General features: G+C 71.9%; 52 protein-coding genes, 4 pseudogenes and 1 riboswitch (1 of these 57 only partly in view). Of the genes and pseudogenes, 25 read left to right on the plus strand and 31 right to left on the minus strand.

Annotated elements, in window-relative coordinates; translation table 11 throughout:
- Nucleotides 1-110, plus strand: a pseudogene (locus tag ACIQM0_RS28320) (electron transfer flavoprotein subunit alpha/FixB family protein); the annotation flags it as partial.
- 103 nt (nucleotides 111-213) lie between these two features.
- Here ACIQM0_RS28320 and ACIQM0_RS28325 read toward each other — a convergent pair.
- A complete protein-coding gene (locus ACIQM0_RS28325) occupies nucleotides 214-813 on the minus strand; it encodes a TetR/AcrR family transcriptional regulator (protein ID WP_401291868.1) in 600 nt (199 codons plus the stop codon).
- 114 nt (nucleotides 814-927) lie between these two features.
- Between ACIQM0_RS28325 and ACIQM0_RS28330 the strand changes: the two genes are divergently transcribed.
- Complete coding sequence (locus tag ACIQM0_RS28330) at nucleotides 928-1749, plus strand: SDR family NAD(P)-dependent oxidoreductase (RefSeq protein ID WP_401291870.1); 822 nt, start codon at nucleotides 928-930, stop codon at nucleotides 1747-1749.
- Nucleotides 1750-1811: 62 nt separating this feature from the next.
- On the opposite strand, the gene ACIQM0_RS28335 is transcribed toward ACIQM0_RS28330, so the two are convergent.
- Both ACIQM0_RS28335 and ACIQM0_RS28340 read right to left on the minus strand, forming a co-directional pair.
- Complete coding sequence (locus tag ACIQM0_RS28335; protein ID WP_401291873.1) at nucleotides 1812-2987, minus strand: macrolide family glycosyltransferase; 1176 nt, start codon at nucleotides 2985-2987, stop codon at nucleotides 1812-1814.
- Nucleotides 2988-3228: 241 nt separating this feature from the next.
- Nucleotides 3229-3870, minus strand: coding sequence for a CatB-related O-acetyltransferase (locus tag ACIQM0_RS28340; RefSeq protein WP_401291875.1), 642 nt, complete (start codon nucleotides 3868-3870; stop codon nucleotides 3229-3231).
- 297 nt (nucleotides 3871-4167) lie between these two features.
- On the opposite strand from ACIQM0_RS28340, the gene ACIQM0_RS28345 reads away from it, so the two are divergent.
- Both ACIQM0_RS28345 and ACIQM0_RS28350 read left to right on the plus strand, forming a co-directional pair.
- Nucleotides 4168-4614: an SRPBCC domain-containing protein gene (locus ACIQM0_RS28345; RefSeq protein WP_401291877.1), complete on the plus strand. Its 447-nt coding sequence runs from the start codon at nucleotides 4168-4170 to the stop codon at nucleotides 4612-4614.
- Complete coding sequence (locus tag ACIQM0_RS28350) at nucleotides 4611-4964, plus strand: ArsR/SmtB family transcription factor (protein ID WP_401291880.1); 354 nt, start codon at nucleotides 4611-4613, stop codon at nucleotides 4962-4964. Before ACIQM0_RS28345 ends, ACIQM0_RS28350 begins: the two co-directional genes overlap by 4 nt.
- Nucleotides 4965-5074: 110 nt before the next feature.
- Here the strand turns inward: ACIQM0_RS28350 and ACIQM0_RS28355 are convergent, their stop codons facing one another.
- Nucleotides 5075-6481: a lipase family protein gene (locus ACIQM0_RS28355; RefSeq protein ID WP_401291883.1), complete on the minus strand. Its 1407-nt coding sequence runs from the start codon at nucleotides 6479-6481 to the stop codon at nucleotides 5075-5077.
- A 254-nt stretch (nucleotides 6482-6735) separates the two neighbouring features.
- Here ACIQM0_RS28355 and ACIQM0_RS28360 point away from each other — a divergent pair, with 254 nt between their 5' ends.
- The 7 genes from ACIQM0_RS28360 (at nucleotide 6736) to ACIQM0_RS28390 (ending at nucleotide 16144) form a co-directional block, all read left to right on the plus strand.
- On the plus strand, nucleotides 6736-7551 hold the full coding sequence (locus ACIQM0_RS28360) for an SAM-dependent methyltransferase (RefSeq protein WP_401291885.1): 816 nt from the start codon (nucleotides 6736-6738) through the stop codon (nucleotides 7549-7551).
- A gap of 688 nt (nucleotides 7552-8239) precedes the next feature.
- Complete coding sequence (locus ACIQM0_RS28365; RefSeq protein ID WP_401291887.1) at nucleotides 8240-10750, plus strand: nitrate- and nitrite sensing domain-containing protein; 2511 nt, start codon at nucleotides 8240-8242, stop codon at nucleotides 10748-10750.
- Entirely contained in the window at nucleotides 10747-11151 is a 405-nt protein-coding gene (locus ACIQM0_RS28370; protein WP_385041548.1) for a roadblock/LC7 domain-containing protein, read from the plus strand. The genes ACIQM0_RS28365 and ACIQM0_RS28370 overlap by 4 nt, the downstream gene beginning before the upstream one ends.
- Nucleotides 11152-11249: 98 nt before the next feature.
- Nucleotides 11250-12452, plus strand: coding sequence for an ABC transporter substrate-binding protein (locus ACIQM0_RS28375; RefSeq protein ID WP_363030949.1), 1203 nt, complete (start codon nucleotides 11250-11252; stop codon nucleotides 12450-12452).
- Between the two features lies 1 nt (nucleotide 12453).
- Nucleotides 12454-14541: a branched-chain amino acid ABC transporter permease gene (locus ACIQM0_RS28380; protein WP_401291891.1), complete on the plus strand. Its 2088-nt coding sequence runs from the start codon at nucleotides 12454-12456 to the stop codon at nucleotides 14539-14541.
- Nucleotides 14538-15404 carry an ABC transporter ATP-binding protein gene (locus tag ACIQM0_RS28385; protein WP_401291894.1) on the plus strand — a complete coding sequence of 289 codons (867 nt, stop codon included), beginning with the start codon at nucleotides 14538-14540 and terminating at the stop codon, nucleotides 15402-15404. Before ACIQM0_RS28380 ends, ACIQM0_RS28385 begins: the two co-directional genes overlap by 4 nt.
- An 11-nt stretch (nucleotides 15405-15415) precedes the next feature.
- The gene (locus tag ACIQM0_RS28390; RefSeq protein WP_401291897.1) at nucleotides 15416-16144 is read left to right on the plus strand and encodes an ABC transporter ATP-binding protein; all 729 of its coding nucleotides are present in this window, start codon (nucleotides 15416-15418) and stop codon (nucleotides 16142-16144) included.
- A gap of 67 nt (nucleotides 16145-16211) precedes the next feature.
- Here ACIQM0_RS28390 and ACIQM0_RS28395 read toward each other — a convergent pair whose 3' ends face one another.
- Complete coding sequence (locus ACIQM0_RS28395) at nucleotides 16212-17429, minus strand: FAD-dependent monooxygenase (RefSeq protein ID WP_401291900.1); 1218 nt, start codon at nucleotides 17427-17429, stop codon at nucleotides 16212-16214.
- A 182-nt stretch (nucleotides 17430-17611) separates the two neighbouring features.
- Nucleotides 17612-17980 carry a hypothetical protein gene (locus ACIQM0_RS28400; protein WP_401291903.1) on the minus strand — a complete coding sequence of 123 codons (369 nt, stop codon included), beginning with the start codon at nucleotides 17978-17980 and terminating at the stop codon, nucleotides 17612-17614.
- Nucleotides 17981-18003: 23 nt separating this feature from the next.
- On the opposite strand from ACIQM0_RS28400, the pseudogene ACIQM0_RS28405 reads away from it, so the two are divergent.
- A pseudogene (locus ACIQM0_RS28405) lies at nucleotides 18004-18486 on the plus strand (cytochrome P450); the annotation flags it as partial.
- A pseudogene (locus ACIQM0_RS28410) lies at nucleotides 18466-19606 on the plus strand (cytochrome P450). The pseudogenes ACIQM0_RS28405 and ACIQM0_RS28410, both read left to right, overlap by 21 nt.
- A gap of 42 nt (nucleotides 19607-19648) precedes the next feature.
- Here ACIQM0_RS28410 and ACIQM0_RS28415 read toward each other — a convergent pair.
- Nucleotides 19649-20221 (minus strand): rhodanese-like domain-containing protein, encoded by a 573-nt coding sequence (locus ACIQM0_RS28415; RefSeq protein ID WP_401291906.1) that lies wholly within the window; start codon nucleotides 20219-20221, stop codon nucleotides 19649-19651.
- Between the two features lie 86 nt (nucleotides 20222-20307).
- Here ACIQM0_RS28415 and ACIQM0_RS28420 point away from each other — a divergent pair, with 86 nt between their 5' ends.
- On the plus strand, nucleotides 20308-20586 hold the full coding sequence (locus ACIQM0_RS28420; protein WP_363030934.1) for a metal-sensitive transcriptional regulator: 279 nt from the start codon (nucleotides 20308-20310) through the stop codon (nucleotides 20584-20586).
- Between the two features lie 77 nt (nucleotides 20587-20663).
- On the opposite strand, the gene ACIQM0_RS28425 is transcribed toward ACIQM0_RS28420, so the two are convergent.
- From ACIQM0_RS28425 to cobN, 4 genes are all read right to left on the minus strand, one after another.
- Entirely contained in the window at nucleotides 20664-21413 is a 750-nt protein-coding gene (locus ACIQM0_RS28425) for a sulfite exporter TauE/SafE family protein (RefSeq protein ID WP_401291909.1), read from the minus strand.
- Nucleotides 21410-22798 (minus strand): rhodanese-like domain-containing protein, encoded by a 1389-nt coding sequence (locus ACIQM0_RS28430; protein WP_401291912.1) that lies wholly within the window; start codon nucleotides 22796-22798, stop codon nucleotides 21410-21412. The genes ACIQM0_RS28425 and ACIQM0_RS28430 overlap by 4 nt, the downstream gene beginning before the upstream one ends.
- Nucleotides 22799-22980: 182 nt before the next feature.
- Nucleotides 22981-24039 (minus strand): VWA domain-containing protein, encoded by a 1059-nt coding sequence (locus ACIQM0_RS28435; RefSeq protein ID WP_385035754.1) that lies wholly within the window; start codon nucleotides 24037-24039, stop codon nucleotides 22981-22983.
- A gap of 167 nt (nucleotides 24040-24206) precedes the next feature.
- The gene (gene cobN / locus ACIQM0_RS28440) at nucleotides 24207-27803 is read right to left on the minus strand and encodes a cobaltochelatase subunit CobN (RefSeq protein ID WP_401291916.1); all 3597 of its coding nucleotides are present in this window, start codon (nucleotides 27801-27803) and stop codon (nucleotides 24207-24209) included.
- Between the two features lie 71 nt (nucleotides 27804-27874).
- A riboswitch (cobalamin riboswitch) is annotated at nucleotides 27875-28027 on the minus strand.
- 47 nt (nucleotides 28028-28074) lie between these two features.
- On the opposite strand from cobN, the gene cobG reads away from it, so the two are divergent.
- The 3 genes from cobG to ACIQM0_RS28455 all read left to right on the plus strand — a co-directional run bounded on the left by cobG (nucleotide 28075) and on the right by ACIQM0_RS28455 (nucleotide 31644).
- Entirely contained in the window at nucleotides 28075-29394 is a 1320-nt protein-coding gene (gene cobG, locus ACIQM0_RS28445; RefSeq protein ID WP_401291919.1) for a precorrin-3B synthase, read from the plus strand.
- A gap of 115 nt (nucleotides 29395-29509) precedes the next feature.
- A complete protein-coding gene (locus tag ACIQM0_RS28450) occupies nucleotides 29510-30136 on the plus strand; it encodes a precorrin-8X methylmutase (RefSeq protein WP_363030929.1) in 627 nt (208 codons plus the stop codon).
- A gap of 2 nt (nucleotides 30137-30138) precedes the next feature.
- Complete coding sequence (locus ACIQM0_RS28455; RefSeq protein WP_401291922.1) at nucleotides 30139-31644, plus strand: precorrin-2 C(20)-methyltransferase; 1506 nt, start codon at nucleotides 30139-30141, stop codon at nucleotides 31642-31644.
- Here the strand turns inward: ACIQM0_RS28455 and ACIQM0_RS28460 are convergent.
- Nucleotides 31629-32390 (minus strand): cobalt-precorrin-6A reductase, encoded by a 762-nt coding sequence (locus ACIQM0_RS28460; RefSeq protein WP_401291925.1) that lies wholly within the window; start codon nucleotides 32388-32390, stop codon nucleotides 31629-31631. The two genes, ACIQM0_RS28455 and ACIQM0_RS28460, sit on opposite strands and share 16 nt — an antisense overlap.
- Before the next feature lie 11 nt (nucleotides 32391-32401).
- Here ACIQM0_RS28460 and ACIQM0_RS28465 point away from each other — a divergent pair, with 11 nt between their 5' ends.
- A complete protein-coding gene (locus ACIQM0_RS28465; protein ID WP_401291928.1) occupies nucleotides 32402-33517 on the plus strand; it encodes a cobalt-precorrin-5B (C(1))-methyltransferase in 1116 nt (371 codons plus the stop codon).
- Nucleotides 33518-33545: 28 nt separating this feature from the next.
- Here ACIQM0_RS28465 and cobM read toward each other — a convergent pair whose 3' ends face one another.
- Together cobM and cbiE are read right to left on the minus strand one after the other, a co-directional pair.
- On the minus strand, nucleotides 33546-34295 hold the full coding sequence (cobM, locus tag ACIQM0_RS28470) for a precorrin-4 C(11)-methyltransferase (protein ID WP_401291930.1): 750 nt from the start codon (nucleotides 34293-34295) through the stop codon (nucleotides 33546-33548).
- Nucleotides 34292-35554: a precorrin-6y C5,15-methyltransferase (decarboxylating) subunit CbiE gene (gene cbiE, locus ACIQM0_RS28475; RefSeq protein WP_401291932.1), complete on the minus strand. Its 1263-nt coding sequence runs from the start codon at nucleotides 35552-35554 to the stop codon at nucleotides 34292-34294. The genes cobM and cbiE overlap by 4 nt, the downstream gene beginning before the upstream one ends.
- 160 nt (nucleotides 35555-35714) lie before the next feature.
- Between cbiE and ACIQM0_RS28480 the strand changes: the two are divergent.
- A pseudogene (locus ACIQM0_RS28480) lies at nucleotides 35715-35942 on the plus strand (tRNA (adenosine(37)-N6)-threonylcarbamoyltransferase complex transferase subunit TsaD); the annotation flags it as partial.
- Nucleotides 35943-36045: 103 nt separating this feature from the next.
- Here ACIQM0_RS28480 and ACIQM0_RS28485 read toward each other — a convergent pair.
- From ACIQM0_RS28485 to ACIQM0_RS28495, 3 genes are all read right to left on the minus strand, one after another.
- Nucleotides 36046-37143 carry a hypothetical protein gene (locus ACIQM0_RS28485; protein WP_401291935.1) on the minus strand — a complete coding sequence of 366 codons (1098 nt, stop codon included), beginning with the start codon at nucleotides 37141-37143 and terminating at the stop codon, nucleotides 36046-36048.
- Between the two features lie 132 nt (nucleotides 37144-37275).
- Nucleotides 37276-37449: a PQQ-binding-like beta-propeller repeat protein gene (locus tag ACIQM0_RS28490; protein WP_401291937.1), complete on the minus strand. Its 174-nt coding sequence runs from the start codon at nucleotides 37447-37449 to the stop codon at nucleotides 37276-37278.
- Nucleotides 37446-37712: a hypothetical protein gene (locus ACIQM0_RS28495; RefSeq protein WP_401291940.1), complete on the minus strand. Its 267-nt coding sequence runs from the start codon at nucleotides 37710-37712 to the stop codon at nucleotides 37446-37448. Before ACIQM0_RS28495 ends, ACIQM0_RS28490 begins: the two co-directional genes overlap by 4 nt.
- A gap of 407 nt (nucleotides 37713-38119) precedes the next feature.
- Here ACIQM0_RS28495 and ACIQM0_RS28500 point away from each other — a divergent pair, with 407 nt between their 5' ends.
- Nucleotides 38120-39298 (plus strand): esterase-like activity of phytase family protein, encoded by a 1179-nt coding sequence (locus ACIQM0_RS28500; protein ID WP_401291942.1) that lies wholly within the window; start codon nucleotides 38120-38122, stop codon nucleotides 39296-39298.
- A gap of 212 nt (nucleotides 39299-39510) precedes the next feature.
- Here ACIQM0_RS28500 and ACIQM0_RS28505 read toward each other — a convergent pair whose 3' ends face one another.
- The 14 genes from ACIQM0_RS28505 to ACIQM0_RS28570 form a co-directional block, all read right to left on the minus strand.
- Nucleotides 39511-40881: a hypothetical protein gene (locus tag ACIQM0_RS28505; protein ID WP_401291945.1), complete on the minus strand. Its 1371-nt coding sequence runs from the start codon at nucleotides 40879-40881 to the stop codon at nucleotides 39511-39513.
- A gap of 204 nt (nucleotides 40882-41085) precedes the next feature.
- Complete coding sequence (locus ACIQM0_RS28510) at nucleotides 41086-41637, minus strand: MOSC domain-containing protein (protein WP_401291948.1); 552 nt, start codon at nucleotides 41635-41637, stop codon at nucleotides 41086-41088.
- Between the two features lie 7 nt (nucleotides 41638-41644).
- Nucleotides 41645-41878 carry an acyl carrier protein gene (locus ACIQM0_RS28515; RefSeq protein ID WP_363030685.1) on the minus strand — a complete coding sequence of 78 codons (234 nt, stop codon included), beginning with the start codon at nucleotides 41876-41878 and terminating at the stop codon, nucleotides 41645-41647.
- Nucleotides 41866-42933 carry an NAD(P)H-dependent flavin oxidoreductase gene (locus tag ACIQM0_RS28520; protein ID WP_401291951.1) on the minus strand — a complete coding sequence of 356 codons (1068 nt, stop codon included), beginning with the start codon at nucleotides 42931-42933 and terminating at the stop codon, nucleotides 41866-41868. The genes ACIQM0_RS28515 and ACIQM0_RS28520 overlap by 13 nt, the downstream gene beginning before the upstream one ends.
- Nucleotides 42930-43796 (minus strand): hypothetical protein, encoded by an 867-nt coding sequence (locus ACIQM0_RS28525; RefSeq protein WP_401291953.1) that lies wholly within the window; start codon nucleotides 43794-43796, stop codon nucleotides 42930-42932. The genes ACIQM0_RS28520 and ACIQM0_RS28525 overlap by 4 nt, the downstream gene beginning before the upstream one ends.
- On the minus strand, nucleotides 43783-44697 hold the full coding sequence (locus ACIQM0_RS28530) for a diiron oxygenase (RefSeq protein WP_401291956.1): 915 nt from the start codon (nucleotides 44695-44697) through the stop codon (nucleotides 43783-43785). The genes ACIQM0_RS28525 and ACIQM0_RS28530 overlap by 14 nt, the downstream gene beginning before the upstream one ends.
- Before the next feature lie 5 nt (nucleotides 44698-44702).
- Nucleotides 44703-45659, minus strand: coding sequence for an inositol monophosphatase family protein (locus ACIQM0_RS28535; RefSeq protein WP_401291959.1), 957 nt, complete (start codon nucleotides 45657-45659; stop codon nucleotides 44703-44705).
- On the minus strand, nucleotides 45656-47002 hold the full coding sequence (locus tag ACIQM0_RS28540; protein ID WP_401291962.1) for an aspartate aminotransferase family protein: 1347 nt from the start codon (nucleotides 47000-47002) through the stop codon (nucleotides 45656-45658). Before ACIQM0_RS28540 ends, ACIQM0_RS28535 begins: the two co-directional genes overlap by 4 nt.
- A 102-nt stretch (nucleotides 47003-47104) precedes the next feature.
- Nucleotides 47105-47632, minus strand: a complete 528-nt coding sequence (locus tag ACIQM0_RS28545) for a hypothetical protein (RefSeq protein WP_401291965.1) — start codon at nucleotides 47630-47632, stop codon at nucleotides 47105-47107.
- A gap of 217 nt (nucleotides 47633-47849) precedes the next feature.
- On the minus strand, nucleotides 47850-48851 hold the full coding sequence (locus ACIQM0_RS28550; RefSeq protein ID WP_401291967.1) for a phosphotransferase: 1002 nt from the start codon (nucleotides 48849-48851) through the stop codon (nucleotides 47850-47852).
- 31 nt (nucleotides 48852-48882) lie between these two features.
- Nucleotides 48883-49827: an ROK family protein gene (locus tag ACIQM0_RS28555; protein ID WP_401291968.1), complete on the minus strand. Its 945-nt coding sequence runs from the start codon at nucleotides 49825-49827 to the stop codon at nucleotides 48883-48885.
- Nucleotides 49824-50942: a zinc-binding dehydrogenase gene (locus tag ACIQM0_RS28560; RefSeq protein WP_401291970.1), complete on the minus strand. Its 1119-nt coding sequence runs from the start codon at nucleotides 50940-50942 to the stop codon at nucleotides 49824-49826. The genes ACIQM0_RS28555 and ACIQM0_RS28560 overlap by 4 nt, the downstream gene beginning before the upstream one ends.
- Nucleotides 50943-51075: 133 nt before the next feature.
- Entirely contained in the window at nucleotides 51076-51984 is a 909-nt protein-coding gene (locus tag ACIQM0_RS28565) for a DMT family transporter (RefSeq protein WP_401291973.1), read from the minus strand.
- Nucleotides 51981-52799 (minus strand): SDR family NAD(P)-dependent oxidoreductase, encoded by an 819-nt coding sequence (locus ACIQM0_RS28570; protein WP_401291976.1) that lies wholly within the window; start codon nucleotides 52797-52799, stop codon nucleotides 51981-51983. The genes ACIQM0_RS28565 and ACIQM0_RS28570 overlap by 4 nt, the downstream gene beginning before the upstream one ends.
- A gap of 136 nt (nucleotides 52800-52935) precedes the next feature.
- Here ACIQM0_RS28570 and ACIQM0_RS28575 point away from each other — a divergent pair, with 136 nt between their 5' ends.
- From ACIQM0_RS28575 to ACIQM0_RS28595, 5 genes are all read left to right on the plus strand, one after another.
- A complete protein-coding gene (locus ACIQM0_RS28575; RefSeq protein WP_401291978.1) occupies nucleotides 52936-53517 on the plus strand; it encodes a TetR/AcrR family transcriptional regulator in 582 nt (193 codons plus the stop codon).
- Nucleotides 53518-53659: 142 nt separating this feature from the next.
- Nucleotides 53660-53881, plus strand: coding sequence for a winged helix-turn-helix transcriptional regulator (locus ACIQM0_RS28580; protein ID WP_401291980.1), 222 nt, complete (start codon nucleotides 53660-53662; stop codon nucleotides 53879-53881).
- Between the two features lie 137 nt (nucleotides 53882-54018).
- Entirely contained in the window at nucleotides 54019-54438 is a 420-nt protein-coding gene (locus ACIQM0_RS28585; protein WP_401291982.1) for an HIT family protein, read from the plus strand.
- A 420-nt stretch (nucleotides 54439-54858) separates the two neighbouring features.
- Complete coding sequence (locus ACIQM0_RS28590; RefSeq protein WP_401291985.1) at nucleotides 54859-55068, plus strand: hypothetical protein; 210 nt, start codon at nucleotides 54859-54861, stop codon at nucleotides 55066-55068.
- A 304-nt stretch (nucleotides 55069-55372) separates the two neighbouring features.
- On the plus strand, nucleotides 55373-55407 hold the start of the coding sequence (locus ACIQM0_RS28595) for an SMI1/KNR4 family protein (RefSeq protein ID WP_401291988.1). It continues 553 nt past the right edge of the window; only the first 35 of its 588 coding nucleotides appear in the window; the start codon lies at nucleotides 55373-55375; the stop codon falls past the right edge of the window.

Genomic DNA, 55407 nt, shown 5'->3' on the forward strand with positions numbered 1-55407 from the left:
ACAAGGACGCGGAGGCCCCGATCTTCGACCTCGTCGACTACGGCGTCGTGGGTGACCTCTTCAACGTCGTGCCCCAGCTGACCGACGAGGTCACCGCCCGCAAGGGCTGACCCGCACCCGCACCACGACCCAACGGCCCGGGGCCGCACGGTGAACACACCGTGCGGCCCCGCACCGTTTCCGATCACCATTGACGCAGGCCACGAACCCGGTTCAGGGACCGAAAGCCCTGAGCGTGACGCCGACGAGCGCATCGGCGTACTCGGCGGTCAGCGGGCCCGAGCGGTGCAGCCAGCGCTGGAACAGCGGCGCGTAGAGCACCTCAAGGAGCAGATCGAGGTCGGCGTCGGCGGCCAGCTGGCCGGCCCGTTGCGCACTGCGCAGCCGCTCCTTCTTGGCCTCGTCCACGGGCCCGGCCAGCTTCTCGCGGTACTGCGCGGCAAGGTCGGGATCATTGCTGATCTCGCTGTTGAGCGCCCGGACCGGCTTCTCGAACTCCGGGTCGGCGAACTCGGCGACGGTCGCGCGCATGACCGTCCTGAGGTCGGCCTCGATGTCGCCGGTGTCCGGCAGCGCCGCGCCCTGCCCCTCGGCGCCCTCACTGAGGGCCAGAAAGGCATCGAAGATCACCGCGCCCTTGGAGGGCCACCAGCGGTAGATCGTCTGCTTGCCGACGCCGGCCCGTGCGGCGATGGTCTCGATCGCCACCTTGCCGTACCCGACCTCGGACACCAGCGCACGGGTCGCCTCAAGGATCGCCTGCCGGGAGTGTTCGCTGCGCCGGGAGCGATCCGGCTTCCTGACCTGGGACATGGGCTCAGGCTAACACCAAGGCGAGACGGACCGGTTCGCCTTGACAGGGCCATCGTCGCCGTGCACAGTAAGACGAACCGAGACGCACCGTCTCGTCTCAAACGATGGGATCGTATGACGACCGCGAGAGTCTGGTTCATCACCGGCGCTTCACGAGGCCTGGGCAGGGCGTTCACCGAGGCGGCCCTGGCCGCCGGGGACCGCGTCGTGGCCGCGGCCCGCAACACCGAGCCCCTCGCGGCCCTGGCCGACGCGTACCCGGACGCACTCGTCCCGCTCCCGCTGGACGTCTCCGACCGCCGTGCCGTGTTCGAGGGCGTGGACCGCGCGGCCGCCGCCTTCGGCAGGCTCGACGTCGTGGTCAACAACGCCGGAGGACTGCTCTACGGGATGGTGGAGGAGGCCTCGGAGGAACAGATCCGGGCGCATCTGGACGTCAACCTCTTCGGCGCGGTCTGGGTGGCCCAGGCCGTCCTGCCGCACCTGCGCGCACAGGGCTCCGGCCGCATTCTGCAGGTCACCTCGATGGGCGCCGGCGGCGGCATGGCGTCCGTCGGCTTCTACGGTGCGGGCAAGGCCGCGCTCAGTTCGGTCAGCGAGGCGCTGGCGATGGAGGTCGAGCCGTTCGGCATCAAGGTCACCGTCGTGGAGATGGGCGGCTACGACACCGGCCTGTTCACCCAGGGCACCACGGCGACCGAGGCCCTCCCGCACTACGGCCCCCTGCGCGCCGAACTCGCCGAGATGTGGGGCGAGGAGGCCGGACCGCCCCCGAGCACGGCCGCCCCCGTCATCATGGAACTGGCCGCTCTGCCGGAACCGCCCCGGCGCCTCGTCGTCGGCGGCCGGTCCTACGACCAGGTCCAGGAAATGAACCGGGCCAGGGCCGGGCTCTACCAGGCGTGGGAGGCACTCAGCCGCCAGGCTCCCGGCTGACCGGAGCGGAGCGCGGGCCCGGGTCCCCGCGTCACCGCCCCCTCAGGTGTGGCCCCGGAGGGTCAGCCCAGCAGTTCTTCGACCAGGTCGGCGGCCCTCGCCGTGCCGCCCTCGGCCCGTGCCTCCGCGCGGAGTTGTGCGGAGCGACGCGCGACCGCCGGGTCGTCGACGAGTTCGGTGAGGGCGGTCCGCAGCGCCTCGGCCGTGGCGTCCTCGGTGTCGATGCGGCGCGCGACGCCGAGTTCCACGAGCCGGTCGGCGTTCATGAACTGCTCCGCGCCCTGCGGGACGGCGATCATCGGGACTCCGCTGAACAGCCCTTCGGCACTGCCGCCCATGCCCGCATGGGTCACGAAGGCGTCGGCCTGCTCCAGGATCGCCAACTGGGGCACCCAGGAGTGCACTTCGACATTGGGCGGGATCTCGCCGAGTTCCCGCGGATCCGTGTGCCTGCCGATCTGGAGGACGACGTGCCAGCCGGGCAGCTCGCCGTACGCGGCCAGGCAACGACGGTAGAACGCGGGGCGGTTGGTGTACGCCGACCCCAGTGAGACCAGCAGGACGTTCGCCGCGTCCGCCGGGCGCGTCCAAGGCTGTTCGCCGCCCCGCCCGCCGAAGCACGGGCCGACGAACGTGACCGTGTCCGTGTCGACGTCCTCGATGTGCGGCTGCATCGCCCGCGGGATCAGGGCGAGGGTATGCGCGGGGCGCCCGCAGAACACGTCCATGTCGGTGCTGGACGCAACGCACTCGGCGAGCCACCGGCCGAACCTCGCCCGGTACGCGTCGGCGCCCGGCAGCGCCCACAGGTGCGCCGCCACGTCCTGCTCGTAGCCCCGCCAGCCGACGAGGGTCGGGGACAGCTGCATGAGCGGGCGGTTCTGCGACTCGGCCAACGCACGCGCGGCGTACGCGCCGATGTCGTAGAGGTAGAGGTCAGCGGGGTCGTCGTCGTAGACGGCCCGCAGCTGCGGGAGGGCCTGGACGCCGTCGTCGAGGAAGAGGCTCATCGCGGCGATGGGGTCGTCGGGCCAGTTGTTGTCGGCGACCGGCAGCACGGAGCCGTACGGGACGAACTCGGCACCGGTGGCCTCGATCCGCTCGGCCACCACCGGGTCGTTGGCGTAGGTCACCCGGTGGCCGCGGGCCACCAGCTCACGGATGACCTCAAGGCTCGGCAGGACGTGGCTGACGGCGGGGATGCCGACCATCGCGATGTGTGCGCGGCGACGGGACATGGAGGATCACTCTTTTCAGGTCTACGGCGGAAAGGGCACGGCAGACCGGTGCGTCGGCCACCCCGGCGGAGGTGCCGGGCCGTGGGCGCGCACACGGACATGCCGGACGAGGGCGGGGCGCTGCCCCGTCCGCGTCAGCCGTAGATCTGGAGGAACTTCATGCCGGAGACCGTAGCCCGCGCCCGGATCCCTCCGCACCTGGATTTCGGCGTGTGCCGCCGCACGCCGCTCCGTAGCGGTGTCACACGGGCGGGGCCGCGGCCTCCAGCTCGTCGACGCTGCCCGACATGAGGGTCCGCACGTGCTCGGTGATGTGCTCCGCGGGCCAGTCCCACCAGGCCAGCGCGAGGAGCCGGGCGATGTCACGGTCGCTGTAGCGGGTGCGGATGAGACGGGCCGGGTTGCCGCCGACGATCCCGTAGTCGGGCACGTCCTTGGTGACCACGGAGCCGCTGCCGATGATCGCGCCGTTCCCGATCCGCACCCCGGGCAGCACCGTGGCGCTGTGGCCGAACCAGACGTCGTGGCCGACGACGGTGTCGCCCCGGTTCGGCAGTCCGGCGAGCAGGTCGAAGTGGTCCGCCCAGGATCCGCCCAGGGTCGGGAACGGGAAGGTGGAGGGGCCGTCCATGCGGTGGTTGGCGCCGTTCATGAGGAACCGCACCCCCGTGCCCAGCGCGCAGAACCTGCCGATGACCAGTTTCTCCGGGCCGTAGTGGTAGAGCACGTTGCGCGTCTCGAACGCGGTGGCGTCGTCCGGGTCGTCGTAGTACGAGTACTCCCCCACGTCGATCAGCGGGGACTTCACCAGTGGCCTGAGCTGCACCACCCGCGGCTGGCCGGGCATCGGGTGGAGCACGGTCGGGTCGGCCGGCACTGACATGCGCGATTCCTTACGGGGTGGGAGGGCAGGGACCGGTCCCCATGATCGTGCCGCCGTCCCCCGTCGCGACACCGAATTACGGGCCCGACGGCGGGGCCGTTCCCACACATCCCCCGCTCGCACACCACCCTCCGGGGAAGCGCAACCCTCCAGTTGCACCCGAATCAGTAACGTGCAACTCTGGAGTTGCACCAAATGACAGCGTCCACTGACAGGGACCACCGGCCGGGACTACTGGCCGGGACCACTGACAGGGGCCGCCGACAGCATTCACGAACGGACTCAAGGAGTCATCCCATGAGCGAGGACCGGATCGAACGCGAAACCCTCATCGAGGCGTCCCTTGACCGGGTCTGGTCACTGGTGGCGCAACCCGGGTTCTGGGTGGCCGACAAGGCGAGCCTGCCCGGCACCGTGGCCAGGGAAGGCGAGTCACTGGTGGCGAAGAACTCCGAGCACGGCGATTTCCCGGTACGCGTGGAGAAGGTGGAGCCGCCGACGTATCTGGCGTACCGCTGGACCAGCGCGTTCCCCGGGGAGGAACTGCGCGAGGACAACAGCACCCTGGTGGAGTTCACCCTGACCCCGGAGGGCGAGAAGACGCGGCTGCGCGTCGTCGAGAGCGGGTTCACGGCGCTGGCCGGGTCCGAGGAGCTGCGCAGCCAGAACCTCAAGGACCACACCGAGGGCTGGCCGATGGAGCTCGACGCACTCAAGAAGCGCGCCGAACAGCCTTCCGCGTGACGGAGGAACACCCCGGCGCCGCCGAGGCCGTCGACAGCGTCCTCGGTGCGCTGGCCGACCCGACGCGGCGCAGGCTGCTCGATCTGCTCGCGGCCCAGGGCGAGGCCACCGCGACGTCGCTCGCCGGGCAACTCCCCGTCTCACGCCAGGCGGTGGTCAAGCACCTCACCGTGCTGGACGCCGCCGGGCTGGTCTCCGGGGGCCGGGTGGGCCGCGAGGTGCGGTACTCGGTGCGGCCCGCCGCACTGAACGCGACGGCGCGGTGGATGGCCGGACTGGCCGCCGACTGGGACAGCCGGCTGGCGAACATCAAGCGCGTCGCCGAGGCGGCCGAGCGGGAGTCGCGCTGACACCCGCCCCGCAACAGCACCGCTCCCACCGGGTTGGCGGCCCGGTGGGAGCGACTGCCCCATGCGGCTGCCCGATAGGAGCGGGAAACCGGCGGAGGCCGAAGGTCCGGTCAGGGCTGGATCGGCATGCTCCAGCAGTTGGACGTGGCCGGCCGGCCCGCGAGGCGGTCGGTCAGCCACGCGATCGCGTCGCCCTGGTCGGTGATGAGCGGGACCAGGTGGTTGGTGAGGATCTTGTCGCCGAGGTTCGGCAGGACGATCGCGTCATAGGTGACGTTCGCCCCCTTGGCGCACCAGTCCACCGCCAGTCGGCGGGCCTGAGCGTGGGGAACGATGTCGTCCTGGACGCCGGTCGCCAGGCGCACCGGTCCCGCGGGCTTGAGGTTGCCGATGCGCTGCTTGTCGAGAGCGGCCTGCGCGCGGGGCTCGGCCGCTATGACGTCACCGATGGACTTGCCGCTGTTGGTCCACTTGCTGCTCTTGGCGAAGCCGTAGCCGAGGATCGCGTCGCCGACGCACATGGTCGAGGCGTCCTTGAGCGCGGCCTTGCCCGCGGCGTTGATGTTGGCCTCGACGACGCTCCGGACGTCGGGGTCGGCCTGGGCGAAGCCGTTGATCGACCAGGCCAGTGCGCCGGCGAGGGCGCTGCCGTCGATGCCCTTCATGACCGCGGTGAGATCGGCGGGCGGCGCACCGGAGTACGTGCCGGCCAGTGCGACGTCGGGTGCGTAGGAGGGCTGCAGTTCGGCGGCCGCGGCACTGGCCCCGCCGCCCTGGCTGTATCCGTACAGCCCCGTGCGCGACGCGGGGGTGATGGACGCGCCGGGCACGGCGTGTGCGGCGCGGGCCGCGTCCAGCAGGGCGTGCCCCTCGTCGACGCGGTTGACGTAGGTGTGGAGCCGGTCGGTCGCGCCGAGTCCCACGTAGTCGGTGACGACGACCGCGGTGCCGGTCGAGAGGAGGCGGTAGATCGCCAGGGCCTCGTAACCGACCGACAGCGTCTCGCCGTTCAGGGTCAGCGGGTACTGCAGCGCCATCGAGGGTGCGCACTGGTCGCCCTGGCCCATCGTGCCCGCGGCCACCGCCACCAGCGGACGCGGTCCGCCGCCCTTCCAGGCGGCGGACGGCTCGATGTAGGCACCGGTGACGGCGGCCGGCTGCCCGTTGGAGTCGGTCGACCTGTACATCAGCCGGGTGGCCGTACCGGGCATCGGGCGGCCGTCCAGTCCTGGAATGCCCAGCCCCAGAGGCAGCGGTTCCTGGCGGATCAACGCGCCATTGGCGGAAGGAAGTTCGGTGGGCGGACTGTAGAAGTCGGGGATGGTCACGCCCCGGGACACCACGGGCTCGGCCGCGTCGGCGGCAGTGGCGGGTACGGCGTACGTGACCGCACAGGCCGCGGCCGTCACGGCGACGGCCAACGCGCTGACAGCGCGCGGGCGTTGCGGGCGGCTGGGGAAGGTCGCCGGGCGTACGGCGTTGAAGGTGGAACGCGAACGGGTGCTCTTGCGGCTCACAGCTCACTCCTCGCTCTGCTCCGAATGCAGTTGAGCGCAAGCTAGCAGCGGAACTTACCGAAGGTAACCCGCCGGTAAGTTACGCTGCGGTAACCATTCGCCGGGTCGCGGTCATCGTTCAAGCAGCACACCGCAACGGAGCAGCCTGCGAGGGAAGTTGAACATCGGAGGCAGTTGCTCGGACCCCGGGCGCGCACGTTCCCTATTCTGGGGCGAGCTGATCGCCCGATGCCTTACGCACCCTGGAGTTCACGATGTCCCGACCGGCGAACGACGCCACCTCCCTGCACATCGACACCAGCAAGCCGCATCCCGCGCGGATGTACGACTGGTTCCTCGGCGGCAAGGACAACTACCCGGTGGACGAGGCGATGGGCCGGCAGATGCTCGCACTGGAGCCGGGCATCCCGGTGATGGCGAAGGTGAACCGGGCCTTCATGCACCGCGCCACCCGTTGGCTGTCGGGCCAGGGCATTCGGCAGTTCCTCGACATCGGGACGGGGATACCCACCGCACCCAACCTCCACCAGGTGGCCCAGCAGTCCGCACCCGCCACCCGGGTCGTCTACTGCGACAACGACCCGATCGTGCTGGCCCACGCCGAGGCCCTGCTGAAGGGCAGCCAGGAGGGCGCGATCGACTATGTGCAGGCCGACGCACGCGATGTGGACGCCATCCTCGAACACGCCGGCAAGACGCTGGACTTCAGTGAGCCGGTCGCGCTGTCGATGATCGCGCTTCTGCACTTCGTGAGTGACGAGGACGGCGCCTACGAGCTGATGAACAGGCTGACCGGCGTGCTGGCGCCGGGCAGCCATGTGGTGATCTCGCACCTCACCGCCGACTTCCACCCGGAGAAGGCCCAGAAGGTCGACGAGATGTACAAGGCCAACACGCTCACGCTGGCGCCGCGCAACCGCGCCCAGTTCGCCGCGTTCTTCGACGGACTGGAGATCGTCGAGCCCGGCATCGTGGCCGCGGAGGCGTGGCACCCCGAGCTCGGCGAACCGGTCCCCGGCCAGGAGGACATCATCAGCGCGGGGTACGTGGCGGTGGGCCGTAAGCCGTAGGACCCTCCGACATCACCGGCCGCCGCTCCTTTTCGTGCGACAGGGAACGGCGGCCGGTGAGCCTTCAGGACATATACCAGCCGAACAAGGTCAGTTCAGGCACGGCACGGCGTTCTGCGCGATTCGCGCAGGCATCCGACGCATCGCCACTATTCCTTCACCACAAGGCACTTGCTGTTCACAAGTCTCCATGCCCCCAGTCGGCGGATCATGGCGCAAGAGCGCCCATCCGGAGCCGTCACCATCGCTAATCGGATCTAACCTTTCCGCAACGGCGAACCCGGGAGCGGCGATTCGTCAAGGCAGGGCAAAGTGGGGTACGCGGATATTCCGAATCAATCCCTGACAGTGCGTCAATATGCCTGTGAGCAGGGGTTCAGAGCGCCTTCTTCGCGGCCCGCTGAAGCTTCCACTTGCCCCCGCGAAGTTCACTGTCCGGGCAATTTTGACCGAGCGGGATCGCTTCCAAGTCGCTAGGTGAGCGCAAACTTTCGACGATGTACGCATCGGTAGTTCCGTGCTAAGGCATAGGATCAGGCCGCGCCACTGGAGCCCCGCCCGTCCCGCTTGTCCCATCCGCAACTGTGCACACGATGCACCAGCGTCCCTACCGTCACCCCCACACCCCGTTAACAGGTATCTGCGTGTCACCGATACTCAGCACCGGTTCCGGCGATGGAGCCGCGCAGTGAAAATCAATCGTCGTCTCGTCCTGCTCGTCACCGCACCGCTCACCGTGGCGGTCACCTTCTCGGTTCTGGCACTCGCGCCCGCGACCAACCAGGCCCTCCAGGCCAACCGGCTGACGGAGATGGTCGATGTCGCCGCAGCCGCCGGTGACTTGACTCACCAGCTGCAGCGTGAGCGAGCAGCCGCCACCGCATCGGTCTCCAAACAGGGATCCTCGGACGCGTTCCAGACGAGTTCCAGCGCGACCGACAAGAGCATCGCCACCTTCAACAGCAAGACGGGCCGGCTGTCCGAAGTGCCGGGCAGCGCCCAGGCCTCGCTGGTCCGCATCAAGCGCTTCATGGACCAGCTGCCGGCCCTGCGCGCCCAGGTGCGCTCGGGCAGCAGCACCATCTCCGCCCTCGCCTTCGGCTACCGGATCGTCATCGCCGACCTCAACGGCTACCGCGACGGCATCGCACAGGCCGACGGTGTCGACGCCGACATCGCGGACCGCATCCGCGCCGCCGCCGCCCTGTCCGAGGCCGCGGAGCACACCGCTCAGCAGCAGGTCACGGTCATGAGGGCGCAGGCCGCCGGCGGATTCACGGTCGCCTCGCAGCGCACGTTCGATGCCAGCCGGCTGGGCTACACGGAGTCGACCGGTGCCATGTTCGGCCTCGGCCCCGGCGAGTGGCGGACCTGGCTGGAACGCACCCTCTCCGGCCCCAAAGCACTGGAGGCCCGACGGCTCGAGGACCAGATCGGGCGCACGGGCACCAGCAAAGGCATCGATGTCACCCCACAGGCGTGGCAGAAAGCGTCCGGCGACCGCCAGACGCTGCTGCGCTCGGTGGAGAAGCGGATCGACGCGTCCGTCTACGCCACGGTCTCCAAGGAGCGCACCAAGCTCATATGGACCGCGGGCGCCGAGGTCGCCCTGGTGCTGCTGACCCTGGTGGGCGTCGTCATCGTCGCCGTCCGCCTGGGGCGCGTCATGATCCGGCGGCTGCGCGACCTGCGCAACGCCGCGCACGAGGTCGCCCACACCGGGCTCCCCGCCGTGATGAGCGAACTGTCCCGGCCGGGCGGGCTGAGCGGCTCGACACCCGAGCAGATCGCGGAGCGGTCGGGCAACCCCGTCCGGACCACGGGCGGGGACGAGATCGGCGAGGTCGGTGAGGCGTTCAACGCCGTCCACCACGAAGCCGTCCGACTGGCCGCCCAACAGGCACGCGTGCACGAGCAGTTCGCCGAGACCCTGGTCCGTGTCGCCCGCAGGGGCGCACAGTTGACCAGCGTCATGGTGTCGGAGCTCGACACCGTGCAGCGCGACGAGGCCGACCCCGAGCGCATGCAGACGCTCTTCGCCCTCGACCACCTCGCCATCCGCATGGAGCGCAATACCAACAACCTTCTGGTACTGGGTGGTTACGGCAACGCCCGAGTACGTTCGGCCGACATCGGCTGCTCCACCGTCATCGTGGCGGCAGCCCAGCAGATCGAGCGGTTCGACCGCGTCTCCCTCGGCGTGATCGAGTCGGGAATCGGCATCGCCGCCCGTGCCGTGCACGACGTGGCGCACATCCTGGCGGAACTCCTCGACAACGCGACCCGGTTCTCCCCTCCCGACATGCAGGTCGGGGTCGCCGTGTGGCGGCTGTGGGACCGGGCCGTGGTGCAGATCGTCGACGAGGGAGTGGGGATCACGGCCGAGCGCCGTGCCGTCCACAACGCCGCGCTGCGCGAGCCTCAGGCGGGCATCGGGGACGTACGGTCCATGGGTCTGCACGTGGTGGCACGGCTCTCGGCGCGTCACGGCATCGTTGTCGAGCTGCGCGACTCGTCGGGGCCCGGCACCATCGCCGAGGTCACCCTGCCCGCGAACGTGCTGTCCGAGATGCCGCAGGAGACCGCACCGGCGCAGGGCGCGCCCGGCGGGGACAGCGCGAACAACGGCGGCGACGGTGTCCGCTACGAGGCACCTCGTCCGATCACCGCACTCGGACAGGCCGGCCGCCGGCAGCCGGGCGACGTGGGCGGGCGTCCGGCCCGGCCCGTCGGCGCGGGTATCGGCGTCCGTGCGGGCGGTGCTCCCGCAGCCGCGCCGAAGTCCTCTCGCCCAGGCAACGGCGGCACCGACGGGCGCGGCGGCTCGTACGGCACGGGTTCCGGCACGGACGGGCGCGGCGGCTCCCACGGCGCGGGTTCCGGCTCCGACGCGCGCGAGCGCGCGACCACACCGGCTCCGCACCCCGTGCACGACGAGCCCGCCTCGCGCATCGCCGGAGTGAGTTCCTCCGGTCTGCCCCTGCGGCAGCGCAACACGCCCCAGCAGTGGCCCACCCTGGGCAAACGGGGCGGCACCGATCAGCGGTCCGGCGCCGCCGCACCGCGGCCGTCGCCCCGCCGCCGGGACTCCCGGCAGGTTTCCGACGTCCTCGCGGCCTACGCCCAGGGGATCAACCGGAGCACGAGCCCCCGCGGGCGTTCCGCCACCGACGACGACACCGAACGGACCAAGAAATGACCTCACCCACCGACCTGAGCTGGATCCTGAGCGACTTCGCCGGACGCATTCCGGAAGTCACCCAGGCGATAGCCGTGTCCGTGGACGGACTCGCGCTGGCATACACCGGTGTGGAGCGTGACGACGCCGACCGGCTGGCGGCCATCGCCTCCGGCGTCGTCAACCTGCTCTCCGCCGCGGCGCAGTTGACGAACACCGACCCCGTCGAGCACAGCCTCACCGCGATGGAGGGCGGCTACATGTTCTCGATGGCCGTCTCCAGCGGCGCCTCGCTCCTGGTGACCACCACCAGGGACGCGGACATCGGCGAGGTCAGCTACATGATGTCCGAACTGATCAACCAGGTCGGTGACTCGCTGTCTCCCCACATCCGGACCCCGAGCAGCTCACCCATGCGCTGACCGTCGGCGGTTCCCCCACCGCCGCACCCGGCCCGTCCGCCGCCCCCCTCGGCGGCCGGGTCAGCCCGTTCCACCCCTTCCTCCCGATGAGAGCCCTCATGTTCTTCGACATATCCCTTTCACGTCACCGCAGATTCCGGCCGCTGACGGCCGCCGCCCTCGCCCTCGGTCTGGCAGCCGTCAGCGGGTGCAGCAGCGACAGCGGCGACGGGGACAACACCGTGAAGGTCGGCCTGGTGGCCTCCCTGTCCGGCACCTACAAGCCGGTCGGCACGGACCTGCGAGCCGGCTTCGAGCTGTACCTGAAGACGCACGGCAACAAGCTGGGCGGGCGCAAGGTCGAGCTCATCGTGGCCGACGAGGGCGACGGTCCCCCGACCGCCGTTCCCGCCGCCACCAAGCTGGTCAAGAAGGACAAGGTCGACGTGCTGACGGGCCTCGTCAGCGGGGGCTCGGTCGCCGCGGTGATGCCGCTGGTCAGCAAGGCCAAGATCCCGTTCCTGGGGTCGAACGCCCGGCCGCCCGTCAAGGACCTCGAGTACGTCTGGACGACGAGCTTCATGTCCGACGAGCCCGGCAAGGCCATCGCCCCGTACGTCAAGGAGAAGGTGAACGGACCGGTCTACGCGATCGGCCCGGACTACCAGGGCGGGTACGACGAACTCCGCGGCTTCACCGACGAGTTCAAGCGGATCAAGGGCAAGCTCGCGAACCCCGACGGCAAGACCACCTGGACGCCGTTCCCGCAGACCACGAACTTCATGCCGTACTTCGCGGACATCGCCAAGACGGACGCCAAAGCGGTGTACTGCTTCTACGCCGGCAAGGCCGCGATCGACTTCGCCAAGCAGTACGCGCAGTCCGACGTCGCCGATCTGCCGCTGTACACGGCGTTCGTCACCGAGGGCAGCGTGCTGCAGGCCCAGGGCAACGCGGCGAAGGACATCTACTCCGTCCTGAACTACGCGCCCGACCTCGACAACGCTGCCAACCGCAAGTTCGCCGCCGACTGGACGGCCGAGTACGACACACAGCCGACCACGTACGCGATGTCGTCCTACGACGCGGCCGGTGTGCTGGACAAGGCCATCGCCGACGCCGCGAAGGACGGTGACGTGACGTCGGAGACCATCAACAAGGCCATCGCCGGCCTGGGGCAGATCGACAGTCCGCGCGGCGCCTGGGAGTTCGGCGAGAAGGCGCACTCTCCGGTGCAGACCTGGTACCTGCGTCAGGTGCGGCCGGACGGCAACCAGCTCGCCAACGTCATGGTCCAGGACCTGGCGACACTCGGCGGCTGACATGGAGCTTCTTGATGCCCACCTCATGCCGGCGGTGGACGGGGTGGCCTACGGGCTGCTGCTGTTCGTGGTCGCCGCCGGCCTGAGTCTCGCGTTCGGCACCGCCGGCGTGCTGAACCTCTCGCACGGCACGCTGTACGCGATCGGCGCCTACACGGGCGCCGAGCTGAGTGACGGAACCTGGGGCGGCCTCGTCCTCGGACTGGCCGCCGGAACCGCGGCGGCGGCCCTCGCCGGGGCGGGGCTGTCCGCCGCGACGATTCCGCTCGCCCGGCGTGGGCATCTCGCTCAGGCACTGCTGACCTTCGGCATCGCCCTGGTCGGCGGTGATCTGCTCATCCAGCTCTTCGGGGCGGACGAGCTCCCGGTACGCGTCCCCGAGGTGCTCGACACCTCGGTGCGGCTGCTGGGCCACCGCTATCCCGCCTACCGGCTCTGCTTCATCGTGATGGCCGTGCTGCTGGCGGTGTCCGGTACGTGGGTGCTGACCCGGACCCGTGTGGGGGCGGCGGTACGGGCCTCCGCCGACGATCCGCAGATGCTCGCGGCCACCGGCCACAGCCCCCGGGCGGTGCACACCGGCGTCCTCGCCGCGGCGGGGGCGCTGGCCGGTGCCGCGGGGGTGCTCGGGGCGCCGATCATCGGCCCCGGGCCCGGCACGTCGGAGAACGTGCTCATGCTCTCCCTCGTGGTGGTCGTCCTCGGCGGGCTGCGCTCGCTGTGGGCGACCTTCTTCGCGGCGATCGCCGTGGGCGAGGTCCAGACGCTGGGCGTCTCGGTGCTGCCGGAACTGGCGCCGTACCTGCTCTTCGCCGCGATGGCGGCGGTGCTGGTGTTCCGCTCCCGCTTCGCGGAACCGGCGACGGTCCACGGCCCGCAGGACCCGGACCCGGTGGCCCGGCTCCGCCGCTTCCTCGCCGCACGGCTGGGGACGCGCCGGGCCGCCGCCGCGCCCGTGCCCGTGCGGGAGACGGCGGGCGGTACGGAGAGCGGTACGGGCGACGCGAAGTCCCCGGCCGGTCCCGGCGGGACCAGGGAGTACGGCGGGACCGGCAGGCTCGGCCGGTTCGTGCGCGGGGCCGCGTGGCGGCAGGCCGCTCCCCTGCTCATACTGCTCGTCCTGCTGATCGCGTTGCCGGGGATGCTCGACTCGTACAGCATCTCGCTGGCCGGCTCCGCCCTGGCGCTGGGGCTCCTCGCGGTCAGTGTCACCATCCTCACCGGCTACGCCGGGCTGCCCACGCTCGGGCAGACCGCGCCGTTCGCCGTGGGCGCGTACGCCACCGCGAATCTCGCGGACGCCGGGTGGACGGTGGGGCCGGTGCAGATCGTGCTGTCGGCGCTCGCCGCGGCGGTGTTCTCTGCGGTGACGGGACCCGCCGTGATCCGGGCGCGCGGCACCACCGTGCTGATGATCACGCTCGCCGTCGGTGAGCTGACCAGCGCGGTCATCAACCAGTTCAAGTCCGTCACCGGAGGCGCCGACGGTCTCGTCGGCTTCCCCTCCACCCAGGCGCTGTGGGGCGGTGAGGGGATGACCGAGGAGAGCGATCTCTACAACTACGCGCTCGTCGTCGCCGTCGTCGCCGTCGCCGTGACCCTGCTGGTGCTGCGCTCCCCGGCCGGGAAGCTGCTGACCGGTACCCGGGGCGCCGAGGCGCGGATGCGTGCCTCGGGGCACCCCGTGGGCCGCTATCTGCTGGTGGCCCACGTCTGTGCCGGTGCGCTGGCCGGCGTCGGCGGCTCGCTGATGGTGAGCGTCCAGCAGTACCTCTCCCCCGCCGACGTCGGCTTCGAGATCGCCGCGTTCGCGCTGCTGGCGGTCGTCATCGGCGGCACGACGTCCGTGATCGGCGCTCTGCTGGGGGCCGGACTCATCGTCTTCACCCGGGACTGGGTCGCCGGTTCGTGGCCCGGCCACGGGCCGCTGCTGCTGGGGGCGCTGTTCATCGCCGCCGTGTACCTGCTGCCCCGCGGCCTGGCCGGCCTGCTCGGCGGACCCGGCCGGAGCGGACGCGCGCCGGACGGACCGCGCACGTCCGCCTCCACCCCGTCCGCCCCGCCCACCGCCGGGAAGGTCTCCCCATGACGCCCGCGACGACCGCCGCACCACCGTCCCCGGTGCTGGATCTCGCCCATCTCACCCGCAGGTACGGCAGCCTCACCGCCGTCGACGACGTGAGCCTGCGGCTCCCCGCAGGGGCCAGGCACGCCGTCATCGGACCCAACGGCGCCGGCAAGACCACTCTGCTCAACCTCATCGCGGGCACCGACCGGGCCGACCACGGCACCATCGCCCTGAACGGCACGGACATCACCCGGACGGCCACCGCCAGACGCAGCCGTCTCGGCATCGCCCGCAGCTTCCAGCAGCCGGCCGTGATCTCCGAACTGACGGTGCTGGACAACGTCGTGCTGGCCGGCTGGCCGCACCACCCCAAGCGCCGCGGAGCCTGGCGCAGCCCGTCCCGCTACCGGCTGCACACCGAGTCCGCGGGCCGGCATCTGGAGACCGTCGGCCTCGCGGACCTCGCCCACCGGCCGGCCTCCACGCTCTCCCACGGGCAGCGCCGCATGCTCGACCTCGCCGCCGCGCTGGCGGGCGACCCGCGCCTGCTGCTCCTGGACGAGCCGGCGGCGGGCCTGACCGACGGTGACATCGGCCGGCTGCTCGGCATCCTGGGCGGTCTGCCGGACAGCGTCGCGATCATCCTGGTCGAGCACCATGTCGAGGTCGTCGCCCAACTCGCCACCTCGGTCACCGTGCTGGCGGCCGGACGGGTCCTGGTCACGGGACCGACGCGGGAGGCGCTCGCCCACCCGGAGGTCCGCGACGCCTACCACACCACCGGCACGACGGCGGACCGGGCACGGGACGACGACGCGGACACCGTGGCCGCGGAGCCCGCCACGCGCGTCGCCGGTCCGTCCACCACCGACGCGAGAGGATGACCCGGCCCACGATGCTCGAACTCACCGGCCTGACCGCGGGCTACCACGGCGGCACCGTCCTGCACGGTGTCGACCTGTCGCTGCCCGCCGGCACGGTCCACGCCGTCGTCGGCCACAACGGCGCGGGCAAGACCACCCTCGTCCACACCGTCGCCGGACTGATGCGTCCCGGGGCGGGCACCGTCCGGCTCGACGGCCGGGACGTGACGGGCCGGCCCGCCCACCGGATGGCCCGCGCCGGGATCGGCCTCGTTCCGCAGGGCCGCCGGGTCTTCGCCGGCCTCACCGTCGCCGAGCACCTGCGGCTGTCCTACCGTCCGCCGCGCCGGGGCGACACCACGCGCCCGAGCGTGTGGACGCCCGCGCGGGTCCTGGAGCTGCTGCCCCGGCTGGGCGAGCGCCGGGGCAACCGGGGAGCGGATCTGTCCGGCGGCGAGCAGCAGATGCTGGCCCTGGCCCGCGCGCTGCTCGGCTCACCGAGCGTGCTGCTGCTCGACGAGCCGACCGAGGGCCTCGCGCCCGCCCTGGTCCGGCAGGTCCACGAGCTGGTCACCACGCTGGCCGACGAGGGCATCGCCGTACTGCTGGTGTCACCCAGCCCGGCCCAGGCCGCCGAGTGCGCCGACACGCTCACGGTCCTCACCTCGGGACGGACCACGCTCCGTCTGGACGGCGCGGACGCCCGCGCCGATTCCGGCGCCCTGCATGCCGCGCTCGAACTCGCGCCGACGGCCCCCTGAGGGCCGGTGCGGGCGCACTCGGGGGCGGTGACCGGCGTCCGGTCACCGCCCCCGGGTGCGCTCCGGCCTAACCGGCCTTCAGGCTGTGGCCGCCGAAGCCGCTGCGCCGGTCGGAGCCGCTGTTCTGGTCCTGCCACCACGCGTCGAATCCCGGCTGCTCCATGGCGGACCAGTCCGGTGTGTTCTCGACCTGCGCGCTGCCCATCCTGCGGGCGAGCGCGACCATGGCCGCCCCGACGGCGCCACGGCCGGTGTCGTACCGCTCCAGGACCTCTTTCCAGCTGTCCCCGGCCACCCAGGCGGCCTCGAGAGCGGTGGCGTCCTGGAGCGCCTTCACGCTGCCGCCGCCGATGTGCGGCCGGGCGACGCTCGCCGCGTCGCCGACGAGCGCCATCCGCCCCGAGGTGTAGTGCGGCACCTCGAGGTCGTAGATCGGCTGGATGAAGGTGGTCTCCGCGGGCGTGCGGAGCACCCGGGCCGCCCAGTACGGCGGGAAGTGCTCGGCCACCAGGGCGCGCAGACGGGCCGTGAGCTCGGCGTTCAGCCGGCCCGGCGGCAGGGAGGTCGGGGTCCGCAGGTCGGGCTGGAGGGCGTCGGTCTGCGGGGGCGCGGTGTAGAGCACCCAGTTGAGCCGGTGCCCGCCGGAGCCGTCCGGGATCCGGTAGATCATGCAGTGGCCGCCGGGAAAGACGATGTTGTGCGCGGACAGGCCGTCCAGGGGGAGGCCCTCGACGTCCGCCGAGGTACCGCGCCAGCCGATGTATCCGGCGTACTCGGCCTCGACGCCGGGGAACATGGCCTCGCGGACGACGGAGCGGTAGCCGTCGGCGCCGATCACGACGTCGAAGTGCTCCTCGTGGCCGTCGGCCAGACGGAGCGTCACACCGTCACTGTCCGGCTCCACGGCGGTGACCACGGCGCCGGACCGGTAGGTGACGTCCTCGGGCACCCGGCGGCGCAACTCGCTCCACAGGGAACCCCAGTTGTAGGCGCGGAAGGGGAACGGCTGCTCACCGACGGCCCGGCCCTGCTCCGCGTCGCCCTCGCGCACGCTCCACACCCGCCGGGTCAGCGGCGCCCAGGGCATCTCGGGGGCCACGTATCCGGCGTCCCTGAGCTCGTCGTAGCGGTCGCTCTGCAGGGCGATTCCCACTCCCCTGTCCCGGAGTTCCGCGTCGGCGCGCTCGAAGACGGTGATCCTGCCGGCTCCGCCGCGTGACGCGGCCAGGGCCGCGGCACACCCCGCTATGCTGCCGCCGACCACGGCGATGCTGCCTCCACGCATGACTGGTTCTCCACTCACTTGGCGTTCCGGTCGCCGTTCGGGGCGCTGCCGCGCCGGCGTGACCGGTCTGAAATCCACGAGCACTGAGGCTCGTTGTGCCTTTTGACCTGGGCCAGTGCACGGACGGAATCCTATCGAGGGGCTTCCGCCCGGCGAGCGGCGCACATGGTGTCGCGGGGCCGTCATAAGCGGACGGCGGACACGATCCGTTCCCTCAGCGCGATGACTTCCGCGTCGTCGGCGTACCGCCCGCACTCCCTGGACAGGGTCAGCACGTCCTCGACGGCCCGGTTCGAACGCACCCGGCCCACGGCGTCCAGGGCCCGGTGAGCCACCGTCAGGGCCTCCTCCGGGTCGCCGGTCGCCATGATGAGCGTGGCGAGTTTCGTGCCGGAGAGGGCGCGCGAGCGCACGTAGGCGTCGCTGTATCCGTCCATCGCCTTCGCGAGCCGGGCCGACGCGACGGCGGGTGACTGCCCGGACAGCAGCGCCAGGTCGAAGGCGGCGTGCCCGGTGTCGCCGTGGTGCTGCGCGTGGTCGTAGTAGCTCATCCAGTCCGCGTCCTCGTCCTCCTCTGCCAGGCCGAAGACCTCGTCGGACCGGCCGATCCGAGTTCGCCGCCGACCCGCACGCCGCGTACGCGCGGATGCGCCACACGTACGGCGCCTTCGTGCCCGTCGACCTGTCGCCCGGTGTCCCCGCAACGCTGGTGATCGGCTACTCGCAGGCGCGCAGCATCCTCAACGATCCGCTGCGCTTCCCCGCCGACCCCCGGGTGTGGGAGCAGCAGGTGCCGACGTCATGCCCGGTGCGGCCGATGATGGAGTGGCGGCCCAACGCACTGCGCAGCGGTGGCACCGAGCACTCCCGCTACCGTTCCGCCAACACCGCCGGCATCGACGCGATCGACCAGCACGAACTGCGTGCCCTGGTGGAGAAGGTCGCCGCCGACGCCGTCAGCGGCTTCGGCTCCACCGGCCGTGCCGGTCTCGCCACGCAGTACGCCTTCCCGGTCGCCTTCCGTGTCCTGAGCTCGCTGCTGGGCTGCCCCGACGAGCACGAGGCCCTGCGCTCAAGGGGACCGGCCACCCGCGTCGACATCCTCGGCGTCACCGCGTGGTCGGTCACCGACCCCGTCCTCCTCAAGGACCTCCTGACGGACCCGCGGGTATCCAAGGACGCGCACCCACTGGCCGGCCTTCGCCGACACCGTCTCCACCTGGCCGCTGGCCCTGTGGATCGCGGTGCACAACATGTTCAGCGCACGCCGCGTCCAGACCATGGAATCGACCGTAGAGGCGATCGTCACGTCCCTCCTCGACACCATCGGCTCCCGGCCGGCCGGGGAGACCGTCGATCTGCGCGAGGAGCTCGCCTATCCGCTGCCGATCGCCGTGATCGGGCGGCTCATGGGCGTCCCCGACGACCGGCGCGAGGGCTTCCGCAGCGTGGTCGACGGCGTCTTCTCCACCGCGCTCGACGCCGACGAGGCCGCCGCCAACACGGCCGCCCTGTACAAGCTGCTCGACGAGCTGATCGACACCAAGCGCGCCGGGCCGGGCGACGACATGACCTCCCTCCTCATCACCGCCCGGGACACCGAGGGCGACGGCAGCTCACTGTCCGCCGACGAACTGCGCGACACGCTCCTGCTGATGATCAGCGCCGGGTACGAGACGACGGTCAACGGGATCGACCACGGCATCACGGCCCTGCTCACGGACCCCGAGCAGCTCGCCCACATCCGCGCCGGGCGTGCCGGCTGGAGCGATGTCGTCGAGGAGACGCTGCGGCACGAGCCCGCCGTCGAGCACCTCCCGCTGCGCTACGCGCTCACGGACCTGCCACTTCCCGACGGCAAGACGATCCGGGCCGGAGAGGCGATCCTCGCGTCCTACGCCGCGGCCAACCGTCACCCCGACTGGCACGGCGAATCCGCTGACCGCTTCGATGTCACGCGGCCGTCGTCGGAGCACCTCGCCTTCGGGCACGGCGTGCACTTCTGCCTCGGCGCGCCCCTCGCCCGGCTGGAGATCTCCTCGGCGCTGCGGCTACTGTTCGAGCGCTTCCCCGACCTCGAACTCGCCGTGCCGGTGGCCGATCTGAAGCCGCTGCCCTCGCTCATCAGCAACGGACACCAGACCCTGCCCGTGCGACTGCGGCCGTCGACCGCCTGACGCCGCTGTCGTCGGCCCCGGTCGGCTGCGACGGCTCCGCGGCTACCGCCGGCCCAGCGCGGTGCGGGTGGCGTCGAGGTCGGCGGGGCGGGGGCGGTTGTGCGGCAGTACGGCGAGGACGGCGGCCATGCCACAGGTGTTGGTGAGGGCGGAGAAGACCAGGCCGCCGCCGATGGCGGCGGAGAACACGCGGGCGGGTCGGTAGCGGGTGCCGACGGCGAGGCCCAGGAGGACGAGGGACCCGGCGGCGAGGCGGACCTGGCGTTCCATGCCCCAGACGCGGGAGGCGTCCGCGGGCCGGTCGAGGGGGTGGCCCTGTTCCGCCCAGGCGGTGGTTCCGCCGGTGAGGTTCGCCGCGGGAACGCCGGCGGCGGCGAGTTCGCCGCACGCGGTGGCGGACCGGTTGCCGGAGGCGCAGACCATCAGCAGGTCCTCGCCGCGGGCAGCGGCGGCCCGCAGCTCGGGCAGTGCGGTACGCAGGTCGCCCAGGGGGATGTTGTGGGCGCCGGGCACGTGACCGGAGGCGTATTCGCCGGGGGTACGGACGTCGATGACGGTGTAGTGGCCGAGCCGGGCCGCTGCCTGCGCCGGGAGGACGGGGATGGGGGTTGTCATGCGTGGTGTTCCATTTCTGTGCGGGCCGGGGCCGGGGGCCCCGAACACGGTAGGATACCCCTAGGGGTATAAGTGGAGGAGGAAGCGTGGAGCTGGACATGGCGGCCGATGAGCTGAAGTCGGTGCTCAACCGGCTTAAGCGGGCCCAGGGTCAGATCGCCGGGATCATCAAGATGATCGAGGAGGGCCGGGACTGCGAGGACGTGATCACGCAGCTGGCCGCGGTCTCCCGCGCCCTCGACCGAGCCGGGTTCGCGATCATCGCGACGGGCCTGCAGCACTGCATGGCCGATGGCGGACAGGCGGCCGGGGACCGGGACCAGATGCGGGCCCGCCTGGAGAAGCTGTTCCTCTCCCTGGCCTGACGACCTGGCCCGACGACCTGGCCCGACGCTCCGGCCTGATGACACGGCACGGCGATCTGTCCTGACGACGACGGTGGTCAGGTCAGCGCGTCGGCGAGCATGAACCCGGCGACCGCGAGGAGCACGGCGGCGAACAGCCGCCGCAGCCCGCGCCCTGACACCTTCTCCGCCAGCCGCTTGCCGTCCCAGGCACCCAGGATCGCGGCGCCCGTGAACGGCGCTGTCACCGCCCAGTCCAGTCCCGCCGCACCGCCGGAGCGGGTGACCAGGGACGCCAGCGAGTTGACCGTGATCACCAGCAGGCTGGTTCCCACGGCGGCCTGCATCTCGAAGGCCAGGACCGTGACCAGTGCGGGAACCGCGAGGAACCCGCCGCCCACGCCGAGCAGTCCCGTCACCGCGCCGAGGCCCGCTCCGGCTCCCCCGGCCCTGAGCGGGCGCACCGCCTGCGCGTGTCCGTCGGCCGGCGGGGTGGGGCGCAGCATCTTCAGCGCCGCGAGGGCGGCGACCGCCGCGAAGGCCGCGGTGAGCACCGGCTGCGGAAGGCGGGCCGCCACCAGTCCGGCGAGCGCGGCGGGGACGATACCGGCGGCGGCGAAGGCTCCTCCCACTTTCCAGCGGACGTGTCCGGCGCGGGCGCGGGCGTACAGGGCGGTCGCGGAGGTGGCCGTGACGATGAACAGGCTCGCGGTGGTGGCCGCGGCCGGGGTGAAGCCGAGCAGATAGATCAGCGCCGGGACGGCCAGGACGCTGCCGCCTCCCCCGAGCGCGCCGAGCGCCAGACCGACCACAGCCCCGGCGAGCAGGGCCAGGATCAGCGTGCTCACGCCGCGGAACCGCCCCTGCCGCCGGCGGGGGTGACGGTCAGGCCGGCACCGCGGGCGGCGTCGAAGCCGTCGTCGACGGCGACCACGTCACGGCCTTCGGCGTCGAGCAGGGACGCGGCGATCGCGGCGCGCATCCCGCCGGCGCAGTGCACCCACACCACTCCGGCCGGGACCTCGCCGGTGCGCTCGTGCAGTTCGTGGACGGGTATGTGCACCGAACCCCGCATGTACGCGCCGGCGCGCTCGGAGTCGCGGCGCACATCCAGCACCACCACGTCGTCGCCGCGGTCGAGCGCCTGCTTCAGGGCGGCGAAGTCGGCGCGGGGGAAGGAACGCGCGTCCTCGCCCGCCCGCAGCCAGGAGGACGGCTCCCCCGTGGCGGCGGCGGCCGGCCGCTCGATGCCGACCCGGACCAGCTCCCGCTGGGCCTCGGCGAGCTGTCCGGCGGTTGCGGCGAGCAGGGTCACGGGTTTGCCCCACGGGATCAGCCAGGCGAGATAGGTGGCGAGGCCTCCCTCGGCCTCGAAGTTGAACGTCCCGGCCACATGCCCCTGCGCGAACGCGGTACGGCTGCGCAGGTCGACGACCCATTCCCCGGCGGCCAGGCGCTGCGCGATCTCCTCGGCGTCGGCGGCCCGGGGCGGGGTGAGGTCCACCGGCGCGGGGCCGTCCGCGTTGATCGGACCCATGTGCGCGTAGTAGGCGGGCACGTCCTCCAGCCCGGCGAGCATCCGCGCCACGAAGGTGCCGACGTCCTGGGTCAGGGCGTCGTTACCGGCGCGCTCCTCGCCGATGGTGGTGGCATCGCCCTCCGCCCGGGAGGCTGAGCAGAAGCTCCCGAAGCCATGGGTGGGCAGCACCTGAACGTCGTCATGGAGCTCGGCGGCCAGCCGGTGCGCGGAGGCGTGCTGGGAGCGGGCCAGCTGCTCGGTCAGCCTCGGTTCGACCAGGTCGGGACGGCCCACCGTGCCGATCAGCAGCGACCCACCGGTGAACGCGGCCACCTCCCGCCCGTCCTCGACGAGCACGTAGGCCGTGTGGTGCGGGGTGTGACCGGGAGTGGCCAGCGCCCGCAGGCTCAGGCCGGTGTCGACGACGACACTGTCACCGTCGGTGACCGGGACCCGGTCGAAGGAGACCCTGGCCGACGCGGGCACCAGATACCGTGCGCCGGTCAGCCGGGACAGCTCCAGGCCACCGGTGACGTAGTCGTTGTGTATGTGCGTCTCCACCACGTACCCGATCCGCACCCCGCGCCCGGCCGCCGCCGCCATGACTCGCTCCACATCGCGCGGCGGGTCGACGACCACCGCCGTCGCGGTGCCGCCTGCGAGATAGCTGCGGTTGCCCAGACCCTCGGTCTCCAGGGTGTCCACGAAGAACACGACCGGCTCCCTCCATAGTGATGTACCCCGGGGGGTATCTTCACTTCACTGTAACAGTGATACCCCCCGGGGTATTTCCCATGGCCTGGGCCGCCCCTGCGACGGGGCGACCCGCCCCGGAGACACCCACGCACACCAGGCCCGCCTCAGAGCACTCAGAGCACTCAGAGCACTCAGAGCACTCAGAGCATGATGAGCAGACGTGTCTGCGGCTTGAGTTTCCTGTTCACCGAACGACTCTGCACATACACCTCCAGCTTGGGATTGTTCCCCGCCTTCACCGAGACGGTTCCCCGAACACCCGTGCCGAACAGAAGACTGCGCGCCGCGTCTCCCGTATACGCGCGATCGGTGTCCTTCTCGACCACGATGACTTCCTTGTCCGGCTGAACCTGAACCCGGGTGCCCAATTGGTAGTAACAGGAACCGCGTTCGTACGTGACGCCCGGATGCGAATCGACGAAGGGGCGGATCTCCACTTCCTTGTCGACTTTCAGGAGCCGGTACTTGTCGGCCGGAATGGGTTCGAGACTGGCCCGCACCTCGTCGACCGATATGTCCTGGCCGACGGCGAACAGATTCTTCGTTCCCCGCACGCCCTGCTCGCGGCCCCGGAGGAAGCTGGTGGCGGCGGCGCGCACGGTGCCGATCGCCTCCTCGACACCCTCCTGGGAGTCCGCGTCCCAGATGGCGATGTTCCCGGCCGGGAAGCCGTAGTTCTGGGCGGTGCGCTTCGCCAGGGAGTTCGGAACGAGGATCGCGGACGTCCAGTGGCCCGGGAGCCCGCCCATCTTCCCGGCGATCCTGTCGAGCCAGGGGCCGAGGATCGACATGTCGCCGTCGTGCCGCCGGTCGCCGCCGGAGGCGTTCTCCTCGCCGTCCGTCACCACGATCTGAAGGAAGCTGTGCTCGCCGTACTCCTCCCAGATATGGCCCAGATCGTCCAGGGACTTCAGCGAAGCCTCTATGAGCGCCGTCGCACCGTTGTTGACCCGGTACAGCCCCCGCATGGACGGCAGATGCTTCACGTCCATGTCCCAGACCAGGTTCTCCACCCTGTGGTCAAAGGAATAGAGACTGATCCGGGTCTCATGACCGAGGCTGTCCGACTCGGCCTTCAGACCCGCCACGAACTCATCGACCACGCGGATGAGCTGTTCCTGATGCGGGCGCATGGAACCCGAACAGTCCACTACCAGCGCGACGTGATTCACCTTGTGCTGGATCTTGTTGGCGGACATGATTCTGCTCCTTCTCCGAAGGCTCCCCGGGTGATGTCTGAACTCTATGGGGAGCCACTGACAACGGAGTTGGACACCGAATCCGCCGGCCCGTCCCCCATGGGAAAGGCCCCACCCGCGCAGCGGTGGGGCCCCTCCCGACGTTCGACGGCCTGGCGGCCGGTGCTTCAGTCCTCGCCCTCCAGGTCGCCTTCCGTCTCCAGGAAGACCTGTCGCAGCGCGGCGAGGACCGTCGGATCGGGCTTCTCCCACATGCCGCGGGACTCGGCCTCCAGGAGGCGTTCCGCGATGCCGTGGAGGGCCCAGGGGTTGGCCCGCTGGAGGAACTCGCGGTTCTCCGGGTCCAGGACGTACGTCTCGGTGAGCTTGTCGTACATCCAGTCGGCGACCACACCGGTCGTGGCGTCGTAGCCGAAGAGGTAGTCGACGGTGGCGGCCAGTTCGAAGGCGCCCTTGTAGCCGTGGCGGCGCATCGCCTCGATCCACTTGGGGTTGACGACCCGGGCGCGGAAGACGCGCGAGGTCTCCTCGACCAGGGTGCGCGTACGGACGGTCTCCGGCCGCGTGGAGTCACCGATGTACGCCTCCGGGGCAGTGCCCTTGAGCGCGCGCACCGTGGCGACCATGCCGCCGTGGTACTGGAAGTAGTCGTCGGAGTCGGCGATGTCGTGTTCGCGGGTGTCGGTGTTCTTGGCCGCGACCTCGATGCGCTTGTACGCCGTCTCCATCTCCTCGCGGGCCGGGCGCCCGTCGAGTTCGCGGCCGTACGCGTAGCCGCCCCAGACGGTGTAGACCTCCGCGAGGTCGGCGTCCGTGCGCCAGTCCCTGGAGTCGATGAGCTGGAGCAGGCCGGCGCCGTACGTACCGGGCCGGGAGCCGAAGATACGGGTGGTGGCGCGGCGTTCGTCGCCGTGGACGGCCAGGTCCGCCTGGGTGTGGGCGCGTACGTGGTTCTGCTCGTCGGGTTCCTCCAGCGAGGCCGCGAGGCGGACCGCGTCGTCCAGGAGCCCGATGGTGTGCGGGAACGCGTCCCGGAAGAAGCCGCTGATGCGGAGGGTGACGTCGATGCGCGGGCGGCCGAGTTCGGCCGCCGGAATCGCCTCCAGGCCCGTGACGCGTCGTGACGCGTCGTCCCAGACCGGGCGGACGCCCAGCAGGGCGAAGGCCTCCGCGACATCGTCGCCCGCGGTACGCATCGCGCTCGTGCCCCACAGGGACAGGCCGACCGAGGTGGGCCAGTCGCCGTTGTCGGCGCGGTAGCGGTCCAGGAGGGAGTCGGCCAGGGCCTGACCGGTCTCCCAGGCGAGGCGGGAAGGCACTGCCTTGGGGTCGACGGAGTAGAAGTTGCGGCCGGTCGGCAGGACGTTGACCAGGCCCCGGAGCGGGGATCCCGAGGGGCCGGCGGGGACGAACCCGCCGTTCAACGCGTGCACGGTGTGGTCGAGTTCGTCGGTGGTGGCCGCCAGCCGCGGCACGACCTCGTTGGCCGCGAATTCCAGGATGTCCGCGACGGACCGCGGATGCCCGGCGGCGACCTCGGTCACGGCGTCCGGCGCCCAGTGCGCGTCCTCCATCGCCTGGACCAGGGCCCGTGCCTGCTCCTCGACCTCGTCGGCGGTGGTGCGGGTGGCCGCCGACTCGTCGAGGCCTAGTGCCTCGCGCAGGCCGGGCAGGGACGTGGTGCCACCCCAGATCTGGCGGGCGCGCAGGATCGCCAGGACCAGGTTGACGCGGGCGGCGCCGTCGGGCGCGCCGCCCAGGACGTGCAGGCCGTCGCGGATCTGCGCGTCCTTGATCTCACAGAGCCAGCCGTCGAGATGCATGATGAACTCGTCGAAGCCCTCGTCCTGCGGGCGGTCTTCGAGCCCCAGGTCGTGGTCGAGCTTCGCGGCCTGGATCAGGGTCCAGATCTGGGCCCTGATCGCCGGGAGCTTCGCCGGGTCCATCGCCGCGATCTGGGCGTGCTCGTCGAGGAGTTGCTCCAGCCGGGCGATGTCGCCGTAGCTCTCGGCGCGGGCCATCGGCGGTACGAGGTGGTCCACGAGCGTGGCGTGGACGCGGCGTTTGGCCTGGGTTCCCTCGCCCGGGTCGTTGACCAGGAACGGGTAGACCAGGGGGAGATCGCCCAGAGCCGCGTCGGGGCCGCACGCGGCGGACAGGCCGGCGTTCTTCCCCGGCAGCCATTCCAGGTTGCCGTGCTTGCCGAGGTGGACCATCGCGTCGGCGCCGAAGCCGTTGTCGTCGGCGGAGGCGGCGATCCAGCGGTAGGCCGCCAGGTAGTGGTGCGAGGGCGGCAGGTCGGGGTCGTGGTAGATGGCGATCGGGTTCTCACCGAAGCCGCGCGGCGGCTGGATGAGGATGAGCAGATTGCCCCGGCGCAGGGCGGCCAGGACGATGTCGCCCTCGGGGTTGCGCGAGCGGTCCAGGAACATCTCGCCCGGAGCCGGGCCCCAGTGCTGCTCGACGGCCTCGCGGAGTTCGGCCGGCAGCGTCGCGTACCAGCGGCGGTAGTCGGCCGCCGGGATACGGACCGGGTTGCGGGCCAGCTGCTCCTCCGTGAGCCACTCCTGGTCGTGGCCGCCGGCCTCGATCAGCGCGTAGATCAGCTCGTCACCGTCGCCGGAGGCGAGGCCCGGCACCTCCTCGTCACCGAAGTCGTAGCCCTCGGTACGGAGCCGGCGCAGCAGGGCGACGGCGCTCGCGGGGGTGTCGAGCCCGACCGCGTTGCCGATCCGGGAGTGCTTGGTCGGGTACGCGGACAGCACGAGCGCGAGGCGCTTCTCGGCGTTCGGGATGTGGCGGAGCCGGGCGTGGCGTACGGCGATCCCGGCGACCCGGGCGGCGCGCTCGGGGTCGGCGACGTACGCCGGGAGGCCGTCCTCGTCGATCTCCTTGAACGAGAACGGGACGGTGATCAGGCGGCCGTCGAACTCGGGGACCGCGATCTGGCTCGCGGCGTCCAGCGGCGAGACGCCCTCGTCGTTGTCCTCCCAGTCGGTCCGCGAACTGGTGAGGCAGAGCGCCTGGAGGATGGGCACGTCGAGGCCGGTGAGGGCCCCGGCGTCCCAGGACTCGTCGTCACCGCCGGCCGACGCCTCCGCGGGCCGGGTGCCGCCCGCCGCGAGCACGGTGGTCACGATCGCGTCGGCGTCCCGCAGCGCGTCGACGAGCTCGGTCTCGGGCGTGCGCAGTGAGGCGACGAACAGCGGCAGGGCGCGGGCGCCCGTGTCCTCGACGGCACGGCACAGGGTCTCGATGAACGCGGTGTTGCCGCTCATGTGGTGGGCGCGGTAGTAGAGCACCGCGATGGTGGGGCCGTCCGTCGCACGGGGGGTGCGCTCCAGCGGGCCCCAGGAGGGCGCGGGGGCGGGCGGTTCGAAGCCGTGGCCGGTGAGCAGCACGGTGTCGGACAGGAAGCGGGCGAGCTGCTCCAGGTTGGCGGGGCCGCCGTGCGCCAGGTAGGCGTGGGCCTCCGCGGCGATGCCGATGGGGACGGTGGAGGCGGCCATCAGCTGGGCGTCGGGGGCCTGTTCCCCGGTGAGGACGACGACCGGGCGTCCGGTGGCGAGGACGTGGTCGAGGCCGTCCTGCCAGGCACGGACGCCGCCGAGGAGACGTACGACGACCAGTTCGGTGCCCTCCAGAAGCTGCGGAAGGTCCTGGAGCGGGAGCCGGGAGGGGTTCGCGTAGCGGTAGGTGACCGGGCCGTTGGCTGCCCTGGCGCTGAGCAGGTCGGTGTCGGACGTCGACAGGAGCAGGATCATGCGGCGTCTGGCCTTCCTCGGGGTATCCACGCCCCGGGCGGTGTCGGAATGGGACTCCCCTGCCCGGCCGGAGCCGGGTGGACGGGGAAGGGAGTTCCTGACTCACCCGGTCGGTGCGACCGGATTCACAGTGGCGGGACCGCGCCGGAATCGCACCGGGCTTCCTCCCCTGTCGCCGTCTGTGGCGACGACGGGCCGGACAGCCCGTCGCTAGGCATAGTAAGGGGCACCTATCAACTGGGGCTCATACGGATCTGATGAGATGGTCGGTATGCTCGCCGCCATGCCCCCACCTGCCATCCTTCCCGCGCGCACAGGAGACGCTTCTCCCCGTGCCCGTGGCGACGCCTGCCCCGGGACGCTGCGGCTGCACCGGGCGGACGACGGTGCGCTGGCCCGCGTCCGGATCCCCGGTGGCGTGCTGAGCGCGGCGCAGGCCGATGTGCTGGGGGAGTTGGCGGAGCGGCTGGGCGACGGTGAGTTGCATCTCACTTCGCGCGGCAACGTGCAGCTGCGCGGCCTGGGCCCGGACTGCGGCGGCGAACTGGCCTCCGGGATGGCCGAGTCGGGGCTGCTGCCCTCCGAGCGCCACGAGCGCGTCCGCAACATCGTGGCGTCCCCGCTCTCCGGTCTCGACGGCCGGGGCGAGCGGGACGTCCGGCCGTGGCTGTCCGCGGTGGACGAGCTGCTGTGCGCGAGTGACGCGGCGGCCGGTCTGTCGGGGCGGTTCCTGTTCGCCCTCGACGACGGACGCGGCGACGTGGACGCGCTGGGCGCCGACGTGACCCTGCTGGCGCGGAGCGACGGCGGGGCGACTCTGCGGGTCGGCTCCGCGGAGAGCGCGGTACGGATACCCGGCGCACGGGCGCCGCGGGCCGCCCTGATCGCCGCAGAGGCCTTCCTCGACGCCGCGGCCGGCTCCGGTGCCTGGCGGGTGGCGGATCTGCCCGGGGGCGGCGAGCCGCTCCTCGACGAGATTGTACGGCGGCTGCGGCAGGCCGGAATCAGCTCCGGACCCACCGCCGTCCCCGCCCGCCCGGAGAAATCCGCGCCCCCTGATCCCGGCATCGTGACCGGCCCGCACGGCACCGTCGCGCTGTCCGTCGGCGTGCCCCTCGGGCGTATCGGCGCCCACCAGTGGCAGGCGCTGACCGGCACCGCCAGGCACCGCGGGAACGGCGAACTGCGGCTGACCCCGTGGCGCGGCGTCGTCGTACCCGGGCTGGAACGGGGGCGGGCCGCGGCGGCGCTGGACCGGCTGGGGGCCGCCGGACTGGTCATCGGGCCCCACTCCCCCTGGACCGGGGTGGGTGCCTGCATCGGGCGTCCCGGCTGCGCCAGGTCCCTGGCCGATGTGCGGGCCGAGGCCGCTGCGACCGTGGGACCCCCCGGCGCACTCCCGGTGTACTGGTCGGGGTGCGAACGCCGCTGCGGTCATCCGCGCGGCGAGTGGGTCGACGTCGTCGCCACCCCGGACGGCTACCGGGTCCGCACGGTGCGCGGCGAGGAGCGGGGCTCCCCGCTGTCCGTCCCCGCCGGTCCCCCGGCGCTCGCGGCCGCCGTGACGGCGGCCCGGGGCACCGTCGGCTGACACCGGCCCGCCCCGCACCGCGACACCGCGGCACCTGTACGTTCCACGCCCGGGGCCCTTCCCCGCCCCATGCCCCATGGCCCCTTCCCCGCCCGATGAAGAGAGCGACAGCACTGTGCACCAGTACGAGAAGGACGGACCGGCCATCTATCGCCAGTCCTTCGCCACGATCCGCGCGGAGGCGGACCTGTCCGGCCTGCCCGCCGATGTGAGCCAGGTCGCGGTCCGGATGATCCATGCCTGCGGCATGGTCGACCTCGTACGCGACCTCGCCTTCAGCCCGGACGTGGTGGCCCGTGCCCGCGAGGCGCTGCGGGCGGGCGCCCCCATCCTGTGCGACGTGGCCATGGTCGCCAGCGGTGTCACCCGCAAGCGGCTGCCCGCGGACAACGAGGTGGTGTGCACCCTGTCCGACCCGTCGGTGCCCGCTCTCGCGGCGGAACTCGGCACCACCCGCAGCGCGGCCGCCCTGGAGCTGTGGCGCGACCGGCTGGACGGTGCGGTCGTCGCCGTCGGCAACGCGCCCACCGCCCTGTTCCGGCTGCTCGAACTCATCGAGGAGGGCGCACCGCGCCCCGCCGCCGTCATCGGGGTCCCGGTCGGTTTCATCGGCGCCGCCGAGTCCAAGGACGCCCTGGCCGCGCACCCGTCCGGCCTCGACCACCTGATCGTGCGCGGCCGGCGCGGCGGCAGCGCCATGGCGGCCGCCGCCCTCAACGCCATCGCCAGCGAGGAGGAGTAAGCGTGAGCGAGCAGAGGAACGGCCGGCTGTACGGGGTCGGGCTCGGCCCCGGCGATCCGGCCCTGATGACCGTACGCGCCGTGGCCGTCATCGCCGAAGCGGATGTCGTCGCCTATCACAGCGCCCGGCACGGACGGTCCATCGCCCGGTCGATCGCGGCCGCGCACATCCGCGCCGACCACATCGAGGAGGCCCTGGTCTACCCCGTCACGACGGAGACCACGGACCACCCGGGCGGCTACCGGGGTGCGATGGAGGACTTCTACACCGAGGCGGCGGCCCGCCTGGCGGTGCACCTGGACGCGGGGCGCACGGTCGCGGTGCTCGCCGAGGGCGACCCGCTCTTCTACGGCTCGTACATGCACATGCACAAGCGCCTCGCCGACCGCTACCCGACCGAGGTGATCCCCGGAGTCACCTCGGTCAGCGCCGCGGCCGCCCGGCTCGGCACCCCGCTCGCCGAGGGCGAGGAGGTACTGACGATCCTGCCCGGCACCCTGCCGGAGGAGGAGCTCACCGCCCGGCTCGCCGCCACCGACGCCGCGGTGGTGATGAAGCTGGGCCGCACCTTCCCCGCCGTCCGCCGCGCCTTCGAGGCGTCGGGGCGGCTGCCGGAGGCCCACTACGTGGAACGCGCCACGATGGCCGGGGAGCGCACGGGCGAGCTGGCCGGGATCGACGCCGACTCCGTGCCGTACTTCGCGGTCGCGGTCCTGCCCAGCAGGATCGACGCCCCCCGCCCGGAACGCACCCCGGGCGGCGGTGAGGTCGCCGTGGTCGGCACCGGACCCGCCGGACCGCTGTGGCTCACGCCCGAGACCCGCGGGGTGCTGGCCGCCGCCGACGACGTGGTCGGCTACACCACCTATCTGGAGCGGGTGCCGGTCCGCCCCGGGCAGCTGCGGCACGGCTCGGACAACAAGGTCGAGTCCGAACGCGCCGAGTTCGCCCTGGACCTGGCGCGTCGCGGACGGCGCGTGGCCGTGGTGTCCGGCGGTGACCCAGGGGTCTTCGCCATGGCGACGGCCGTCCTGGAGGCGGCCTCCCAGGAGCAGTACGCGGACGTGCCGGTGCGGGTGCTGCCGGGTGTGACGGCGGCCAACGCGGCCGCCGCCCGCGCCGGAGCGCCGCTGGGCCACGACTACGCCACGCTCTCGCTCTCGGACCGGCTCAAGCCGTGGGAGGTCATCGCGGAACGGCTGCGCGCGGCGGCCTCCGCGGACCTGGTGCTCGCGCTGTACAACCCCGGCTCCCGCAGCCGGACCTGGCAGGTCGGCAAGGCCCGCGACCTGCTGCTGGAGCACCGGTCGCCGGACACGCCCGTGGTCCTCGGCCGGGACGTCGGCGGACCGGCCGAGAGCGTACGCACGGTACGGCTGGCAGATCTCGACCCGGCCGAGGTCGACATGCGCACGATCCTGATCGTCGGGTCCTCGCAGACGCGCTGGGTGCGGCGTGGTGACGGGCGGCAGATCGTCTGGACGCCGCGCCGCTACCCGGAGGCCTGAGCCCCGGGCCCCCCGCGCAGCCAGGCGAGGGCCAGGTCGGGGGTGGCGGCCACCGCGACGCCCTCGGGAACCGGTGGGCGGCGCACCACGATCACCGCAATCCCCGCTTCGCGGGCGGCGGCGAGCTTGGGCGCGGTGGCGGCGCCGCCGCTGTCCTTCGTGACGAGGACGTCGATACGGTGCCGGCGGATCAGCTCCCGCTCCCCGTCGAGGCTGAACGGGCCCCGGTCGAGGAGCACCTCCATCCGGGCCGGGTGCGGGGGTTCGGGGGCGTCCACCGAGCGCATCAGGAACCACAGTCCGTCCAGCTCCGCGAAGGCGGCCAGTCCCATGCGTCCCGTGGTGAGGAACACGCGCCGCCCCAGCGCGGGCAGCGTCCGCGCCGCCTCGGCCAGGGAGCCGACCGGGTGCCAGTCGTCGCCGGTGCCGGGCATCCAGCCGGGCCGGCGCAGGGCCAGCAGGGGAACATGGGCAGTCGCGGCGGCTGCCGCCGCGTTGAAACTGATCGTCCCGGCGAAAGGATGGGTGGCATCGATGAGCGCGTCCACCTGGTGCGTGCGCAGCCACGCGGCAAGGCCGTCGGCTCCGCCGAATCCGCCGACGCGCACCTCGCCCGGCGGGAGCCTCGGACTGGCCACCCGCCCTGCGAGCGAGCTGGTCACCCGGGCTCCCTCCGGCAGGGCCGCCGTCAGGAGCTCGGCGAGGCGGCGGGCCTCCGTGGTCCCGCCGAGTACGAGTACGTGCATGGGGTCCATCCGTGAGTGAGGCGAAGGGCGGGCGCGGCGCCCAACTCAAACACACCGGTCTGCGGCCCGGCTGGACGACCGGTGCCTGTGCGACCGCGGCGGCCACGGCCGCGTACACCGCCCTGCTGACCGGGGACTTCCCCGACCCGGTCACCATCACCCTGCCCCGGGGCCAGACCCCGGCCTTCGCGCTGGCGGTGGAGGAGCTGGCCGGGGGGCGGGCGACGGCCGGGGTGGTCAAGGACGCCGGGGACGACCCGGACGTCACCCACGGCGCTCTCGTACGGGTCACCGTCAGAAGGCTGCCGACGGGCTCGGGCGTGGTGTTCAGGGCCGGGCCCGGCGTGGGCACGGTCACCCTGCCCGGCCTGCCGCTCGACGTGGGCGAGCCCGCCATCAACCCCGTGCCCCGCCGGATGATCCGCGACCACCTCGCGGGGGTCGCCGCGGCACACCGGGGTTCGGGGGACGTCGAGGTCACCGTCTCCGTCGACCACGGCGAGGAGATCGCCCGCTCGACCTGGAATCCGCGGCTGGGCATCCTGGGCGGGCTGTCGATCCTGGGGACGACCGGCGTCGTGGTGCCGTACTCCTGCTCGGCGTGGATCGACTCGATCCGGCGCGGCGTGGACGTGGCCCGTGCGGCCGGACGCACCCATGTGGCGGGCTGCACGGGTTCCACCTCGGAGAGGACCGTCGTGGCGGAGTACGGGCTGCCGGAGATCGCGCTGCTGGACATGGGCGACTTCGCGGGCGCCGTGCTGAAGTACGTACGCCGTCATCCGGTGGAACGGCTGACCGTCTGCGGCGGGTTCGCGAAGCTGTCGAAGCTCGCCGCCGGCCACCTCGACCTGCACTCGGCCCGTTCCCAGGTCGACAAGCCGTTCCTGGCCGGACTGGCCCGGCGGGGCGGCGCGGACGAGGCCCTGGCCGCCGAGGTGGCCGGCGCGAACACGGGCCTCGCGGCGCTCCAGGCGTGCCAGGCACGGAACGTCCCCCTCGGGGACCTGGTGGCCGTGGCCGCGCGGGACGAGGCGCTGGCCGTGCTGCGCGGGGCGCCGGTCGCCGTCGACGTCATCTGCATCGACCGGGCGGGCACGGTCGTCGGGCGCAGCAGCGTCCGCTGACCGGCCGGCCGCCGGGTGGCGGGCGCCGTCAGCAGGTGTGCCGGTCGCGTCCGGGCGAGTAGAGGTGGCTGTCGCGGAACTGATCGGCGCCGAGTGTGCGGCCGACCATGATGACGGCGGTGCGGATCACGCCCGCCGCCTTCACCTGCTCGGCGATGCCGTCGAGCGATCCGCGCAGGATGAGCTCGTCGGGGCGGGAGGCGAGCGCGACGACGGCGGCCGGGCAGTCGGCCCCGTAGTGCGGCAGCAGTTCCTCGACGACCCGGTCCACGTACCTGGCGGCGAGGTGCAGGACGATCAGGGCCCCGCTGCGGCCCAGTGTCGCCAGGTCCTCGCCCTCGGGCATCGCCGTGGCGCGGTTGGCCACCCGGGTGAGGATGACGGTCTGGCCGACCGTGGGCACGGTCAGCTCCCGCTTGAGTGCGGCCGCGGCGGCCGCGAACGCGGGCACGCCGGGGACCACTTCGTAGGGCACGTCCGCCTCGTCGAGGCGCCGCATCTGTTCGTTGACCGCGCTGAACACCGCGGGGTCGCCCGAGTGCAGCCGCGCGACGTCGTGACCGGCCCGGTGCGCGTCCGTCAGCTCCGCCGTGATCCGGTCGATGTCGAGCTGCGCGGTATCGATCAGCCTGGCGTCCGGGGGGCATTCGGCGAGGAGTTCGGGGGGCACCAGGCTGCCCGCGTACAGGCACACCCCGCAGGTGGCGAGCAGGCGCGCGCCCCGCACGGTGATGAGGTCGGCCGCGCCCGGACCCGCGCCGATGAAGTACACGGTCATCTGTTGTCTCCTGATTGTTCTGCGCGGGCTTCCACTGGGAGCCCCGCGGTCGGGCCGGTCGAGGGCTTGCGTACCGACCACTGGGTGACCGGCATCGCCTGCCGCCAGCCGGTGAAGCCGCCGACGGGCACGGCGTGCGCGACGGCGAGGCGGACCAGCTCACCGCCGTGCCGGCGGTACTGCTCGGTGAGGAGCGCCTCGGACTCCAGCGTGACGGTGTTGGCGACCAGGCGGCCGCCGGCCGGGAGCGCTTCCCAGCACGCGTCGAGGAGGCCGGGCACGGTCAGCCCGCCACCGATGAACACGGCGTCGGGCGTGGGGAGTCCGGCCAGGCCGGCGGGGGCCCGGCCGGTGACCACGCGCAGGCCGGGCACACCGAGGTGTTCGGCGTTGCGTGTGATGCGCTCGGCCCGTACGGCGTCGCGCTCCACGCTGATCGCCCGGCACGAGGGGTGGGCGCGCATCCACTCGACCGCGATGGACCCCGAGCCGCCGCCGACGTCCCAGAGCAGCTCGCCCGGGGCCGGTGCGAGCACGCCGAGAGTCGCGGCCCGGATGTGGCGCTTGGTGAGCTGGCCGTCGTGTGCGTACGCCTCGTCGGGCAGGCCGGGGACGGCGCCGAGGCGCGGGGTGCCGGGGGCGCTGCGGCATTCGACCGCGATGACGTTCAGCGGGTCGCCGGGCGGGTGCGCCCAGGTGTCCGCGGTGCCGTCGGTGCTCGCTTCGTTCTCGCCACCGAGCTGTTCCAGGACGCGGAGATGGCTCGGTCCGAAGCCGTGTTCGCGCAGCAGCGCGGCGACCACGGCGGGGGTGCCGGCGTCCGCGCTGAGGACCAGCAGCCGTCGGCCGTCGTGCAGGGCGGCGGCCAGCCGGGCGGCGGGCCGCCCGACCAGAGTGATGACCTCGGTGTCCTCAAGGGGCCAGCCGACGCGGGCGCAGGCGTAGGACACGGACGAGGGGTGCGGCAGGACGCGCAGACCGTCGGCGCCGAGCACTTCGGTGAGGGCCCGGCCGATGCCGTAGAACATCGGGTCGCCGCTGGCCAGTACGGCGATCCGGTTCCCCGCGTGCGCGGCGAGCAGGCCGGGTACCGCGGGTCGCAGCGGCGAGGGCCAGGCCACGCGCCGTCCCGCGCACTCCGGCGGGAGCAGGCCCAGCTGGCGCTCGGCGCCGATCAGGACCTGTGCGCCGATGAGCGCCGCGCGTGCCGTGTCGGGGAGGCCGGACCACCCGTCGGCTCCGATTCCCACGACGCTCACTGCAGGTGGAACGGGGTGTGCGGCGGGTTCGGGAGTCACGGACGATACCTCGGTGTTCGGAGGGCTGGCGCACCCGAACTCTACTGTCCGGCGTCGGCCGGACACCGGCCAGGTGGAACTCACCTACCCTTATTGCGACTGGTTCGCGATTAGTAACACAATGCAGGAGGGCAGGGGCGTGGAGTCTCCACTGGTGCTGGGCATTGAGTCCTCGTGCGACGAGACCGGCGCGGGTCTCGTACACGACGGCCGGCTGCTCGGGCACGCGGTCGCGTCGAGCATGGACGAGCACGCCCGGTTCGGCGGAGTGGTCCCGGAGATCGCCGCGCGGGCGCACGTGCACTCCTTCACACCCGTCGCGCGGGAGGCGCTGGACCGGGCCGGGCTGCACCCCGTCGCCCGTGCCGCCGGGGCCGCGTGACGGACCTCCTGGGGCCTGCCCGTCCGACGGCTGTTACCTGCGGGTCACGGCCGGGTGACTGTGCCAGGGGTCACCCCGATTCCGTCAACTGGCGGGCGACGTAGGTCATGTGCCCGCTGTGGCCGGCCTCGATCCACGTCCCCACACCTCCGGTCCCTGCCCTGCCGGTCCCCCGCGCGCACTGTTCGAGCCAGCGGTCGCCGTCGCTGAACCCCGCGCCGCGGAACTCCGGCGTCTCGACGATCTGCCGTGCGAGCGACCTGACCCCCGCCGCCCGGTCCTCCCCTTCCGTCGCGGCCTTGGCCAGGAGGAACGTGCGCTCCGTCGTGTACCGCAGGAACCCCCACGGCGGGCTCCACCCGTCAGTCGGATGGTCGGCGCCGCGGGTGTGCTGAGCGCCGTAGTCGCCGTAGGTGAGACGCGGCACGACCGCTGCCCCGGCGTGCAGCATCATGTGCCGGATGTCCCAGTCGAAGCGGTGCGGTTCGGTCATCGCCCCCACGGCGAGATCGGTCACCGCGCACGGGACCGATCCCGCGAGGACCACCACGGTGCGCCAGCGATGGAGACGGCCGAGCAGATCCCATGCGCGGAGCGCCCACTTGTCGGCCCGGTGGTGTTCATCTGTCACATCCCCCAGGTCGAGCAGGAGATCGAGCGGTACGGTGCCGCCGGCCCGAATACGGTCGATCAGTCTCCGGACGGCTTCGGACCGGCGCTCGTCGGGCAGTTCCGGCACCTGCACGCGGACGCCCAGGCCGTTGCCGCTCGCACGGGCAACCTCCGCGGCCGCTTCCTGCTGCCACTCCGCTCGCTCGATCCCGGTCACCGGCCTCAGCGGACTGCCCGGCAGATAGTTCCAGAGCCCCGAGCGGACGGGCCACGCCTCGTCCTCCACGTGAAAGGCGTCCACCCAGGCCGGGAGCACCTGCTGCGCCTGCATGATCGAGACCGTCCTGCCGCGCACATGCGCGGCGAGAGCATGCTGGTCCCGGTCGTACGGAACCGTCGGCCGTTGGCCGAGCAGACGGACCGGCCCCGTCCTCGGGGGGATCGTCCACAAAGGGGCGACGGTCGCCCGGACCCACGGTTGCAGCCGCGCGTACGCCGTGAGCGCGCTGCGTCGCACCGGCAGGGCGGGTACGTAGATCGGTAAGGAATCCGCCATCTCGAACAGCCCCCGTCTTCCCTGCGAGAACGTCCTGTTCGCAGGGTCACGCGCGACAGCGGGTACCGATAGGGGGCATGTCAGGCCAAGGCCGGTATCGCGCCAACATTCGTCCAGGTGCGGGGAAGCGCATTACACGCGTACCGCCCACAGTGTGCCGCTGCCGTCGAGGAACACGACCGAGTCGCCGCTCGCGGCAGGCTCACCCATGGCCGTGCTGTCGAACTGGCCCGTCCAGAGCGTGCGTCCGTGCCCCGCTCCGGTCACCCATCGGCGGTGGCCGGTACGCGGATCGGTTCCGATCACCAGACCTGGGTGAGGGCGAGTACGGTGCCGCCGATGACCGTGAAGCGTGTTTCCCGGGCCCAGGCCGCGTTGAGGGATGCCTTCCACAGACGCTCACCGGCGGCGAGGCCGAAGGTGTGGAGCGCGGCGGTGATCCGCGCCTCCCGCAGGAACCGGGCGCGCGCCTCGTCGGCCCGACTGCCGCCACCGGCAAGGACCGAGATCACCTGGACCGCGACCGGCCGCCGGAGAATCGTGTCCTGCGCCTCCCACACCTCCCCCATCCCGCCGCGCCCCGACGGACGCACCAGGCGGTAGCGGTCATCGAGTATAGGATCCCGGTCGTCCACAGCCCCAAGTCCCCACGGCGGTAAGCGGACTTCAGCGGGAAGCGTCGATCGCGGACCGTGTCCTCCGATGGCACAGGACCCAGGGAACAGCGGGCATCGTCGTCCACTCATGCCACGGGTGACGGGGATTCGCTCGGCCATCGAACTGACGACACATCAAGAAATCTTTGTGCGAAATGGACTTGGGAAGTTCACCCGCACAACGGAGCTTCGCTGCGTACGGTCGCGGCCCCAACCGGCGTCCTTACTTCCCAACACCTCGCCCTCTCACTCCATTGCGCCGCTCCATCACACTCATGGGTGACTGCGCTCGGCACACATGACGAGCCAAGATCATCTCCATGAAACTCTCCTTGATCCGCCGCTCATGCGTCGCGGCCGTCGTGCTGGCGGCGACGATGGCTCCGGCCGTGGCCGCACAGCCGGACGACAGCGGCACGCGGGGCGGCACGGCCGCACCGTCCGACATCGGGGCGAAGGCCCGTCTGCTGGGCGAGAAGATCGTCCCGCACAAGCTCCCGTTCCGGGGCACGACGGTCGGCGGACTGTCCGGGATCGACCGGGATCCGTGCACGGGCGAGTACGTCGCGATCAGCGACGACCGTTCGGTGCTCCAGCCCGCCCGCTTCTACACCGCCCGGATCGCGGTGGACGGCGCCGGAGTGCACTCCGTCGACTTCACCGGCACACACCCGCTCCTCCAGCCGGACGGGGCGGTCTATCCGCCGGTGAGCGTCGGCGACGGAAAGGCCGTGGACCCGGAGGAAGTACGGGTGGACCCGCGGACCTGCGACTACTGGTGGGCGCAGGAGGGCGACCGGCCGAAGTCGTCGGACGAGCCGGTGATCCAGCCCTCGATCCAGTTCGCCGGCCGCTCCGGTGCGTACCGCGGGCAACTGCCGCTGCCGCCCAACTACAAGATCACCATGGACGATTGGGGCATCCGCCGGAACAAGGCGGTGGAGGCGATCACGTTCGGAGCCGGGGGCCGCGTGCTCACCAGCGCTGTCGAGGGGCCGCTGCTCCAGGACGGCCCGGAGCCGACCCTGCAGCACGGTGCGCTGGTCCGCGTCACCCAGCAGCGGCGGGACGGCGAGGTGCTCGGGCAGTTCGCCTACCCGCTCGAAAAGATCTTCACCGCGCCCGACGGGTCCAGCACGTATCCGCCCGACACCGGCGTGCCCACGATTCTCGCCTACCCCGGCGACCCCAGCCGCTACTTCGTCCTCGAACGCACCTGGGTGGCAGGCGCGGGCTACAAGATCCGCCTCTTCGACGCCACCACCCGTGGCGCCACCGACGTGCAGCGCATCGATTCCCTCAAGGGACGAAGGGTCGTCCCGATGCGCAAGAAGCTGGTCGCGGACCTGGCCGACGTGGGCCTGTCCACGGTCGACAACACCGAGGGCATGACCTGGGGTCCGACCCTGTCGAACGGCGAACGCACCCTGGTCCTGGTCAGCGACGACAACTTCGCCGACGACGCGGTCACCCAGTTCGTCGCACTCGGCATCCGCTGAGCCATCGGTAGCCGGCAGCGGGCGGACCGCCCAAGAGCTCAGGCGGCGGACCGGTCACGCGCCTCCGGCCCGTGCGGTATCCACCAAAGGCGGGCCGCGACCTCACGGTCGCGGCCCGCTTTTTTGGTGGATGGGGCGCAGGGTGCGTCGGCGGTCGAGGCCGGGCACCGGGGCCGGGATCGCCGTGCTCCGGCCGTCGTGAGGGACCGGTCTCAGTCGGCGGCGGAGCCCGGATCGTCGAGTTCGTGCAGCCCCGCCGGGTCCTCGTCCGCCAGTACCTCCCCTGCCGCGGTGACGAAGTGCTGGCCGTGGCCCCGGTGGACGCACAGGAGTTGGTCGCGGGTTCCAGTCGCGTCCCGGTGGACTGCCAGCGCCGCACCGTACTTGCTGTTGTGCCCCGGCAGCTCCGTGTCCGTGCTCCATCCGGCGCCGTCGAAAGCGGACCACCACAGCTGCTGGCGCGCGGGATCGCGGTGGACGCACATCAGTTTGCCGTCGAAGACGGCAAGGCCGATGTTGCTCCGGGTACGGTGCCCCGGCAACGCGCCCTCGGAGGCCCAGCCGGTGTCGCGCAGCCGGCTCCAGTGGATGGCCCCGTCCTTGGGGTTGCCGTGCAGCAGGTGGAGGGCGTCGTCGTACACGGCGAGCGCCGGGGACCTCGTGGTGGCGCAGCCCGGGACGGGTTCCGGGGTTGTCCAGCTGTAACCGTCCGCACTGGTGGTGATCATGATCCGTTGGGCGGCGTCGGCGTAGGCGAGGTGGAGGGTGTCGCGGAAGACGGCCAGCGCCGGGCCGTAGACACTCTCGGCGTGCGGAACCGGGCGGTCCGGCGTCCAGGTCCCGCCGTCATAGGAGGTCAGCGCGATGCCCCAGTCCCCGGAGCCGCCACGGTGCGCGCAGTGGAGACGGTCCCGGAACACGGCCAGGGCGGGGCTGCCCAGGGTGTGGTGGGAGGGAAACGACTGGTCCTCCGACCAGCTGCCGTCCGCACGGTGGGCGGTCCACCACAGGTCGGGATTGTCGCCCCGGCCCTGGTAGACGCAGTACAGGTCGTCGCGGAAAACGGCCAGGGCAGGGGTTTCCGAGGCGTAGGGGGCGGTGAACTGCGCGTCGGTTCCCCAGCCCGCGCCCGGTGTGAACACGCTGAACCACAGGCCGGTCTCACGTGGCGGCGCGTCGAGGGCCATCGGGGCGAGGAGGGTGGGTGCGGACCATGGCGAGAGCAGCTCGCAGCCGGCGCCCCGGGCGGCCGACCGGATCTGTTCGGCGCGGCCGGTCAGCGCCGCGCCGACGGCTTGGGCCATACCTGCGGGCAGGGATCCGGCGAGCACCTCCGACACCAGGCCGCGGAAGCCGTTGACGGTACCGGCGGGGTCGAGGTCCGCGAGGCGGTCGACGGCCCCTTGGCCGAGGCGGAGGGCGAGGCCCCACTCCAGTCGGCGGGCCGAGACGGCCGTCCCCGCCGCGGCGAGCTCCTTGACCGCCCGTTCCGCGCGCTCCACGGCCTCGGCCGAGGGCGCGTCCGCGCCGGACTCCGGTGCCGTGCCACTCTTCCGCCCTGGGGCGGCGCCTTCGATCGCCATGCTGTCTTCCTGTCTGCAGGGCCACGGCCGGGCGAATCATCCGGATCCGCGGGCATGGGTACTCACGGTCTGTTCCCGGCTGCGTGTGCGCCGGTTTGCGGGCTGTTCCGCGAGGGAGTGCCGGCCGGGACGGTCGTACGGGGGGCCTCGAATCCGTGAGGGCGGGGCGGTGCCCGGGGTGTCCGGGCGGCCGTCCGCGCGGCCTCAGGGGAAACGGGCCGGAACGGCCGGCAGGAGCGACCGCGCGTCGTGCGGCCGCGGGAGGATCCGGTCGCCCACCCGGATCGTCCCACCGCGGACCACCTCGGCCCGCAGCCCGCCGCGGTGCAGCAGGCCACGGATCAGGCCGGGGCGCACCAGTTGCTCGAGGCGGGCGCACGGTTGGCTGAGTTTGAGACCGCGCAGGATCACCGCACCGACCTGGAACTCCTGGTCCACCAGCGGGTTGAGCCGGATGTCGCGGCAGACGAGGTTGCGGCGGCACTCGGCGGGGGTGAGCGTGATGCCGTGTTCGTCAGCCAGGGCGTCGAGGGCCTCGGCCTCGATGAGGGTGACGTCGCAGACCCCGGACGCCCGGCCGTCTCCCCTGCGCCGGGGCCGTGGGCCCTCGCCGGCCCAGTAGTTGCGGTCCCCCGCCAGGCCGTGGCCCGCCACCGCGCGGGCCTGTGCGACGCGGAAGGTGGGCTCGCCGATGCGCGGGGCGAGATGCAGGGAGGTGACACGTCCGGGTCCGGACAGCGGGGGGTCCTGCGCCATGGGCGGTTCACCCTTTCAGGAAGTGTTCCCTGAGGGAACGGAGAGTGCGGAACTGGTCCACGTCGATCTGGTCGAGCTGCAGTTCCCGTCCGATCAGGTCCTCCAGGAGCAGGATGAACTCCATGAAGCCGAGTGAGTCGATCAGCCGGTTCTCGATCAGGTCGAGGTCCTCCGGTATCTCTTCGACGGTGGGGTTGCGTTCGCGCAGCCAGTCCACGACCGGCTTGATCACGTCGTCCATGGCTGCCTCTCCTGGGTCCGGTCCGGCTTGCACGATCCGCTCGTGCGCGCGCTCGTGGTGTTCTCGGGGCGAGGAGAGGCGGCGCGGGACCTGCGGGCTCTCTCGTACTCCCGGCTGAGCCGGGTGACGGTGACTGCGGCCGGGTGCCGGGCGGTGACGCGGGTGCAGGACCGGCCGCAGTACATGGCCATCTCCTCGACGCGGCCGGTGGTGCCGTCCCCCGGAGCCGCCGCGCTGTAGCGCGGTACCGGGTACGTCCGCCCGTCCACCCGGGTGGTGGCGATGAAGGTGGCCGGGGCGCGTCCCGTCGTGGCGGTGAGGGGGTTGCGCAGGACGCGGTGCGGGCGGCGCGGCCAGCCGATGTCGAACAGGGAGGTGATCAGGGTGTCGTCGGCCGCCGCCTCGATCACCCGGCGTTTGAACTCCGGGTGCGCGGTGGATTCCGCAGCCGGGACGAACAGGGTGCCGGCCATGGCCCCGTCCGCGCCTCGGGCCACGGCGTCCGCGAGGTCCTGTCCGGTGGCGATCCCGCCCGCGACGGCGAGTACCGCGTGCGGGTAGCGGGCCCGGACGGCTGCCAGCAGCAGGTCCACGGGAAGCCGGCCGAGCAGGTGGCCGCCGGCTTCGGTGCCTTGGAGGACCAGGACGTCGGCACCCTGTCCGAGGGCGGTGCCCGCGTCCGCGAGGGTGCCGACCTGCACCACCAGCGGGTGCCCGGCGGCCCGGACGGCCCCGGCCGTGTCGGCGTCGGGCAGCCCGAAGGAGGTGACGAACGCGCCCCGGGGCAGTTCGGGCAGGACGGTCCTGAGCTGGTCCAGGCAGGCGGCCGGGCCGGTGACCTCGGGGACCACGTTCACCCCGAAGGGCCGGCCGGTGGCAGCCGCCACCTCACGGACCAGCCGGGCGGCCCGCGCGGGTGGTTCCTTGTACAGCGCGAGGGTGCCGCCCGCTCCGGCCCGGGACACCGCGGCGCACAGCTGAGGCCCGGCGACGGCGCCCATCCCCGCCTGGAGCAGAGGCAGTGCGAGGCCGAGCCGGGCGGCCAACCGGGTCACGAGCGCTCCCCCGCCCGCCGTACCGCGCGGTGCGCGGCGGTCAGGTCCCCTTCGAAACGGTCCCCCAAGGCGTGCACCCATCGTTCCAGGCCGAAGGCGACACATCCGGTGAAGGCCGGGCGGCCCGTGTGGCCGATGGCAAGGCGCTCGCCGAAGAAGTTGCGGTGGTTGTTGGTGGAGGCGACGGCGGTGCCGTCGGTGTGCAGGTACTCGTCCTTGACCGGGGCGAGCATCTGCATGACGGTGCGGGCGCCGTCCTTCTCGAAGAACGGGTCGGTGGCGGGCTGCCGGTCGAGGGTGAGACCGAGGGCCGTACCGAAGGCGGCGATCCGCTCCTGGTGCCGGTCGAGGTGGGACCGTACGGTCGCGGCGGAGCCGACGCACACGATCTCCCGCATGGTGAACCCCCAGAGCCGGCGCAGCCCGTCGTGGTGGTCCTCGTTGCGGAAGCACTGCGCGACGGTGGTGATCAGCACGGGGGCTTCGGAGCCGGTGCCGGAGAGGTGCAGGAAGCAGCCGTAGCAGGCCGCGGAGGGCAGCAGGTGGGTGGCGTCCGCCAGGTCGGCCGCGGGCAGTGCGGCGGCTCGGGCCGGGGTCGCGGCGCGGGCGGCCAGCCGGTCGGGGCGGATGCGTGTGACCGGGCTGCCCAGGTGCGGGAAGTTGCGGAAGTAGTCGAGGTCCCCCAGCTCCTCGGCCCGTAACAGCGGTGGGTAGCTCCGCTGCCGGGCTCCGGCCCCGACCCCCCATCCGGTGAACACCGCGTCGAGTGCGTCCTTCAGCAGGACGGCGGGTTCGTCGAGGGTCGCCAGTCCGTCCCGGACCGACCAGGCGGTCGCGGTGGCCTCGGGGTCAGTGACGGGCATCGAGCACCCCGATCCGGTTGAGGAAACGGGTGGTCTTGTGCAGGACCTTGGTGTGGGCGGCCCGCCGGTCGGGGTGGACGAGCAGGCGCTTGCGCAGGGCGAAGCCGTCCGGGAGTCCCGCGTCGCGGTAGACCGCCGGGTTGTAGAGGGACTCGATGCTGGTGGTGAGGTAGCGGCCCAGGTAGCTGCGCAGGTCGTGCCGGGCCGCCTCGTCCAGGCCGCGGTCGAGGAGCCGCTCCCACAGCAGCTGCACCAGGCGGCAGCCGAAGGCTATGTGGCGGGATTCGTCCTGGTGGTGCAGCCGGTTGATGTGCCGGACGGTCGGGTGCAGGCGGTGGTCGGCGGCCATCTGGACGTTGTAGTGGTCCACGATCTGCTCGAAGACCAGGATCCGGGCGAAGACGAGGAAGTTCTCGATGTCCGGGTCGCGCGGCGTCTCGGGCAGCTTGACGGACTTGTCGGGGTAGATCTTGCCGGCGTACTTGAGGCAGAAGGTGGCGAAGAACCACATGTGGTCGTTCTCCTCACCGATGAAGTGGTGGAAGAACTCGGAGGGGAGCTCGAAGCCGGGTGTGTGGACGCGCCGGGTGACCTCGATGAGCAGTTCGCGGATGCCGTGCACGTTGAGGCTGTAGAAGTTGACGCTCTCCCACCTGCTCAGGGTCCGGAGCTGTGCGGGGCTCAGTTCGTCCATCACCTCGGTGCCGTGGACGGAGAGCAGCTCGGGGGACATCCAGAGGTCGTCGGTGGGGATCGAGGCCGGCCAGTCGAAGGTGGTGAAGGGGTTGTAGTACTCCGCGGTGGCCTTGTCGGAGAGCCGGTCGAGCAGGTTCCGGAACTCGGCGTCGTACCCTGCCGGGGCGCTGACGGGTCGGGCGGGCGGGGTGTTCGTGGGGCGCACGGACATCACTCCTTCCATCGGACGGCCGCCAGCAGGGCCCGGTGGAGTTCGGGTGTGGACGCGGCCACGCAGGACCGTTGGTTGGCGATGCTCAGGTCCGTCAGGACGGTGTCGCCGAGCGGTTGTCCGTAGCCGTCGGTGATGACCGCTCCGGCCCGCTCGGCGAGGAAGACTGCCGCCGCGATGTCGTACGGGAACAGGTGCAGGACCCGGCCGTTGCCGACGCGTTCGAACTCGGGCAGCAGGGCCGGGTCGTCGCGCAGCAGCCGGTTGCCGATGTCCACGTAGGCGTCGAGCTGGCCGGTGAGCAGCCGGGAGATGGACCAGGTGGCACTGTTGAAGACGAAGACCCCGCCGGTGTTGGCGGAGAGGTCGATGAGGTGGCCGTACGCCTCGGTCATCAGGTGGGCGGGGTGGCCGTTGAACTCCAGCGACCAGAACATCCGCGCGAGGTCGGTGGTACGGGTCAGCGCCGGGACCGGGTGGTCGTAGCCGTACGCGGTGATGCCGGGTGTCGCCCGGTCCCCGTAGAGGTAGGCGCCCGTGCGCAGTTCCATCAGCATCGCGTGCTCGACGTCTGCGATGCGCGGGCGCTGCGACATGCGGGCGACGGCGATGGAGACCGTGGCCGACTCCAGACCGGCGACGGCGGGCCGGGTGCCGTCGATGGGGTCGACGACGAGCAGGTGAGCCGGGTCCGTGCCGTGGTACTGCAGGCCGCGGTCCTCGGAGTAGACGGCGACGGGCAGGTCGTGGTCGGCGACGTACTTCCAGGTGGCCGCCTCCGCGACGTCGTCGAGGCCGAACTGGGCGTCCCCGCCCGGCGAATGGCCCCGGACCAGGCGGCTGCCGGCCTCGTGCTGGGCGTCCAGTACGGCGTCACGGACGGCTCCGGCGAGGCCGGTCACGTACTGCCGTACGGCTGCGGCGTCCGTGGGACTGCGGTGTTCGGGTCCGGTCATGCGGCGGCCTCCGCGGCGAAGAGTGCTTCGAGCCGGTCGCAGAGCAGATCGGCCTCGGTACGGGTGAGGATCAGGGGCGGGCGGATCTTGATCACATTGCCTCGGCCGTAGCGGGAGGTGCGCAGGATCAGGCCGTGGTCCATGCCCCGCCGGGCCAGGGACTGGGCCCGTTCGCTGTGCGGGCGTCCCTGGTCGTCGCCGATCTCGATCCCGATCATCAGGCCGAGGCCGCGCACGTCCACGACGGTGGGGTGCAGGGCGGCCAGCGCGCGCAGCCGTTCCATGATGTGGGCGCCGACCTCCCGGACGTTCTCCAGGAAGCCGGGGCGGCCGATCACGTCGAGGGTGGTGGCCGCCGCGGCGGCGGCGAGGACGTTGCCGCCGTAGGTGAAGGAGTGGTGGTCGCTGCTGAGCCCGGACATCCGCTCGTCGGCGACGATCGCCGCGATCTGGGCGCCGGAGCCGCCGAGGCCCTTGGCGGTGGTCAGGATGTCGGGCCGGACCCCGTAGTGCTCGGCGGCGAACATCCGGCCGACCCGGCCTATGCCGGTCTGTATCTCGTCGAAGACGAGGACGATGCCCCGTTCGTCGCACAGGGCGCGCAGCGCGGGCAGGTAGCCGTCGGGGGGCACGATGTTGCCGCCGCTGCCGGAGACCGGTTCGACGACCACGCAGGCGACGCTGCCGGAACTGGCGTGGTCGAGGAAGTCGTTGATGCGCTCGACGCAGAGCATGCCGCAGCTGTCGGGCCCCGCCTGACGGTAGAAGCAGCGCAGGCAGTAGGGGTCGGGGACCTGGAGCACGCCGGGCATCAGGTGCGGGAACGGGGCCTTGCGGAAGGACTCCCCCGACATCGTGGTCGTCATCATGGTCTGGCCGTGGTGGCTGCGGAACAGAGTGACGACGTCGCGGCGGCCGGTGGCGAGCTGCGCCATCTTGACCGCGCCCTCGTTCGCGGTGGAGCCGCCCGACACCTTGAGGTGCACCTTGGTCAGGTTCGGCGGGGTGACCTCGACCAGCCGCCGGACGAGCTCGTTGACGGGCGCGGTCTGGAAGGTCGAGGTGGTGTGCACCAGCCGTTCTGCCTGGTCCCGCATGGCTTTGACCACTTCGGGGTGGCCGTAGCCGAGGCTCAGGTTGAAGGTGCCGGAAGCGCAGTCGAGGTACTCGTTGCCGTCTTTGTCGTAGAGGTGGATGCCCTCGCCGTGATCCATCTCGTACGCACTGACGGGGTAGTACAGGTGCTTCTCCGCGTAGCTCCGGGCCTCGCCGCGGACGTCTTCCTGGGCATCGCTTCGTGCGTCACTCCGGGCACCGTGCTGGGCGCGCATGAGGTCGGCCATGTGACTCCTGTCGGCTTCCGTCCGCGGACACCGCGGACGGCGGATAGCGATATCTCCGGGCAGGGGAAAGCCAGGTTCCCGTCGGTATTGTGGGGGCTGGGTCTATACGTCCAGGACGAAGGTGAACGACGCGTCCCAGCCCTCGGGCGTCTCGCGCACGTCCATCAGGCATTCTGGCCGGAAATACTTGTCGAGGTGGTTCCGGCGTTCGCCGGGGAAATACAGCATCGTGGTCAGTACGGCTCCGCCGGGCGGTTGCACTTTCACGTGCACGTGCCGTGTCCGCCCCGGGTACATGGCGGGCAACACCGTTTCCAGCCGCCACCGCCCCTCGGCGTCCGCGAACTGGTGGCCGCGCAGCCGAAAACCGTCGTCGTCGTAGACCCCGGCGTCCCCGACCTGCCAGAAGTCGAGCAGGGTGCCGCCGATCGGCTGCCCCTCCGAGGTGCGCACCGCGCCATGCAGCACCATCGGGGCCCCTCCGTCCACATCGCCCCGGAAGCTGGTTCTGAGGGGGGTGTCGGGCTTGTAGTACGGCCCTTCGCGCAGCGCGGGCGTGGGGGGCGTCCCGTTGCAGCGAACGGTCGGCGTGAGCGTCTTCAGGACACTTCCCGTGCTTCCGATCTCCACGGCGAAACTCTCCCTCGATCAACGATCTTTCGCTTCGACCCAGGCAGAGTAACCGGATTTTTCGATGCTGAGAAGAACGCTGTATATCGCCTCTCAGCCATTCCTTCGACGCTTATTGGCGGTATTCCGCAATTCGCTCGGACAGCAGTTGTCTCCTGAGAATGGAGCGGCGTGCGGGCCGGATGGGAAAGCGGGGACAACCGGTGGTGAATACAGATCAGTACCGTGCTGCGGCGGTCCGCCGCAGCACGGTGTGCGCGCGGGCGAAGTAGGCCGGGTCGGGCGGTGCGGTGAGGATGTCGGCGAGGGCGAAGAGGTCCAGCGTCCGGCTGAGCCGCAGCCAGTCCGCGGGCAGCCGGCCCCTCCCGGCCCGGAAGCCGTCGACGAAGCCCGCGCTGAAGGCGGGCGGGTACTCGTGGGCGAAGCGCAGCACGTTCCCGACGTCGAAGAGCGGGGAGCCGCTGAAGGCGAGCTCCCAGTCGAGGACGGCGGCCACCGCCCACTGCCCGGCGCGCCGTCGGACCAGGATGTTCTTCGGGTTGAAGTCGCCGTGCACCAGGCTCCTTTCGCCCGCCACGGCGGCATGTGCCGGAGGCCCGCGGCGGGCCAGGGCGCGCAGTACGGCCGAGTCCGTCCCGCTCAGCGGCCCGTCCGGGGCCGCTGCGGCCAGACAGCGGTCGACAAAACCGGGCAGGTCTCCCAGCAGGCCGGCGCCGTCCGGGGCCGGCACCAGCGAAGCGTCGCCGAAGACCCCCGGGCGGGGCAGCCTGATCCGGCCGATCCGCGCCAGCACGACGCCGACGGCCCGGCCCAGGCCCCGCGCGTCGTCGCTCGCCGGGCCGTCCGCGAGCACCTGGCTGAGCGGTGTCCCGTCGACGAACCGGTAGAGCAGGGTGGGGCGGCCGGTGGCACGGCCCTGCGGATCGGCCGCGACCACTGCGGTCACCGGGACGGCACGGGCCGCCACCCGGCCGAGGACGGCGATCTCCACCGCGCAGGTGTTGCGCGGGAACCGGCTGGTGCCAGGCCGGTAGCGGCGCAGCACGTAGCGCTCCGCTCCCGCCGAGCCGGGGCGCTCGGCGGTGAGCACGGCCATGTCGTTGGTGAACCCGCCCGGCAGCGGGTCCATCTCCTGCAGCAGGGCCCCGGGCAGGGCGTGCGAGGTCAGCCAGGCATGGGTGGCCGGGTCCAGAAGACCCACCGGACGGGGGTGCGTCACACCGGCCGGCCTGCCCGGCCCGGGGCCGCCCTCATGCGCCCGTTCCTCCCGATGGCCCAGCGTCGGGCAACGGCCGTGCGGCGGCGGCCGCGCCGGCTGCCAGGACCAGTCCGCCCGCCGGTCCGGCGAGTCGGCCGAGCCGTGCCGGGACCACGAAGTCGTCGGCCTCGTGCTCGGGCAGCCCGGGGTATCCGGCCAGTGCCACGGTCAGTTCGGCACGGAGCAGCGGGAAGAGCCCGGGGAACTCCGCGACACCGCCGCCGATCACGATCCGCTGGGGTGCGGTCGTGTAGACGATGTTGCGCAGCCCCGCGGCCAGGTAGGCCGCCTCCAGCCGCAGCGCCTCACCCAGCGCGTCCCCGGTCAGCTCCTCGGCCGGTGCCCCCCATCGGGCGCCCATGGCCTCGCCTCCGGCCAGCCCCTCCCAGCAGTCGCCGTGGAAGGGGCAGGACCCGGCAAAGGTGTCGCCCGGGATCCGGGGGACCGTGAGGTGGCCCATCTCCGTGTGGACCAGTCCACTGACCACCTTGCCGCCGATCACCGCACCGCCGCCGATCCCGGTGCCGACGGTGAGGTAGACGTAGGTGTCCAGACCCCGCGCAGCGCCCCACCGGCCCTCGCCGAGGGCCGCGCCGTTGACGTCGGTGTCGATGCCCACCGGTACGCCGAGCGCGGCAGCGATCGGACCGGCGATGTCGACCCCGGACCAGCCGGGCTTGGGGGAGGCGGCGAGATGACCGAACTTGGCGTGGTCCGGCCTCAGTTCGAGGGGCCCGAAGGAGGCGATGCCGATCGCGTCCAGCGGTCCGGTCCTGGCGGCCGTCTCCCGGAAGAAGGCGATGGCCCGGTCCAGAGTGGGGCCCGGCCGGCCGGTCGGGAACCGGGTCTCGGCCTCGATCCGGTCGGGGGCCGAACCGACCAGGCAGACGAACTTGGACCCGCCGGACTCGATCGAGCCGAGCCGCGGCGTACTCACGCTTCCACCGGCCAGCCGTCGGCGCCGACCGGGCCGGTGTGCGAGCGAATGACGACCTTGAGCGCGTCGTAGCGCGGTGGCCGTTCGTTTCCGTCGCCCCGGGTGAGGCCGCCGAGCGCGGTGAATGCCTCTGCGTACCGTTCGAGCGGGAACTCGTGCGTCACCAGCCACTCGAGGACAGGGCCGGTGCCGGTGCCGGGTTGCTGTGGGGTGTCGAGTTCGGCGGCCAGGTCCACGGCGACGGGGAAGATGTCGGCCCGGTAGTCCCCGGCGCCGATCAACTGGATGCCCCGGTTGGTGAGCTGGAGGGGGCGCAGCGGCACGGAGTAGGTGTCGTCGAATCCCATCACCACCACCCGGCCTCCGTCGTCGATCAGCCGCAGCGCCGCTTCCAGGCCCGTGCCCGTCGTGTCGAAGACGACGGAGGGACGCTCGCCGCCCGATGCCTTCACCACGGCTTCGGCCGGGTCCGTTCCGGCGACGTCCACCACGTGCGCGAACTGTTCGCGGGCCCGCTCCAGCCGGTAGCCGTCCGGTTCGGCGACGACGACCCGCCGGGCCCGGCGGGCGGCGACCAGCGCGGTCAGCAATCCGATCGGGCCCGCGCCGAGCACGACCACGGTGTCGTCGAAGGTGACGGACGCGGCCCTGACGTTGCTCAGGACGCAGGCGAGCGGCTCGATCAGGACCGCGCTGCGGAAGGACAGCCCGGCGGGAACCCTTTCGACGAATCGTTCCGGCAGGGTCACCGTCTCCGCGTACGTGCCGTCCCGGTCGACTCCGACCTCGGTCCCCGCCTTGTGACGGCAGAAGTTGGTGGCTCCCCGCCGGCACGGGGCGCACCAGCCGCAGTACAGCGTCGGGTTGACCACCACACGGTCCCCCACCCCGAGCGAACGCACCTGCGGCCCCGTCTCCCGCACCACACCCACCGACTCGTGTCCGAGCACCACGCCCGGCCGGGCCGGGAACCGCCCGAGCAGGATCTTGCGGTCCGTTCCGCAGACTCCCGTACCAACGATCTCCACCACCACGTCGTCATCGTGCACGAGCTGTGCGGCGGGTCTGTCCTGAAGTTCGGCGGAGCCTGGACCCAGATAGACGAGAGCGCGCACGAGACCTCCCCATCGGTGTGTGGAAGGCGACGCTAACGCAGCCGAATGCGCCCGGATAGGACGCCTCTGAGCCATCTCACGGCCGCCTCGCCGAGAGAGGGGAGGCAGTTGCGTGGGGTGGCGGATGCGCCGATCAGGCCAACTCGGGAGCCCTCGATCGAGGGTGGCGCGGTGCGGCCTCGTCGCGGCGAGGCCGTCGCAGACCGGCGGCGACGCCTGCGGCCACGAGCAGTGCACCGGCGATGTCAGCGGGACCGGCCTGACCGATGCCGAGTACGAGCGTGGTGAGCAGGGCGCCCACGGGCACGAGACCGGCGAAGAGGCCCGCGCGGTCGGCACCGAGGCGGCGCAGTGCGTCGTACCAGAGGAGGAAGGCGGCCGCGGTGACGATCGCGCCGAGGTAGACGAAGGCGGCTCCCTGGCTGAGCGTGGGCACGCGCAGGGAGGCGGCGCCGTCCAGGGCCAGGCCCGCGGCAAGCAGCATGGGTACGGACAGCGCGGCCGGATAGGCCGCGACCCGCAGGGGGCCGAGTTTGGGCAGGAGCGGGATGGCCAGCAGGGAGAAGGCCACCTCGCCGGCGAGTGCGCCCAGGGACAGGAGCAGACCCGTCGGGCTGCCCGAGCCGAGTCCGGCGGCGACGGCCGCGCCCAGTGCCACCACCATCGCGGCGCCGACGGTGCGGGGAGCTGGGCGTCGGTGTTCCATCAAGGGTCCGACGAGGGCGAGCACGAGGGGAACGGCTCCGATCACGGTGCCGATCATGGCCGGGCCGGCGTGCCGAGTGGCCTGGACGAGGAAGAGGTTGAACCCGGCCAGCCCGGTGGCGGCCAGCGCGATCAGGAGCAGCACGTCACGTAACGTCAGGCGGATGCGAGGCTGCGACCGACGGCCCACGACGGCGAACAGGATCGCTGCGGCGAGGGCGTAGCGCAGGGCCTGCCCGAAGAGGACCGGGTAGTCGGCGACGGTGGCGGACACCGCGGTCGAGGTACCGACGAGCAGCATGGCCGAGGACGCGCCAACGGAAGCGGAGAGTTTCATGCCGCGTGATCCGCTCGCGTCGGGGCGGCGGCCGAGGTGGCCAGGACCTTGCGGGTGACGCGCTCGGCGACGGCGGCAACCAGGGTTCGGGGGCGACGGGGCGTGAGGTGGGCGGCCAGGGCGTTGCCGAGGCCGGGGGCCACGTAACCGCGGTCACGCTCCAGCGCGCGCAGCGCGGCGCGCACGACGGGCTCCGGGGTGGTCATGGTGCCGGTGACGGCCGCCCGGCGGGTGCCGATGGTGTCGAAGAACGCGGTCTCCACCGGGCCGGGGCACAGGGTGAGCACGCGGATGCCGCGCCGGCGGTACTCCTGGCGCAGGGCGAGACCGAAGTTCAGCACGAACGTCTTGGCCGCGCCGTAGACGGCGAAGTAGGGGGAAGGCTGGAAGGCGGCGTTGGAGGCGACGTTGACGACCGAGCCCCGGCCGCGCTCCAGCATCCCGGGCAGCAGCGCATGGGTGAGGTCGACGAGTGCGACGACATTGACCATCAGCAGGTCGTGGTCGCGGGCCCCGGATATCTCTTCGAAGCGACCGCAGGTGCCGAATCCGGCGTTGTTGACCAGCAGGTCGACGATCAGACCCCGGGCGGCCAACTGGTCGGCGATGCGGCGAGCCGCATCCGGCTCGGCGAGGTCCTGGACCAGCACATCGGCACGGACACCGTGCTCGGCGGTCAGCCGCTCGGCGAGGGCGGCCAGACGATCACCGGAGCGCGCCACCAGGACCACATCACGTCCCTCGGCGGCGAGCTGCGCGGCGAACTCCGCGCCGAGGCCGGACGACGCTCCGGTGATAAGGGCAGTGCTGTGCACGGGTTTCTCCTCCAGTCGGCAGCAACTGGGAGAGAATGTAGCAGTAACCAGATCAACCGCAACAGGCTTGTAGCACTTACAGAACCAGCCACCTCACCGATGTGCCATATCACCGCACAAGTGGTCTGATGGAGTCGTGACGAACAAGCAGACGGAACGAACGTTGCGAGCGGACGCGGAGCGCAGCGCGCGCGCCATCCTGACGGCAGCCGAGCAGGTGCTCGCCGAGGATCCCGGCGCGTCCATGGAACAGATCGCCGCAGCCGCGGGAGTGGCCCGCACGACGATCCACCGGCGGTTCGCCAGTCGCCAGGCGCTGATCGAGGCACTGGCCACATCCGCGGCTCGCCAGCTCGCCCAGGCGGTGGACGACGGCAGACCGGACACCGCACCACCGCTGGTGGCGATGCACCGGATCACGGCCAACGTGCTCCAGGTCAAGGGCGCCTGGGCGTTCGCCCTCGAGTTGCCGGCCGACCCGCACAGCGAGGCCGCGCTCCTGCAACAGGACATCGCCCGCCGCTGTACCGCCGTGCTGGCCCGCGCCCAGGCGGACAAACTCATCGACGCAACAGCCGACCTCGACTGGGTGCGCCGTGTCTACTACGCGCTCCTCGGGGAATCCCTGCACGGCAACAACGACGCGGGTGTCGACCCGGACACCCTCGCCGCCCGCATCGTCGACACCCTGCTGCACGGCGCCGGCCCGCGCACCTGAGTCGAGATCCGCAGCATGAGTGGGGCGGTAGGTGCCTGCGAGCTTCTGGCAACGGGCTGCCGTCGGGGGCATGCGCGGGTACTCCGGCAGCGTCCGTCCTCGCCGACTGCTCGGCTCGGCTCGGCTCGGCTCGGCTCGGCCGATGATCGAGATCATCGGCCAGAAGTGGGTGGCGGTCGTGCTGTTCGCGTTGGGCCGGGAACGGTGCAGGCTCAGCGAGTTGGTCGACCTGATCTGTGGAATCTCGCGGAGAGCGCCGGCCCGGACGCTGCGACGGTTGCAGGGCTACGGCCTGGTCGATTGCCACGCCGGGGCCAGAGAGGTCGGGTACGTGCTGACGCGACTTGGACCGGACGCCAGATGATCAATTCCAAGGGGTGTCTGGCTCTATCCATGAGGACGGGTTCTGGCACAACTCCTGTGGACTGGTCGCAGACAGTGAACGGAAGGCTCGGGAAACGGTTGGCAGGGACGGTGCTGGTTCTGGCAAGGTCGGAGCGTATGGACTGCACCTTCTGCCACCTGATCCGGGGCGATGCCGCACGGTGGGTGGCGCGCGGGCCCGTGGCCAGTGCGTTCGCTCCGCTGAATTCCCTCGCGCCAGGTCACACCCTGGTGATTCCCACCGCCCACTGGGCGGACGTCTTCGACGTTCCCCCGGAGGACTTGGCACACACGATGGCACTGGTCCAGCGGGTTGCCGCGGCAATGCGGACCGCGTTGAAGGCCGGAGGCGTCAACGTCCTGAACGCCAGCGGACCCGGATCTGAGCAGTCAGTACCCCACCTGCACTTCCACGTAGTCCCGCGCTGGCCGGACGACGCTTTCTCCACCTGGCCCACCCAGCGGTCCCGCCACCAGATCGCCGACGACCCTGTCACACAGCTCGCCGACGCCATGACTGCCACTCACGCGCGGTGACCCCACCGCGCTCCGGGCCTACTCAGCGAATCACCACGCTGAGTGACGTTCGTCGGGCGCGCAGGACCACAGGAAGCTTCCCGTCCATCGCAGATGTGGCTGTGCTGTCGGACGCCGTGAGCGGTGAAGCAGTACGCATCGAGGCCCGAAGCACGGTGGCCGGGTCTGATTGTCCTGGCTGCGGGAGCTGGTCTCGGCGGACCCACAGCTCCTACCTGCGATTTCCCGCTGATGTTCCCAGTGGGGCAGACGGGTAGTCCTCTGTTTACGCGTCCGCCGGTTCCTCTGTCCGGTCAACTCCTGCGGGCGCCGGACGTTCGCCGAGCAGATGTCGGGCCGACTCGTCGATACGGTCGGCGGACCGAGCGCCTGCGGTCGCACTGGCCGCGGTCGGCCTCGCGCTCGCCGGCCGGGGCCCGCATGGCGAGCATCTTCGGCTTGTCCGTCAGCCGCAGCACGGTCCTGCGGCTGGTCGAAGCCTTGCCCGACCCGGAAGTCCCCGCCCCGCGCGTCGTCGATGAGTACGCGACCCGCAAATGCCGCCACCACGGGACCGTCCTGGTCGACGTCGAGAGTCGGCATCCGGTGGACCTGCTGCCCGATCGGGAAGCCTCCAGCCTGGCCGCTTGACTCGCGAAGAGGCCAGGGGGTCGAAGTGGTCTGCCGCGATCGGGCGCCGTTCTTCGCCGAGGGCGCCACCGCCGGGGCGCCCCAGGCGGTGCAGGTGGCGGACAGGTGGCATCCACCGTCACCCCGCGTCGTCGCCGGCTGGATTCTCCGGCGCCCGAGCCCCTCCCAGAGATCGATCGCTTTCGGCTCAAGGCCGTCCTGGTCCACTGCCCCGAACTCGACGCCCGCACCACTCACTCACGTCCGGTCCTTCGCCCGGCACCCATAGGACCCACAGGGTGACGGCGACGAGAGAAGATGCACCATGGATCCCCGCATACCCCGCCTGCGTCGCAAGCT

This window comes from Streptomyces sp. NPDC091387, assembly GCF_044756945.1.
In the GTDB taxonomy this organism is placed as follows: domain Bacteria; phylum Actinomycetota; class Actinomycetes; order Streptomycetales; family Streptomycetaceae; genus Streptomyces.

Excerpts from the sequence above, each read along its gene's own strand:
- ACIQM0_RS28325 (WP_401291868.1), bottom strand. The coding sequence starts at position 813 with ATGTCCCAGGTCAGGAAGCCGGATCGCTCCCGGCGCAGCGAACACTCC.
- ACIQM0_RS28330 (WP_401291870.1), top strand. The coding sequence starts at position 928 with ATGACGACCGCGAGAGTCTGGTTCATCACCGGCGCTTCACGAGGCCTG.
- ACIQM0_RS28335 (WP_401291873.1), bottom strand. The coding sequence starts at position 2,987 with ATGTCCCGTCGCCGCGCACACATCGCGATGGTCGGCATCCCCGCCGTC.
- ACIQM0_RS28340 (WP_401291875.1), bottom strand. The coding sequence starts at position 3,870 with ATGTCAGTGCCGGCCGACCCGACCGTGCTCCACCCGATGCCCGGCCAG.
- ACIQM0_RS28345 (WP_401291877.1), top strand. The coding sequence starts at position 4,168 with ATGAGCGAGGACCGGATCGAACGCGAAACCCTCATCGAGGCGTCCCTT.
- ACIQM0_RS28360 (WP_401291885.1), top strand. The coding sequence starts at position 6,736 with ATGTCCCGACCGGCGAACGACGCCACCTCCCTGCACATCGACACCAGC.
- ACIQM0_RS28370 (WP_385041548.1), top strand. The coding sequence starts at position 10,747 with ATGACCTCACCCACCGACCTGAGCTGGATCCTGAGCGACTTCGCCGGA.
- ACIQM0_RS28375 (WP_363030949.1), top strand. The coding sequence starts at position 11,250 with ATGTTCTTCGACATATCCCTTTCACGTCACCGCAGATTCCGGCCGCTG.
- ACIQM0_RS28380 (WP_401291891.1), top strand. The coding sequence starts at position 12,454 with ATGGAGCTTCTTGATGCCCACCTCATGCCGGCGGTGGACGGGGTGGCC.
- ACIQM0_RS28385 (WP_401291894.1), top strand. The coding sequence starts at position 14,538 with ATGACGCCCGCGACGACCGCCGCACCACCGTCCCCGGTGCTGGATCTC.
- ACIQM0_RS28390 (WP_401291897.1), top strand. The coding sequence starts at position 15,416 with ATGCTCGAACTCACCGGCCTGACCGCGGGCTACCACGGCGGCACCGTC.
- ACIQM0_RS28395 (WP_401291900.1), bottom strand. The coding sequence starts at position 17,429 with ATGCGTGGAGGCAGCATCGCCGTGGTCGGCGGCAGCATAGCGGGGTGT.
- ACIQM0_RS28400 (WP_401291903.1), bottom strand. The coding sequence starts at position 17,980 with ATGAGCTACTACGACCACGCGCAGCACCACGGCGACACCGGGCACGCC.
- ACIQM0_RS28415 (WP_401291906.1), bottom strand. The coding sequence starts at position 20,221 with ATGACAACCCCCATCCCCGTCCTCCCGGCGCAGGCAGCGGCCCGGCTC.
- ACIQM0_RS28435 (WP_385035754.1), bottom strand. The coding sequence starts at position 24,039 with ATGTCCGCCAACAAGATCCAGCACAAGGTGAATCACGTCGCGCTGGTA.
- cobN (WP_401291916.1), bottom strand. The coding sequence starts at position 27,803 with ATGATCCTGCTCCTGTCGACGTCCGACACCGACCTGCTCAGCGCCAGG.
- cobG (WP_401291919.1), top strand. The coding sequence starts at position 28,075 with ATGCTCGCCGCCATGCCCCCACCTGCCATCCTTCCCGCGCGCACAGGA.
- ACIQM0_RS28460 (WP_401291925.1), bottom strand. The coding sequence starts at position 32,390 with ATGCACGTACTCGTACTCGGCGGGACCACGGAGGCCCGCCGCCTCGCC.
- cobM (WP_401291930.1), bottom strand. The coding sequence starts at position 34,295 with ATGACCGTGTACTTCATCGGCGCGGGTCCGGGCGCGGCCGACCTCATC.
- ACIQM0_RS28485 (WP_401291935.1), bottom strand. The coding sequence starts at position 37,143 with ATGGCGGATTCCTTACCGATCTACGTACCCGCCCTGCCGGTGCGACGC.
- ACIQM0_RS28495 (WP_401291940.1), bottom strand. The coding sequence starts at position 37,712 with ATGGGGGAGGTGTGGGAGGCGCAGGACACGATTCTCCGGCGGCCGGTC.
- ACIQM0_RS28500 (WP_401291942.1), top strand. The coding sequence starts at position 38,120 with ATGAAACTCTCCTTGATCCGCCGCTCATGCGTCGCGGCCGTCGTGCTG.
- ACIQM0_RS28505 (WP_401291945.1), bottom strand. The coding sequence starts at position 40,881 with ATGGCGATCGAAGGCGCCGCCCCAGGGCGGAAGAGTGGCACGGCACCG.
- ACIQM0_RS28510 (WP_401291948.1), bottom strand. The coding sequence starts at position 41,637 with ATGGCGCAGGACCCCCCGCTGTCCGGACCCGGACGTGTCACCTCCCTG.
- ACIQM0_RS28515 (WP_363030685.1), bottom strand. The coding sequence starts at position 41,878 with ATGGACGACGTGATCAAGCCGGTCGTGGACTGGCTGCGCGAACGCAAC.
- ACIQM0_RS28525 (WP_401291953.1), bottom strand. The coding sequence starts at position 43,796 with ATGCCCGTCACTGACCCCGAGGCCACCGCGACCGCCTGGTCGGTCCGG.
- ACIQM0_RS28535 (WP_401291959.1), bottom strand. The coding sequence starts at position 45,659 with ATGACCGGACCCGAACACCGCAGTCCCACGGACGCCGCAGCCGTACGG.
- ACIQM0_RS28540 (WP_401291962.1), bottom strand. The coding sequence starts at position 47,002 with ATGGCCGACCTCATGCGCGCCCAGCACGGTGCCCGGAGTGACGCACGA.
- ACIQM0_RS28565 (WP_401291973.1), bottom strand. The coding sequence starts at position 51,984 with ATGAAACTCTCCGCTTCCGTTGGCGCGTCCTCGGCCATGCTGCTCGTC.
- ACIQM0_RS28580 (WP_401291980.1), top strand. The coding sequence starts at position 53,660 with ATGATCGAGATCATCGGCCAGAAGTGGGTGGCGGTCGTGCTGTTCGCG.
- ACIQM0_RS28585 (WP_401291982.1), top strand. The coding sequence starts at position 54,019 with ATGGACTGCACCTTCTGCCACCTGATCCGGGGCGATGCCGCACGGTGG.
- ACIQM0_RS28590 (WP_401291985.1), top strand. The coding sequence starts at position 54,859 with ATGGCGAGCATCTTCGGCTTGTCCGTCAGCCGCAGCACGGTCCTGCGG.